The sequence below is a fragment of the Streptomyces herbicida genome, from assembly GCF_032656585.1.
In the GTDB taxonomy this organism is placed as follows: Bacteria; Actinomycetota; Actinomycetes; order Streptomycetales; family Streptomycetaceae; genus Streptomyces; species Streptomyces herbicida.
Genome location: NZ_JAUYWJ010000042.1, coordinates 1 through 54,998, shown reverse-complemented (window position 1 = coordinate 54,998; position 54,998 = coordinate 1). Strand labels below are relative to the sequence as shown.

Genomic DNA, 54,998 nt, shown 5'->3' with positions numbered 1-54,998 from the left:
CCTCGCCCGACTCCGCGATCCTGTCCGCGGTCATCTTCAACGCGCTGATCATCGTCGCGCTCGTGCCGCTGTCTCTGAGGGGCGTGCAGTACAAGCCGGTGAGCGCGGACCGGATGCTCCGCCGCAACCTCACGATCTACGGCATCGGCGGGCTGATCGCCCCCTTCATCGGTATCAAGATCATCGACATGATGATCTCCCTCATTCCCGGGATCGGCTGAACGCCATGAACAACTCCGTTAGCAACACCGCCCGGTTGCTCTGGGCGGGCCTGCGAGCCCTTCTCGTGCTGACCCTGGTGACGGGTGTCATCTACCCGCTGGTTGTCACCGGCATCGCCCAGGGGCTGTTCAACAACAAGGCGAACGGCTCCGAGAGCAAGGCGGACGGCAAGGTCGTCGGCTCCTCGCTCATCGGCCAGGCCTACAACCTGCCGCTGAAGAAGGGCCAGGAGACCCCCGAGCCCGACCTGAAGTGGTTCCAGGGCCGGCCGCAGAACGGCCTCGGCGCCAACAGCGTCAACCCCCAGTACAAGCTGATCCTGTCCGGCGCCACCAACCGTTCCGGTGACAACGCCGACCTGATCAAGTGGGTCAAGGACGCCAAGGCCGCGGTGGTCAAGGACAACTCGGTGGCCGGCTACACGGTCAAGCCCTCGGACGTCCCCGCCGACGCGGTGACCTCCTCCGGCTCCGGCCTGGACCCGGACATCTCCCCGCAGTACGCGCAGATCCAGGTCCACCGGATCGCCGAGAAGAACGGCCTGCCCGTGGCCAAGGTGGAGAAGCTCGTGAAGGACCACACCGAGGGCCGCACCCTCGGCTTCATGGGCGAGCCCCGCGTGAACGTCCTCGAACTCAACATCGCGCTCAAGGAACTGATCAAGGGCAACTGATGACCCGAGTGCTGGTCGTGGAAGACGACCCACAGCTCGTACGGGCACTCGTGATCAATATGCAGGCACGCCAGTACGGAGTGGACGCGGCGCCCGACGGCGCCACGGCCCTCCGGCTGGCGGCCGCGCGTCAGCCGGACGTGGCGACCCGCCCGGGCCCTGCCGGAGGGCGCGCGGACGTCTCGCCGCTGAGACTGGTGCCGATCGTCCGACCCGGCCGTGGTGAGGTCCCGATGGCATATGGCCTGGCACATCGTCAGCTGAGACCCAGGGTTCCGCTGCGCCCCGGCGAAGGGGAGAAGCACCACCTCACCAGCCTGGAGGGCCTGGCCGCGCTGTCCCTGGACGCGCTCAGTTCGGTGGCGTACGGTCCCGAGGCGATCGTGCTGGCGCTCGTGGTCGCGGGGACCGGGGCGCTGACGGCCACGCTGCCGATCACGCTGGCGATCGTCTTCCTGCTCGTGGTCCTCGTGATCTCGTACGGCCAGGTGATCGCCGTACACCCGGACGGCGGAGGCGCCTACGCCGTCGCGAAGAAGGACCTCGGCGCGACCGCCAGCCTGCTGGCCGCGGCCAGTCTGGTCGTCGACTACGTCCTCACCGTCGCCGTCAGCCTCACCGCCGGAGCGGACGCTCTCGCCTCCGCGTTTCCCGCCCTCGCCGGGGACAAGCTCTGGGTGTGTCTGGCGGGCCTCGCCCTGCTGACGGCCGTGAACCTGCGGGGCATCGCCGAGAGCGCCCGGGTGCTCATGCTCCCCGCCGCGCTGTTCGTCGTGTCCATCCTCGGTGTCATCGTCCTCGGACTCCTGCGCACGCACCCGGCGGCCGTCGTCGGCACCGCGGAGTCCTTCCCGGCGCAGGAGTCGCTCGGCCTGCTGCTGATCCTCAAGGCGTTCTCGTCCGGCTGTTCGGCCCTGACGGGCGTCGAGGCCATCGCCAACGCCGTGCCCACCTTCCGCACCCCGCGCGTCCGGCGCGCCCAGCGCACCGAACTCATGCTCGGCGCGCTGCTCGGGACGATGCTCATCGGCCTCGCCGTACTGATCCGCCGCGACCACGTGGCCCCGCGCGGAGACGTCACCGTCCTGGCCCAGCTCACGGCCGGCGCCTACGGCGACGGCTGGGCGTACTACGCCACGAACATCCTCGTCACCCTGGTCCTGGGGCTCGCCGCCAACACCAGCTTCGGCGGGCTGCCGATCCTGATGAGCCTGCTCGCCCGCGACCACCGTCTGCCGCACCTGTTCGGGCTGCGCGCCGAGCGTCCCGTCTACCGCTACGGCGTGCTGGCCCTGGCCCTGCTCGCCGCGCTGCTGCTCGTGGCGACCGGCGCCGACACCCACCGGCTGATCCCGCTCTTCGCGATCGGCGTGTTCATCGGCTTCACCCTCAGCCAGCTCGGCCTCGTCCGGCACTGGGCCACCGAGAGACCCGCCGGATGGGCACACCGCGCCCTGATCAATGGCACCGGCGCGGTGCTGACCACCCTGGCCGGGCTCATTCTCCTCAGCACCAAGTTCCTGGAAGGGGCGTGGGTGGTCGTGGTCGCCGTACCGCTGATGATGCTGCTGTTCGCCCGCATCGAGCGCTACTACACGACCGTCGGCAAGGAACTCGGACTGGGCCGGGTCCCCGAACCGCCCGACCGGCGCACCGGCAGCCTGGTGATCGTCCCGCTCGGCGAGGTCAGCAAACTCGCCCGCCACGCCATCACCGCCGCCCTGGCGCTGGGCGACGAGGTGGTCGCGGTCGCGGTGCACGCGGACCCGGAGAAGACCCGTGCGCTGGAGGAGGCCTGGGACCGCTGGAACCCCGGTGTACGCCTCGACGTCATCGACAGCCCGCACCGCTCCCTGGTCCAGCCGATCGTCGACTACGTGCAGCGGGTCGCCGGGGACGGACGCCAGGTCGCCGTCCTCATCCCCGAGGTGGAGCCGCAGCACCGCCGTTACGAGATCCTCCAGAACCAGCGCGGCCTGCTGCTGGCGACCGTGCTGCGGGCCCGTACCGATGTGGTGGTGTGCATGCTCCCGTACCGGCTGAATGTCTGAGGCGGCCGGTGCGGCGGCGGCCGACGGCGTACCCCGTGCCATCCGGGCCGGTCACGCTCGTCGTCGACATCCGGACCCCGGACGCGCAACCGCACGGCGGCGAGGGGCGGTCCCGACACGGTCGCCTTCCGACTACGAGGAGTAGTCACCCCCGGACACGCGTCGGGGCCGGTGCGCACCGGGACGTGCGAGCCGGCCCCTCATGTCGCCGGGCGGAGCGGCGGACCGCCCGGGGTGGTGCTCAGGCGGCCGTCATCACCCGGTCGGCACCCAGCGGGCGGTGCGGGGCGATGATCTGGCCGTCCGGCAGGAGCTCACCGGTGTCCTCGAAGAGCAGAACGCCGTTGCACAGCAGGCTCCACCCCTGCTCCGGGTGGTGCGCCATGAGTCGGGCGGACTCCCGGTCGGCGGATTCGGCTGTCGGGCACGGCGGCTGGTGCTGGCACATTGATGGGATCTTTCGCTGTGTTGTGGTCATGTCCGTCCCCCGTTGCGATTAAGTCGGTCGGAACCCAGTGTTGCTCTCCGGGCGTCAATCCGCAGGGATTTCGCAGCACCGCTTCTTCACAGGTTGATGACGCATCGGCCGCGTGACTGGTTCATCCCAACTGGGCAGCCACTTCGGGTGGTTCTGGATGGCCGGATGGGGCTAGTCCGGTCGGGCCGGACGCCTTTTCGGCTCGTCGGAGCGCATTATTGCTCGTACGAGCGGGGGAGTGAGTAATAGCCGCAGGAAATGCAGACGTACCCCGCCTCCGGAAATTGGAAACGGGGTACGAAAGGGGTGTGTCAGGCAGGTGTGCCGAGCAGCGGCACAGGAGTCACCCGATGGGTCAGCACCGGAAGCAGCTCGGCGACCCGGTGCGGGCGGTGGGCCGCGATGCCCGGCGGTGCCGGCGCCAGCGGGACGAGGAGGTCCGCGGCCGCCGGATGGCCCTCGGCGCCGTCCGCCGCGCAGTCGCCGTGCAGCCACAGTGTGAGCATGTACAGGCCGGGTACCGAGAGCAGGCGGGGCTGGTAGGGCTGTTGCATGGTCTCGGCCTGGCGCAGGGCGCGTTCCGTGGAGGCGACGTAGGGGCCCTCGAAGAAGTGCGAGAACGCCCAGCCGTCCGGCATCAGCCTGGTCTCGGCCGCGGCCACCGAGCGATCGCCGCACCGGATCAGGAAACGCCACCCGGTGAGCCGGGTGGCGGACACACCCTCGGGAGTGATCCGGTCCAGCACATGTACGGGCAGCGGGAGTTCGGGTGTGGCGGGTCCCTGGGCGTTGCGCAGGGAGGGGGTTCGGGCCTCGCGGACCGCGGTGGGGGAACCGAGGGCCGTGAGGACGGAGCGCAGTGCGGGCGCGGGGGCAGGGGGGACTTGCAGCGGCATGGTGGGTCGCCTCTCATTCGACAGGCGCGACGGCGCGAGGGAGGGGGGCGGACGGCGCTGTCAGCTCGATGGGGTCAGAGAGGCCGGGGCCCGGGTCGGTGAGCGAGGGTGCGGGTGAGGCCTGCCGCACGTCACCTTGACGGCAGGAACCAGGACCGTGGGCGCCAACCTTCTGCCTTGTTCGCGGAGTTTATACGACAGGTGTTCACGTGATGTTTCCACTAGCTGTTTCCAGCATCGCGAACAAGGCTCTATTCAGCCGTTGATTCGCGGGAATCATCCCGATTCCCCGCCCGGTGGACTCCCGCTGACCTCGGAATACGCTTCAGGTGCGGTCGGCCGAATGTCGTCGGCGTTTTTCACGAGGCTCTCGGGGCACCCGAAGTTGCGTGATGCCCCATGCCTCGTGAATGTGCCGCGCGGCACATTCCAACAGAGTAGCGGGCGCCGGGTCTCCGTGGGACGTTATCGATCGCCTCGGCTGGGCATCATCCCACCTGACCCGGGACACCCGGCGGCCGGATCCTCGGCCCGCCCGATCGAGGAGGGACGCTTCGATGGGGGAGAAGGTCGTGGCAGGTGCGTTCGACCTGTCCGATCGCCAGCGCTACCGGGAAAAGCTCCGGCAGTGTCTGACGGGACTGGAGCGGCTGCTGGTGGAGAAACGGTTCGACCGCCCGAAGAATCTCATGGGCGTCGAGATCGAATTGAATCTCGCCGGTTCCGACGGTATGCCGAGAATGCTGAACGGCCAGGTACTCGAACGCATCGCGAGCCGTGATTTCCAAACAGAACTCGCCATGTTCAACTTGGAAGTCAACATAGCCCCACACCGCCTGGGCGGCCGGGTATTCGACCGGCTGGCCGAGGAACTGCGGACCTCGCTGGCGTACGCGGACCGCAAGGCGGGGGAGCTGGACGCCGGGATCGTGATGATCGGCATTCTGCCCACGCTCGACCGGGACGACCTGGTCTCCTCCAACCTCTCCGAGGTGGACCGCTACACCCTGCTCAACGACCAGATCGTGGCCGCCCGCGGCGAGGACTTCGTGCTCGACATCGAGGGGGTGGAACACCTCACCTGCACCTCGAAGTCCATCGTGCCCGAGGCCGCGTGCACCTCCGTCCAACTGCATCTCCAGGTCACCCCCGGCCGCTTCGCCGACGTATGGAACGCGGCGCAGGCCGCCTGCGCCGCCCAGATCGCCGTCGGCGCCAACTCGCCCTTCCTGTTCGGCCACGAGCTGTGGCGCGAGTCGAGGCCGCCGCTGTTCCTGCAGTCCACCGACACCCGCCCGCCCGAACTGCAGGCCCAGGGGGTGCGGCCGCGCACCTGGTTCGGCGAACGGTGGATCTCCTCCGCCTATGAGCTGTTCGAGGAGAACCTGCGCTTCTTCCCGGCCCTGCTCCCGATCTGCGACGAGGAGGACCCGCTGCGGGTGCTCGACGAGGGAGGCGTGCCCAAGCTCGCCGAACTCGTCCTGCACAACGGCACGGTGTACCGCTGGAACCGTCCGGTCTACGGCATCGCCGACGGCGTTCCGCACCTGCGCGTGGAGAACCGGGTCCTGCCCGCCGGACCCACCATCACCGACGTCATCGCGAACGCGGCCTTCTACTACGGCCTCGTCCGCGCCCTCGCCGAGGAGTCCCGCCCGGTGTGGACCCGGCTGCCCTTCGCGACGGCCGAGGCCAACTTCGACGCCGCCTGCCGGGACGGCATCGACGCCCGCTTCGTCTGGCCCCGGCGCGGACGCTACGGCGGTACGGCCGAGGTCGACGCCGTCACCCTCGTACGCGACGAACTCCTGCCGATGGCCGAGGCGGGCCTGGACGCGTGGGGCGTCGAAGCCGCCGACCGGGACCACTGTCTGGGCGTCATCGAGGAGCGCTGCCGCCGCCGCGTCAACGGCGCGAGCTGGCAGTCGGCGACCTTCCACCGCGCCCTGGAACAGGGTCTGTCCCGGCAGGCCGCCCTGGCCGCCACCACCCGTCGCTACCGCGAGCTGATGCACATCGGGGAGCCGGTACACACCTGGCCGGTGGGCCTGCCGGAGCCGGTGCCGTTGGGGTGAGGGCGGCACGGTCGGGTACAAGGGGAGGGCTGTCGTTCAGCCCGTGGCGTTCCGTGCCCCCGCCGCCACGATGGCCTGCAGGATGACCGAGTGGATCTGGGCGGGGTCGCTGACCTCGTGGCCGGATCCGCCGGTGGCCCGGGCGATCTCCTGGGCCTCCTTCCTGGAGGCCTCCGGGCCGACGGCGATGACGATGAGCGGCACCGGGCGCTCGGGGTTGCGGAGCTTCTGCAGTTCGGAGACGAGCTTGGCGCGGGAGATGCTGCCGGGGTCCTGGTTCACCCCGTCGGTCAGCACGACCAGCGCGTTGAACTTGCCCTTCACATAGGACGAGGTGGCCGCCCGGTACGCGGCGAGGGTGGTGTCGTACAGACCGGTGGCACCTCCGGGGACCGGCTCCAGTCCGCCGAACGCCGCCGACAGCCGGTCCCGCTGGGTGCCGCTGCCCTTGCGGTCGCCCAGCCGCCCGGTCGGCACCAGGACGCGGTAGTCCTTGTCGCCGTCCAGCCTGGTGGCGAACTCCCACAGACCGATCTCGTCCTCGGGGGTGAAGGTGGCGAGGGCCTGGAGCAACGAGGCCCTGGTGACGTCCATACGGGACCGGCCTGTGTCCGCCACGGGCTCCGACATGGAGGCGGAGGCGTCGACGACCGTGGTGATCCGCGCGCTCTGCACCGTGATCGTCCACGTCCCCAGCGCCTCCTGGAGCGCGGTGTCGGAGGCCGGCTCCGGGGACGGCTCGGCGTAGGGCTGCGGCCTGCGGCCACCCGCCGCGGCGACGACCGACGGCGATACGGAGTCGTCGTCCGTGCGGAATCCGTACTTCTCGAAGAGCTTGTGCTGCGCGGGCTCCCGCAGATACGTCATGAACCGGATCGCGGCCCGGCTCTCGTCGGTGGTCAGTTCCGGCTCGTCGACGAGCGCGTAGGGGTAGTCGAGCGTCGGCGAACCGTCCGTGGGATAGAAGAGGTCCAGGTCCGTGCCGCGGCCGGCCGTCGAGTTGTGGGCGAACGCCGCCTGCTCGCTGAGGATCAGTGCCTGGTTGCGCCTGGGGTTGCCCTGCTCGGTGCCCGAGGAGTCGTGCGGCAGGCTGTCCAGAACCTCGCCGTCGGTCTCCCGGACGCGCTGCGACAGTGCCTTCATCATGGCCGCAGCCTGCGTGGCCCCGCCCTTCGCCTCGGCGGCGGCCGCGCTCAGCCGGGTGAGTGCGAGCAGCCCGGTCGCGCTGCGCGCCGGGTCCGCCGCGCCCAGCCTGAGCGAGTCGTCCGAGAGGGTGGCTCTGGCCAGTTCGGTCCAGGTGTACGTCTTCTTCGGCCACCCCAGCGACTTCGCGGCGGCGGGCAGCATCGCCACTCCCACCGGCGTCGCGGCCACATTGCCCTCCGGTGTCACCTGCGTCGCCGTGCCGTCCGCGGTGACCCGCTGCACCCATACGTCCGAATCGGGCACCCAGACCTGCGCGTCGGGCTTCCCGCCCGCGCTCAGGGTGTCCGTGACCTTGGAGGAGTCCTGCGCACTCACCGTGACGGCCACGCAGTTCCCGTCGGAGGTGAGGTTCTGCTCACGGGCCTGCCCGGCCGCCGCCTTCAGGGCGGGGGCGACGTCGGGGGAGGCGGCGAGCGTCAGCCGTACCGGGTCGTCCTGGCAGGAGTAGCCGAAGGAGAGCAGTCCGCTCTGCACGGCGGCTGCCATGCCGCCGGCGACGGTGAGGACGAGGGCGGTCGCGATGGCCACGGAGCGGCGGCGGGCGCGGGGGCGGGGGTCGGCCGTGCCCGCCCGGTACCGATCGGGCAAGCTGTGACGTCCCATGACGGCGGTGCCCCTCCCTGTCCCCCCGACAGTCCGTGGCGCACGTTCTTCGTAACTACTTTCGAGACACTAGCGGGGCGAAGATGGGCATGGGGCGGGATTACCCAACTGGAGGCAGGTGTGCAGGTGGAGGCGGACCCGGTGGCCGATTCTTTTCCGCTGGAGCGGCCCTCGCGACGGATCTTCCGGGACGAGACGCTGCTCGTTCTGGGGCTTTCGCTGGGCGCGAGCGGAGTGTCCGCCCTGATCAGCTTTGTCGGATCGGTCACGAAACCGGGCGGCCTCAAGGACCAGGCGGCCACCCTCAATGCCTCGGCCGCGCCGGGCCGTCCCTGGCTCGATCTCGCCTGGCAGCTCTTCGGGATCGCGTCGGCACTCGTCCCCGTCCTGCTCGTCGCCCACCTGCTGATGCGTGAGGGCGAGAGCCTGCGCACCATCGGCTTCGACCGCACCCGCCCCTGGCCCGACCTCGGCCGCGGGGCGGGTGTCGCGGCCGTGATCGGCAGCACCGGAATCGCCTTCTACCTGGCCGCCCGCGGCCTCGGCTTCAACCTCACCGTGGTGCCCGAGGCGCTGCCCGACGTGTGGTGGAAGTACCCGGTGCTGATCCTCTCGGCGCTGCAGAACGCGATCCTCGAAGAGGTGATCGTCGTCGGCTATCTGCTGCGCAGGCTGAGCCAGTTGGGCTGGACCCCCGGCACCGCACTGGTGGCCAGTTCCGTGCTGCGCGGCTCGTACCACCTGTACCAGGGCATCGGTGGCTTCGTCGGCAACATGGTCATGGGGGTGGTGTTCGTCTGTCTGTACCGGCGCTGGGGCCGGGTCGGTCCCCTGGTGGTGGCGCATTCCCTGCTCGACATCGGTGCCTTCGTGGGATACGCGCTGCTGGCGGGGAAGGTGGACTGGCTGCCTACGGCGTGAGCAGCTCGCCCTCGATGACGGTGACCGCGCGGCCGGTCAGCAGGGTGCGGTCGCCGCGCAGTCCGGTGCGGACGAGACCGGAACGGCGGGAGGCCTGGAGGCCGGTCAGGTCGGGTCGGCCCAGGCGCTCGGACCAGTAGGGGGCGAGGGCGGTGTGGGCGCTGCCGGTGACCGGGTCCTCGTCGATGCCGACGTTGGGGAAGAAGCAGCGTGAGACGAAGTCGTGGCCCCGGGCCGGGTCCTCGGCGCGGGCCGTGGCGATGATGCCGCGTGCGGAGTAGGCGCCGAGCGCCTTGTGGTCGGGGGCGAGCCCGAGGACGGTCTTCTCGTCGGCCAGCTCCACCACCAGGTCCCCGACATTCGGCCCGGTGTCGAACGCCGCGAGCGGCTCCGCGCCGAGCGCCTCGGCGACCCCGGCCGGGACCTCTACCGGAGTGAGCGGCGCGGTCGGGAAGTCCAGGGTGATCCAGCCGTCCTCGCCGGGCGTGGCGACGAGCACACCGCTGCGGGTGGCGAACCGCACCGGGCCTTCGTGGGCGCCGCTGGTGTGCAGGACGTGGGCCGTGGCGAGCGTGGCGTGCCCGCACATCGCGACCTCGGCGACGGGCGTGAACCAGCGCAGCGCCCAGTCCGCCTCGCCGCCCTCCGGCAGGCGGTGCGCAAACGCCGTCTCGGCGTGATTGACCTCCATGGCGACGTTCTGGAGCCAGTCGTCGTCCGGGAAGGCGTCGAGGAGCAGAACCCCGGCCGGGTTGCCGGCGAAGGGACGGTCGGTGAAGGCGTCGACGATACGAATCCGCATGCGCCGACGCTAGACGCCCCGCGCACCCCGGGACCAAGGCCAATTCGGGGATGCTGGACCGATATCGCCGTGCGCCGAGGCCTGGACGCGGCGTTGTACGACGAACTCGGCCGGCATGGCCGGCGTGTCCGCGGGGTCGGCGCGCAGCGAGCGCGTCAGGCGGGCCGTGGTCGCGGGGTCCGGTATCGACCGGCCCGAGGCGACGGTGCGTTCCCGGAGGAGTCGGGGGGTGGGGCCGGGTGTGGGCCTCACCTCGCAGCGTGGTCGCCGGTCTCGAGGTGGTCCAGGTGGGAGGCGAGGACCGCGGCCTGGACGCGGCGCTGTACGCCGAGCTTGGCCAGGAGGCGGGAGATGTGGTTCTTGACCGTCTTCTCCGACAGGTAGAGCTTCTTGCCGATCTCGCGGTTGGTCAGGCCGTCGCCGATCAGGGCGAGGATGTCCCGCTCGCGCGGCGACAGGCTCGCCAGCTCGGCCGGCATGGCCGGCGTGTCCGCGGGGTCGGCGCGCAGCGAGCGCATCAGGCGGGCTGTGGTCGCCGGGTCCAGCATCGACTGGCCCGAGGCGACGGTGCGCACCGCCGAGATCAGGTCGGAGCCCTTGATCTGCTTGAGGACATAGCCCGACGCCCCGGCCATGATCGCGTCCAGCAGCGCGTCCTCGTCGTCGAACGAGGTCAGCATCAGACACGCGAGCTCCGGCATCCGGCTGCGCAGCTCCCGGCAGACCGTGATGCCGTCGCCGTCCGGCAGGCGTACATCCAGCACGGCGACATTCGGGCGCAGCGCGGGGCCGCGGACCAGTGCCTGTTCGACGCTGTCCGCGTCGCCGACCACGGAGATGTCCGGCTCGGCGTCGAGCAGGTCGGTCAGACCGCGCCGTACGACCTCGTGGTCGTCGAGCAGAAACACGCGGATCGGATTCCGCTCGTCGAAAGTGCCTGTGTCGGCCATGGCGATCCCTCGCTCCCCGGTGGCGGACGGCCTGTGGGCAGTCCGTGAGGCCGATCATCACTCGCCGGGGCCGGTCGCACCAGGGCCGACCGGCCCCACTCACCGGGGCCCACCGGGTCGTGGGCGGCCGCCGGACCGATCAGACGAGACTGCCGGCGCCGTACGGGGCGTACAGGTCCAAAAGCCGGGCCCGGGCGGAACGCAGCCGGTGGGCCAGTACCTCGCCGACCCACTGCGCGACGGCGTTGCCCAGCACCGGATCCTCCCGGCACATGGTGCGCACGGCCGCGGCGTCGAACTCGTACGCACGTACTGGCGTCACCGCCTCTGCGCCCAGGTGCCAGACGTGCGGCGAGAACAGCCAGGACCAGCCGAGCAGCTCGTTCGGCCGGAGCATCTCGATGACGGCGGCCTTGCGGCCGGGCACATGCATGTCGAGCTCGACGCTGCCCGTGCGGACGATCCAGAACCGGTCGGCGCGCCCACCCTCCTCGAACAGGCGTGTCCCCTGCGGGAACGACACCTCCCGGGCGATGCGCATCAGCTGCTGCCGGTGCTCCACGGGCAGGGCCTGCAGCATGCTGGGCGTGCGGGTAGTGATCATGGCGTGCCTCCCGGCGGCGCGTAGGAACTGCCGAGGCCAGCGTGTGTCCGTCGGGCACGGCGGGCCATGGGCCACCCGGCCCGTCGGTCAGGCCACTCGGCTCTCGTCGGTCCCCACGGCGGTCGCACGCGCGCCGAGGGCCCCGCCGACCATGCTTGGCGGGGCGGCTGAAGAACGGCTCGAGGATCGGTTCAGTCGAGGTCGTCCGCTCCCGGAGCCCGGCCCTCGCACCACCTCCGGTAGGCGGCCACGGCGGTCGGCAGCGTCGGGAAGATGAGATCCGGCCCGACGGACTCCTCGAGGCCGTAGGCCCGCAGGTCGGTCAGCAGGTCCTGCTTGACCCGGGCGAGGGCGAACACGATGCCCCGCCCGACGAGTTCACGGCGCAGTTCGTCGACCGCGTCCAGGGCCGTGATGTCGACCTCGACGTTGGCCTCCGTGTTCAGGACGAACCAAAGTACGGCATCGGCCTGTTCGTCGACCGACGCCAGCGCCCGGCGCCGGAAGTTCTCCGCGTTGGCGAAGAACAGGGGCGAGTCGTAGCGGTAGACCAGCAGGCCGGGGATCGTACGGGCCTCGGGGTAGTCGTCCACGTCGTGCATGCCGGCCATCCCGGGCACCAGCCCCTCGACCGCGTCGTGCGGCCGGGCCACCCGCGTCAGCAGCTCGGCCACCGACAGTCCGACGGCGACCAGCACGCCGTACAGGATGTCCAGGGCGAGCACCCCGGCCAGGCAGCCCAGGGCCAGCATGAGTTCCCGGCGGCGGAAGGACGCCAGCCGGCGGAAACCCGCGAAGTCGATCATGCGGGCCGCCGCGTAGACCACGAGCGCACCGAGCACCGCCGAGGGCGTGCGGGAGAGCAGCGGGCTGAGGAACAGCAGGACGGCGAGCACCGCGGCCCCCGCCACCAGGGAGTACGCCTGGCTGCGGGCCCCCGCCGAGGAGGCGAGCGCGGTACGGCTGGCGCTGCTGCTCACCGGGAAGCCGTGCAGCACACCGGCGCCGAGGTTGGCCGTCCCCAGCGCGAGGAACTCCTGGTTGGCGTCCAGGCCGGGGCCCTCGTCGGCGCCGCCGGTGAACGCCCGCGCGGTGAGGATGAAGTCCGTGTACGCGACGATCAGCACACCGAGCGCGGGCAGGATCAGACGCGGCAGGTCGCCCAGGTCCGGCAGGGCGAGGTCCGGTACTCCCGACGGGACCTCGCCGATCACCTTGATGCCGTACCGGCCGTCGAGGTCGAACGCCACCACGGCGGCCGTGCCGAGGACCACCGCGAGCAGCGGTCCCGGCAGTGCGCGGACATACCGCGTCACCAGGAACAGGAACGCGAGCACCGTGGCCGAGAAGACGACCGTGGCCGGGTGGGCGTCGGACAGGTGCGTGACGAACGACCAGAGCTGGGGGAAGAACTCGGTGCCTGTCGTGGCGACTCCGGTGAGCTTCGTCAGCTGATCCACGGTCATGATCAGCGCCACGCCCGCGAGATAGCCGATCAGGACCGGCCGGGAGAGCAGGTCGGCGAGGAAGCCCAGCCGTACCGCCCACGCCACCACGCACAGCAGACCGACCGTGACCGCGAGCGCGGCCGCCAGCGTCGCGTACCGCCCGGAGTCGCCCGCCGCGAGCGGCCCGACCACGGTGGCCGTCATCAGGGCGGTCGTGGACTCGGGGCCGACCGAGAGCAGCCGGGAGGAGCCGAACAGCGCGTACAGCGCGAGCGCGGGCAGGATCGCCCACAGTCCGGCGACCGGCGGCAGCCCGGCCACTCCGGCATAGGCCATGACCTGCGGCACGAGATACGCGGCCACGGTCACGCCGGCCAGCAGGTCGCCCCTCAGCCACGAGCGGCGATAGCCGAGGAGGACCGCGAGCCCCGGCACCGGACGGCGCCACCCCGAAGCCTGCCCGGCCGAACCCTGGGACATGAGCCACCCTTCTCCGTGCCTGACCTCATGATCCACCGACGTACGACCCGTCGCGAGACGTATCCGCGAATTCGTCCGCGGCCCGCGCCACCGAGCCCAACGAGCCCCCCGGGCGGGACCGTTCAGCCCGGTGGCCACCGGGCTTCGGCTCCGCCGCCAGCGGTCTTCGGCATCGGATCAGCCCTGGTCGGAGGTGTCGGGCTGCGGATCGCGGCCGTCGCGGGCACCATGATGACGGCGCTGATGAGACGCGCCGTCCTCCTGACGTCCTGTCCGCAGTGTCCGCCGCCGACCCCCTCCGCGTCGGCGGACTCCGGGCCCCGGCTCCCACGAGGGCCGGTCGGCCTTTCTCCGGGACCTGCGGCCCCTGCCCCCCCGCCCGGTCCGTGCACGACGCTCGAATCGGGAGCCCCCACTCAGGAGGAGGAGATCATGACCCGCACCGTCACGGTCGGCCTGGACGGCTCGGCCGAGAGCCGCGCCGCCGCCGAATGGGCGGCCCGCGAGGCAGAGCTGCTCGGTCTGCCGCTGAAGCTGCTCCAGGTGTGGGAGCCGGTACCGGAGCCCATGGCACAGGCCCCGTTGCTCGGGGCCGAGACCCGGCAGCACTGGACCGACCGGATCCCCCGCGAGACGGCCGAAGGCATCATCCTGCGCCACCCCGGCCTCGAGGTGACCACCGAGCAGCAGACCGGCATGCCGGGCGAGGTCCTCACGAACGCGGCGAAGGACGCCGAACTGCTGGTCCTCGGTTCGCGCGGGCTGGGCGGCGTCGCCGGTTTCATGGTCGGCTCGGTCGGTCTGAGCGTCGTCGCCCACGCCGAACGACCCGTCGTGCTGGTCAGGGCGGGGGAACAGGCCGCCGACGAGCACGAGATGGACCCGGTGGGCATCCCGTCCGCCGCGACAGCGTTCCGCCCCGTCGTCCTGGGCCTCGACGTGGAGTCGCCGGACGAGGAGCTGATCGGGTTCGCGTTCCACGCGGCGGCCCGGCGCGGTACGGCCCTGCGTGTCGTTCACGGCTGGACCCCACCGCCGTACTACATGGAAGCCCTCACCGCGGACCTCGTGATCCAGGCGCCCGAGACGCTCGGCGAGGCGACCTCCCTGACCGAGATCCTCCAGCCGTGGCGGCAGAAGTTCCCGGACGTCGAGATCACCACGGAGTCCCACTACGGAACCCCGGCCGACCACCTGGTCGACGCCGCTCGCGAAGCCTCCCTGCTCGTCGTGGGCCGGCGGATCCGCCGCAGCGCGTTTGGCGCGCACATCGGTCCCGTCACGCATGCCGTACTGCACCACGCCACCGCTCCGGTCGCCGTCGTCGCGCACGACTGACCCGGAGGACACGACCGACCCACCCCGGAGGAGAGGAAACCCATGAAGGCAGCGGTTGTACGGGCCTTTGGTGAGCCCTTGGTGATCGAGGAGCGTCCGGATCCCGAGCCGGGTGTCGGCCAGGTACGGATCCGGGTGGAGGCGTCGGGGCTGTGCCACACCGACATCCATGCGGCGCACGGTGACTGGCCGATCAGGCCGAACCCGCCGTTCGTGCCCGGCCACGAGGGCGTGGGCGTGGTGGAGGAACTCGGCGAGGGGGTCACGCACCTGAAAGTGGGGGAGCGGGTGGCCGTGCCGTGGCTGGGCTGGGCGTGCGGGCGGTGCGAGCACTGCCTGTCCGGGTGGGAGACGCTGTGCGACCGGCAGGTCAACACCGGGTACGGCTGTGACGGTGGCCATGCGGAGAAGATGCTGGCCTGGGCGGACTTCGCGCAGCGGGTACCGCACGGCATCAGCGCGCTCGAGGCTGCCCCGCTGACCTGCGCGGGGGTGACCACCTACAAGGCGCTCAAGGTCGCGCAGGTGCGGCCGGCGCAGCTGGTGGCCGTCTCGGGGATCGGGGGGCTGGGGCATCTGGCGGTGCAGTACGCGAAGATCGCCGGCGCGCAGGTGGCCGCGATCGACGTGACCGACGACAAGTTGGAGCTGGCCGCCGAGCTCGGCGCGGACCTGGTCATCGACGCCCGCAAGGACGACGTGGGCGAGGTGCTCAGGCGGTACGGCGGGGCGCACGCGGCGCTGGCGCTGGCGGTGAACGACGCCGCGTTCGAGGCGGTCAATGCGGGGCTGCGGCGCGGCGGCAGGCTGGTGATGGTGGCGCTGCGGGCGCACGGCACGGTGCGGGTTCCGATCTTCGACACGGTGCTGAACGGGACCTCGGTGATCGGCTCGATCGTGGGCACGCGGCAGGACCTGGCCGAGGTGTTCCAGTTGCACGCGGCGGGGCGGACGCGGGTGATCTGTGAGACCCGTCCGCTGTCCGCGGTCAACGAGTCCATCGACGAGGTGCTGCGCGGGCAGGTCAAGGCGCGGATCGTGTTCGACCTCGGGGCGGGGCGGTGAGCGGGGTGGATCTGCCACTGGTCGTGGGGGTCGACGGCTCGGAGCCGAGTCTGCGCGCGGTGGACTGGGCGGCGGACGAGGCGGTGCTGCGCGGGGTGCCGCTGCGGCTGGTGTATGCCTCGCTGTGGGAGCGCTACGAGGGCACTTCGCTGGCCGAGGATGTGGGAAAGCCGTCCGAGCAGGTGATGGCCGAGGACATCGTCGCCGCGGCCGCCCGGCGCGCGGCGTGGCGCCGGGCCGACGTGAAGATCTCCACCGAGGTCCTGCCCGAAGAACCCGAATACGCGCTGGTGCGCGAGAGCCGCAACGCCTCCGCCCTGGTGATGGGCACCCGCGGCCGCAGCGGCATGGTCGAGATGCTGCTCGGCTCGGTGAGTCTGGCCGTGGCCGCCCATGCCGACTGCCCGGTGATCGTGCTTCGCGGCAGCCGGGACCAGCGGGGCGGGCCGGAGACGCACGGCCGGATCGTGGTCGGCGTGGAGGAGGGGCCGGCCGGTTCGGAGGCACTGCGCTTCGCCGCCGCGGAGGCGGAACTGCGCGGGGTGCCCCTGGAGGCCGTACGGGCCTGGCGGCACCCGGCGCACCTGGCCGGCGGTGACTCCGCCCGGTTGCACGAGCAGCGGGCCACCGAGACCCTGGAAGCGGCCCTGGGCGAGGCGGCCGAGCAGCACCCGGGCGTCGACCTGCGACGGCGTACCGTCGAGGGCCACGCACGCCGGGTGCTGCCGGCCGTCTCGCGCGACGCGGGCCTGCTGGTCGTGGGTGCCGAGCGCAAGCAGGGCTCCTTCGGGCTCCAGCTCGGCCGTGTCACCCACGGCGTTCTGCATCACGCCGCCTGCCCCGTCGCGGTCGTACCCCGTCGGGCGTGAACGCGGTGGGCGGTGGTTCAAAGACTCGCCGCGTGGTCCGGGACGTACGTCTGCAGATCCCGCGGCGGGCGCTCGTAGCCGGTCGACGGCGGTCGTTCCGGCAGCTCCAGCACCGGCGGCTTCACCTCGTGGTAGGGGACGGAGTCCAGCAGATGGGCGATCATGTTCAGCCGGGCGCGGCGCTTGTCGTCGCTCTCGACGACGTACCAGGGCGCCTCGGCGACGTCGGTGTGCACCAGCATCTCGTCCTTGGCGCGGGAGTAGGCCTCCCAGTGGGTGATCGACTCCAGGTCCATCGGCGACAGCTTCCAGCGCCGCACCGGATCGTCCAGGCGCCGCCGGAACCGCTCCTGCTGCTCGGTGTCGCTCACCGAGAACCAGTACTTGCGCAACAGGATCCCGTCCTCCACCAGCATCCGCTCGAAGATCGGGCACTGGCGCAGGAAGAGCTGGTACTCCTGCTGCGTACAGAAGCCCATCACATGCTCGACACCGGCCCGGTTGTACCAGGACCGGTCGAACAGCACGATCTCCCCGGCGGCCGGCAGGTGCTCCACGTACCGCTGGAAGTACCACTGCGTGCGCTCGCGCTCGGTCGGCTTGGGCAGCGCCGCGATGCGTGCCACACGCGGATTGAGGAACTCGGTCACCCGCTTGATCGTGCCGCCCTTGCCCGCCGCGTCCCGCCCCTCGAAGACGACGACCAGCCGGGCGCCCTCCGCCCGCACCCACTCCTGCATCTTCACCAACTCGGTCTGCAGGCGCAGCAGTTCCTTCTCGTACATCTTCCGCGGCAGCTCCGCCGCCTTCTTGCCGGCCATGCCGCCTCCACCGCCCGATGACCCCTACGTCGACGACTTCCGGAGTCTCACCCATGTCCAAGGTCGAACACCAGGACGCCACCGTACTTTCCGACGACGAACTGCGCACCCTGGACGCGCACTGGCGCGCCGCCAACTACCTGGCGGCGGGCCAGATCTATCTGATGGCCAACCCGCTGCTGACCGAGCCGCTGAGGCCGGAGCACATCAAGCCGCGGCTGCTCGGTCACTGGGGCACCTCGCCCGGCCTCAACCTCGTGTACACCCACCTCAACCGTGTGATCAGGGCACGCGGCCTCGACGCGCTGTGCATCTGGGGGCCGGGGCACGGCGGGCCCTCCGTGGTGGCCAACTCCTGGCTGGAGGGCAGCTACAGCGAGACCTACCCCGACGTGTCGCGTGACGCGGAGGGCATGGAGCGGCTGTTCCGGCAGTTCTCGTTCCCGGGCGGGGTGCCCAGCCATGTGGCCCCGGAGACGCCCGGTTCGATCCACGAGGGCGGCGAGCTCGGCTACTCGCTCGCCCACGCCTACGGCGCCGCCCTCGACAACCCGGACCTGCTGGTCGCCTGTGTGATCGGCGACGGTGAGGCGGAGACCGGACCGCTGGCCGCCTCCTGGCACTCGAACAAGTTCCTGGACCCGGTGCACGACGGAGCGGTCCTGCCGATCCTGCACCTCAACGGGTACAAGATCGCCAACCCGACGGTGCTCTCCCGCCTTCCCGAGTCCGAACTCGACGAGCTCCTGCGGGGATACGGCCATGAGCCGATCCATGTGACCGGCGACGTTCCGACCGAGGTGCACCGGGCGATGGCCGCGGCGCTCGACGAGGCGCTGGACCGGATCGCGGTGGCGCAGCGGACCGCCCGCCAGGACGGCGTCGGCGAGCGCGTGCACTGGCCGGTGATCGTGCTGCGCACACCGAAGGGCTGGACCGGTCCGGCCGAGGTGGACGGCGAGCCGGTGGAGGGCACCTGGCGCGCCCACCAGGTCCCGCTGGCCGGTGTCCGTGAGAACCCCGAGCATCTGCGGCAGCTGGAGGCCTGGCTGCGCTCGTACCGGCCCGAGGAACTCTTCGGCGCCGACGGCAAGCCCGTCCCCGATGTCCTTGCCTGCCTTCCCGAGGGCCGCAAGCGGCTCGGCGCCACGCCGTACGCCAACGGCGGCCTCCTCGTACGGGACCTGCCGATCCGTCGCCTCGACGACTTCGCGGTCCCGGTCGACAAGCCGGGGACGACGCTGCACGAGCCGACCCGGGTCCTCGGCGCACTGATCGAACAGATCATGAAGGACACCACCGGGCGCCGGGACTTCCGCGTGGTCGGTCCCGACGAGACAGCCTCCAACCGGCTGCAGGCCGTCTTCGACGCCACCGGAAAGGCCTGGCAGGCACAGATCCTGCCGGTCGACGAACACCTCGAGCGGCACGGCCGGGTGATGGAGATCCTCTCCGAACACCTCTGCCAGGGCTGGCTGGAGGGCTATCTCCTCACGGGCAGGCACGGACTGTTCTCCTGCTACGAGGCCTTCGTGCACATCGTCGACTCGATGGTCAACCAGCACATCAAGTGGCTGAAGACCGCCAGGGACCTGCCCTGGCGCGCGCCCATCGCCTCCCTCAACTACCTGCTGACCTCGCACGTGTGGCGCCAGGACCACAACGGCTTCTCCCATCAGGACCCCGGCTTCGTCGACCACGTCCTCAACAAGAGCCCCGAGGTCGTACGCGTGTACATGCCGCCGGACGCCAACACGCTCCTGTCGGTCGCGGACCACGCCCTGCGCAGCCGGGACTACGTGAACGTGATCGTGGCCGGGAAGCAGCCGTGCTTCGACTGGCTGCCCATGGACCAGGCCCGGGTCCACTGCGCGCGGGGAGCCGGCATCTGGGAGTGGGCCGGCACGGAGAACGGCGGCGAACCGGACGTGGTGCTGGCCTGCGCCGGGGACGTGCCCACCCAGGAGGTCCTGGCCGCGGCCCAGCTGCTGCGCCGCTATCTGCCCCGGCTCGCGGTGCGCGTCGTCAACGTGGTCGACATGACACGGCTGATGCCGCGCGAGGAGCATCCGCACGGCATGACCGACTTCGAGTACGACGGCCTCTTCACCACCGACAAGCCGGTGATCTTCGCCTACCACGGCTACCCGTGGCTGATCCACCGCCTCGCCTACCGCCGCACCGGCCACCGGAACCTGCACGTCCGCGGCTACAAGGAGTCCGGCACCACGACCACGCCCTTCGACATGGTCGTGCGCAACGATCTCGACCGCTACCGCCTGGTGATGGACGTCATCGACCGCGTCCCCGGCCTCGCGGCGGGCGCCGCCGGAGTGCGCCAGCAGATGGCCGACGCCCGCACCCGCCACCAGGCCTGGATCCGCGAGCACGGCGTTGACCTGCCCGAAGTCGCGGAGTGGAGCTGGAACGCCTGAGTCCGGGAAACGGGGGAGCCGCCGTGGGTGCCGAAGAGGCTTGTCATCCGATCGGTTCCGATATATCGTTGACGCATCGCGACAGATCGACGATGGAATGGAGTGATTGCGATGCGTTCCCACGGATACGAGTACGGACATCGGCACGGCGGCGGCCCCCGGCGTGAGCGGGGCGGTTTCGAGGGGCTGCGGGCGGCCTTCGGACCCTTCGGTCCGGGCGGCCCCGGCTTCGGGCCCGGCGGGCCCGGTTTCGGACCGGGCCCCTGGGGTCATCGAGGGCGCGGCGGCCCGAGGGGAAGGGCGCGGCGCGGTGACGTACGGGCCTCGATCCTGGCCCTGCTGAAGGACCGGCCGATGCACGGCTACGAGATGATCCAGGAGATCGCCGAGCGCAGCGGCGGCGCGTGGAAGCCGAGCCCCGGCTCGGTGTACCCCACCCTGCAGCTGCTGGAGGACGAGGGTCTGATCACCAGTGAGTCCGAGGGCGGCAAGAAGCTGTTCTCGCTCACCGAGGACGGTCGCACCGCGGCCGACGAGGGGCCCGACGCCCCCTGGGAGGAGGCCTCGCGCGGGGTCGACTGGGAGGCCCTCGGCGAGATCCGCCAGGCCGGTTTCGGTCTGATGGAGGCCTTCGGGCAGGTCTGGAAGACCGGCAGCAAGGAGCAGCGCGAGAAGGCGCTGGCCGTCATCAACGACGCCCGCAAGAAGCTGTATCTGATCCTCGCCGACGAGGGCTGACCGTCCTCCTCGCGGGGAGTGGAGGCACTGACCGAGGTGCCCCGCGGAGCACTCCGCGGGGCACCTTCCGTCGTGCCCTCGTGCCGTCCGTCGTGCCGTCCGTCCTGCTGTCTCAGGCCACCAGCCCGCCCAGCTTGCGCAGCGACTCGTTCAGGGCCGCCGTCGCCGAGTCCTTGAGCTTGCCCGCCATCAGCGACACGGCGGCGCCCGTGAACTCGCCGTCGATGCGCACCGTTGTGGCGTCGCCGTCCGGGGTGAGCGTGTAGCGCGTGGCCACGGTCACCGCCATCGGGCCCTTGCCGCGAATGGCGAGCACCCGGGCCGGCTCCAGCTCCTCGATGGTCCACTCGACCTCGGCCGGGAACCCCATCAGCTTCATGTTCTCCTGGAAGGTGCCGCCCACCGCCAGGGTCTCGGGGCCGCCCTTGGGGAAGTTGGTGTGGGTCGCGTTCCACTCCCCGTACGCCGGCCAGTCCGTGAGCTGCGCCCACACCTTCTCGGCCGGTGCCCCGATGCGTGCCTCCGCGCTGACTTCGGCCATGCGACCACCTCTTCGTGTCGGGCTGTGGTGTCGCGGAACGTAGCCGCAGGACCGGGAACATTCAATACTGATGAACTGTCAGAAAGTGTGGAGGGCCGAGACTGCGGGGGTGAGTCTGCGGGGAGGGCTGCGACCGTGGGGCGCGAGACAAACGGCACGCGCTCCTGCAGGCACATCGGCCTGATCTCCTCCGTAAGGAGGAGATTCCGGCCGGGGATGTCCACTCACCGTGGGACGCGCAAATGCTTCCCCTCGGCGATGACCTCGGCCCGAGAGGCTGATGGGGTAGGGGATGTGCAACCCCGTATTCCCCTCCAGTCCGCCCGCGACCAGGGAATCCTCCGCGCGGATGACGATGCCGGGCTCAGCGCCGAGCTGGCGGCGGTGATCGCCGGCGCCCGCCGCAGGGCCGTTCGGGACGGGGACCGGCAGATCGACACCGCCCACCTGCTGCACTCGCTCCTGGAGTCCGATCCCGACGTCCGGGCGGTGATCGGGGACCCTCCGCAGATCGCCCGCCTGCTCGGCTATCTCGTGCAGCGCAGCATCGGCTACGGCCTGCGCTGGCAGAGCACCGTGGAGGACTCGGGGGCGATACCCACCCTGAAGGGGACCGGCGGTTGGTCGCCGCTGGCCGCCGCCGCGATGGACCACGCCGTCGAGCGGGCCCGGCTGCGCGGCGGCGAACGGGCCGCGGGCACCGATCTGCTCGTCGCGCTCGTCCGGGACCCGCGGGCCCGGGCCGGCGAGGTGCTCGCGCGTGCCGGGGTCGAGGTGGCCGACCTGCCCGCCCGGATCGCTCGCTCGGAGGAGTACGCGGGGGACGACGGCGCGGCCTGCTGAGCGCGCGCCCGTCCAGCCGGTGAGACAGGTGCCATTGGGGGTGACGCTCATGTCATCGCCTGTCATCATGTGCCGGTGCATACGTCTGAAACCAGTCAGGGCAGCCACGGGAAGGGCGTCGGGCTCGGCCTCGCGCTCGCCTCGGCGCTCGCCTTCGGGGGATCCGGTGTCGCGGCCAAGCCGCTGATCGAGGCGGGACTCGACCCGTTGCACGTGGTGTGGCTGCGGGTGGCCGGTGCCGCGCTGGTGATGCTGCCGCTCGCCGTGCGCCACCGGGGTCTCGTGCGCCGCCGCCCCGCACTGCTCGCCGGTTTCGGACTGCTCGCCGTGTCCGGTGTCCAGGCCTGCTACTTCGCCGCGATCTCACGCATCCCGGTCGGGGTCGCGCTGCTCGTGGAGTACCTCGCCCCCGCCCTGGTGCTCGGCTGGGTGCGATTCGTGCAGCGCCGGCCGGTCACACGTGCCGCCGCGTTCGGTGTGGTCCTCGCGGCCGGCGGCCTCGCCTGTGTCGTCGAGGTCTGGTCCGGGCTGAGCTTCGATGCGCTGGGGCTGCTCCTCGCCCTGAGCGCGGCCTGCTGCCAGGTCGGCTATTTCGTCCTGTCCGACCAGGGCAGCGAGGCGGGCGAGGAGGCACCGGACCCGCTCGGCGTCATCGCGTACGGACTGCTCATCGGCGCCCTCGTGCTGACCGCCGTGGCCCGCCCCTGGGCCATGGACTGGTCCGTCCTCTCCGGCACCGCCCACATGAGCGGCACCCCGGTCCCGGCCGCCGCCCTGCTGGCCTGGATCGTCCTGGTCGCCACGGTCATCGCCTACATCACCGGTGTGGTGTCCGTGCGGCGGCTCTCCCCGCAGGTCGCGGGGGTCGTGGCATGCCTGGAGGCGGTCGTCGCGACCGTGCTGGCCTGGGTGCTCCTCGGCGAACACCTCTCCGCGCCGCAGGTCGTCGGCGGTGCGGTCGTCCTGGTCGGCGCGTTCATCGCCCAGTCCTCGACGCCTGCCAAGGGTTCCCCGGGCCCGGTGGCGAGCGGCGCGCCCCAGCGCGAACTCGCCGCTCAGGGCACGGCGGCACGGCCCGCCGAGTGAACCGGGCCGGTCCGCCCGCTCACGCCCCTCGCCTGCGCACCATGTGCTCCCGTGCCGCCGCGTCCCCCGGCCCGCTCCGCCCTGCCAGCGCGGTGGCGATCCGGTCCTGCACCTCCTCCGGCTTCTTGCCCGCGTACTTGAACTTCGCGCGTACATCGGTCACTACGAGCCGCAGCCCGCGGATGCCGGACAGCAGGCGGCCGTACGGGGCCTCGTCCGGTGTCGCCCGGGACGAGCCGCCCTCCGGCTGGAAGTGGCCGAGCTGGCGGTTGAGCAGGTCGGCCTTCTCGGCCGGGTCGTCCACGACCCGGGCCGTGCAGTGGAGCTGGACGGCGGCGTAGAAGCTCGTCGGGACGCCGTGCTCGGGCGGGCCCTCCGGCGCGGCCTGCCAGGGGCCCGGCACATAGACGTAGTCGTCGACCACACTCAGCAGCACCTGCGGGTCCGCCTCCAGGGCGGGCCACAGCGGATTGGGTCGGGCGAGGTGGGTGACGGCCTCGCCGCGGACGGCGTCGAAGGCGAAGTGGAGCGGCTGCACGAAGGGCGGCTCACCGGGCAGTCCGTTGACCGCGAGTTGGCCGAAGTCATGGGCGGCCAGCCAGCTCTGCCACTCGCTGTCGTCGCGGGGCGCGTCCCAGGGGTGGATCAGCATCACAGTGCCTTGAGGTAGCCGGGGAGCTCGATGCCGGGGAAGAGGTCGGCGTTCGCGACCGGCGCGTCGTACCCCTTGCGCAGCGGGACGACGCCGGCCCAGTGAGCGAGGGACAGGTCCTCGGGCTCGTCGTTCGCGCCGCCGGTGCGGACCTTGGCGGAGACCTCGTCCAGGTCGAGCCGGATGACCGCGGTGGCCGCCAGTTCCTTCTTGTTGGCGGGCCGGGAGTCGGCGGAGCGGCCCGGTACGACGTGGTCGACCAGCGCGTCCAGGGCCAGTCGCCGCTCCTGGGGGTCGGTGACCTGGTGGGCGATGCCGTGCACCACGACCGAGCGGTAGTTGATCGAGTGGTGGAAGGCGGAGCGGGCCAGGACCAGTCCGTCGACATGGGTGACCGTCAGGCACACCGCGAGACCCGGTTCGGTCCCGCCCGTCATCCGCAGCGGGCGCGACCCCGTGGAGCCGTGCACGTAGAGCCGCTCGCCGACCCGGCCGTACAGCGTGGGGAGCACCACCGGCGCGCCGTCGCGGACGAAGCCGAGGTGGCAGACGTAGCCCTCGTCGAGTATCGAGTGCACCAGTTCCTTGTCGTACGACGCCCGCTCGGCGGCGCGCGTCGGGACGGTGCGGTCGGTCGAGGCGTAGGCGGCGGACGGCGGCGACGTCTGCTGGGGTCCCTGCATTGCGCTCTCCATTGCACTAGTGCATAATCTCTTTTGTGCTAGGAGAGTATCCGATCGAAGGCCGCGGCGCAGCAGAGATCGCGGCGAGCGTCGAGCGCGCGGTGGGGGCCGGTGACCTGGAACCGGGCCAACTGCTGCCACCCATGCGAGAGTTGGCCACCCGGCTGGGGGTGAATCCCAATACGGTCGCGGCCGCCTACCGCACCCTGCGGGAGCGTGGGGTCATCGAGACGGCAGGGCGCCGAGGCAGCCGTATCCGGCCCAGGCCGGCCACGACGGGCCGCGACCAGCTGCATGTGGCCGTACCGGCCGGCGTGCGGGACCTGTCCAGCGGCAACCCCGACCCCGCACTGCTCCCTCCGCTCGCGCCCGCCCTCGCGGCGGTGGCGGCGGAGGGGGACCGGGAGCCGGTGCTCTACGGCGCCGAGCCCGTCGAGCCCGAACTGGCCCGGATCTCGCGCGCCGATCTCGACGCCGACGGGGTGCCCGACGGTCCGCTCACCGTGACCTCCGGTTCGCTGGACGCGGTGGAGCGCGTCCTCGCGGCACACCTCAAGCCGGGGGACGCCGTCGCCGTCGAGGACCCCGGCTGGGGCCGGACCCTCGACCTCGTACCGGCACTGGGGCTGCGCACGGCCCCCGTGGGCGTCGACGACGAGGGCCCGCGCCCCGAGGACCTGCGCGCCGCCCTCGCCTCCGGAGCGCGCGCCCTGATCGTCACCGACCGCGCGCAGAACCCCACCGGCGCCTCGGTGAGCACCACGCGCGCCCGTGCCCTGCGGTCCGTGCTGCGCGAGTACCCGCAGACCCTGCTGATCGAGGACGACCACGGCCACGGCATAGTCGACCTGCCCCTGCACCCTCTGGCCGGGGTCACCCACCACTGGGCCTTCGTCCGCTCCGTCGCCAAGGCATACGGACCCGACCTGCGCCTCGCCGTCCTCACCGGCGACCCCGTCACGGTCGACCGGGTGCGCGGGAGACAGCGGCTGGGCCCGGGATGGGTGAGCCGGCTGCTGCAACGTGCCGTGGTCCGCCTCTGGAAGGACGGAGCGGTGGACGGACCGGCGGTGGCGGCGGCGTACCGGGCCCGCCGGGACCTGCTGATCGACGCGCTGGCGGAGCGCGGGGTCGCCTCGCACGGCCGCAGCGGCATGAACGTCTGGGTACCGGTCCCCGACGAGACAGGCACGGTCGCCCACCTCCTCCACGCAGGCTGGGCAGTCTCCCCGGGTGCCCGCTTCCGCCTGAACGCCGCACCCGGGATCCGCATCACGATCTCGACGATGGCTCCAGAGGATGCCGGCCCCTTGGCGGAAGCGGTAGCGGCAGCGGTGGGCCCGACACCGGTCCGAACTTATGTGTAGGGAAAGCCAACTGCCCCAGGGGCGCGGGGCCGTGTTCGATATGCGGCTCCGCCGCGCGGGCGCGACGAGCCACGACACGCCCGCAGCCGTCCACAACCTCAGGAGGCACTCCCCCTGGGCCTCACTTGAGTGAGCGCCGCCCCCGCAAGAACGATCACCGCCCCCACCGGAGTGGTCCACCGAAGCGACTCCCCCAAAATGGCAACTCCCGCCGCGGTCGCGATGACGGGGATGAAGTAGGTCACCATCTGTGCCGTGGTCGGGCCGACCTCGGCAACCAGCCCGTACTGGATCAACACCGCCAGCCCCGTACCGAGCGCACCCAACGCGGCAACGGCAAGCAGCGGAACAAGAGAGAAGTGGCCCGGAACCGAGGTGAACAGCGGAGTCACAACGGCCAGTTGCACCGTGGCCAACAACAGCTGCGCCCCCGTCATCGCCAAATGCGAGTGCCCCGTCCCGGCCAGCGTCCGCCGGACATGGATCCACCCGATCGGATAGCTCAGCGAAGCCAGCAGGGCCATCGCCGTGCCCGTGGCATCCAGTCCATGGAACCCCTGCCACGCGCCCAGCACCGTCAACACCCCGAGGAACCCCATGCCAAGGCCGGCGAAGCGAACCCGTGTCGGGCGGTCCTCCGAGAGCGCGACCAGGGACAGCGCCATGCCCCACAGCGGCGAGGTGGCGTTGCAGATGCCCGCCAGCGTGGACGGGATGGTGAGCTCCGAGTAGGCGAAGAGCGAGAAGGGCAGGGCGTTCAGCAGGAACGCGGCGACCGCCAGATGGCCCCAGGTGCGCGCCCCGCGCGGGAGTCTCTCCCGCTTGACCGCCATCGCCGCGGCGAGCACCGCCGTACCGAACACCAGCCGCCCCAGGGTGACCTGGAAGGGTGCATAGCCCTCCGTGCCCACCTTGATGAGCAGGAAGCTGAAGCCCCATATCAGGGACAGGGCGCCGAAGCGGAGGCGCCAGTCGAGGCGGGCGCGTGGCTGCCGGACGGTGCCGACCTCGGCGCGAGGGGTGGTGACGGTGCTCATGGATCCTACGATGCCGCAGGCAACCTCGTAGCACAATCGAGATTTCTCGCGCAATATCTCGTAGTATCGCTTACATGTTGAACCTGGAGCGCCTGCGCACCCTGGATGCCCTCGCCCGGCACGGCTCGGTCAGTGGCGCGGCCGAGGCGCTGCACGTCACCACGTCCGCGGTCTCGCAGCAGCTGGGCAAGCTGGAGCGGGAAGTGGGACAGCAGCTCCTCGCCAAGAACGGGCGGGGGGTGCGTCTCACGGACGCGGGACGGCTGCTCTCCGAGCACGCGGCACGGATCCTGTCCCAGGTGGAGCTCGCCCAGTCCGACCTGGAGGCGCACCGCGGGCAGGTCGTCGGCGAGCTGCGGCTGTCCGCGTTCCCCACCGCCGCCCGTGGGCTGTTTCCCGCCGCGCTCGCGGCCCTGCGCGCCCGGCACCCGGCGCTGCGGGTGCGCTCGAGCGAGCTGGAGCCCGAGAACGGCGTCGCCGGAGTCGTACGCGGCGACCTCGACCTCGCGGTCGTCCTCGACTGGTACAACAAGCCGATGCCGGTCCCGGACGGCCTGGTGAAGGCGCCCCTCTTCGACGATCCGGCCGATGTGGCGATGCCGGCCGGCCACCCGCTCGCGGACCGGGACGAGGTGGACCTAGGGGAGTTCGCCGAGGACGAGTGGATCACCTGGGGCGAGGGCGAGTTCTGCCACGAGTGGCTGATGTTCACGCTGCGCTCGCGCGGCATCGAACCGAACGTCGGCCACCGCGCCGCCGAGACCCACACCCAACTCGCTCTGGTTTCGGCAGGGTTGGGGGTGTGCATCGCGCCGCTGCTGGGACGGCACCCGGTGCCCCCCAATGTCGTCACGGTCCCGCTCAAGCAGCGCGTGCGCCGGCATGTGTATGTCGTCTGGCGGGCCGACGCCGACCGCCGCCCTTCCATCCGCGCGGCGGTGGAGGCGCTGCAGGCGGCGGCCGCGACGGTCGGCTGAACCGGAGCCGGCCCGGGCCGAACAGCCCTACGGCGAGCCCAGCTTGCGGAAGTCCCAGGAGACGACCTTCTCCGGGGTCAGCCGCGCCCAGGCGTGCCGGCCGTCGTGCGGCATCTCGTCCAGACCGAAGTTCTTCCGGGCGAACAGGGTCTCCGCGGTGTCGAGTTCGGCGCACAGCTCGCCGGTGCGCGGAACCTCGCCCACGAACTCCACGGTTCCGGACAGCTCGACGCCGCGCAACTGGTCGTACTCCTCACCCGAGTCCACCACGACCGCCACCCGTGGATCACGGCTCAGATCGGCCCACCGCTTGCTGCGCACCACCGAGTACAGCCACAGCGACTTGCCGTCCCAGGCGAACCACAGCGCGCTCACGTGCGGGGCGCCGTCCGTGGACACGGTGGCGACCCGGCAGGTGCGCTGAGTGGTCAGGAATTCGTCCAGCTCGCCCGGCGTCATCATGATCTTCCGGCCCCGGCGCTGAGTGACGGTCATGCTGCCCCCTCTTCTCCCACGTCGTGTCAGAGGAGGTGGTCCAGGTCCCGTCGTCGCCCAGATCCTCTGACATCACGTCAGAAAAGAATGAGTCGTCTTCCGTTCACGCGCAATGGTGGCTAGTCTCGCCCGCCCCGCATCCCGGCGAAAGGGGGCCTCATGGCGTCGTACGAAGAACTCGGAGAACTCCTCGACCCCGCGAGCACCGTGCTGCTCACCGTGGAGTGCCAGCAGGGGGTCGTCGGTCCCGACAGCGCGCTGCCCGAGCTCGCCCGGGAGGCCCGTGCCTCGGGTGCCCTCGGCAATGTCGCCCGGCTGGTCGCCGCCGCGCACGACAGCGGTCTCCAGGTGATCCACGCCGTCGCCGAGCGCCGCCCGGACGGCCGGGGCGCCAACCGCAACGCCCGGCTGTTCCGCGCCGCCGAACGGCTTCCCGTCCAGCAGCTGTCCGGCACCACGGCGGTGCGCGTCGCGCCCCCGATCGAGGTCACCGAGGAGGACTTCGTCGTACGGCGGCTGCACGGGCTCTCGCCCGTCCAGGGCACCGACGTCGACGCCCTGCTGCGCAACCTCGGCTGCCGCACGCTGATCGTCACCGGTGTCTCGGCCAACGTCGCGATACCCAACGCGGTGTTCGACGCCGTGAACCGCGGCTACGCCGTCGTCGTGCCGCGGGACGCCATCGCGGGGGTGCCCTCCGACTACACCCCCGCGATGATCCGCAACACGCTCGCACTGGTCGCCACGGTCGCGACCACGGACGAGGTGCTCGGATGCCTCAAGCGTCCGCGCCGACGTGCCTGACCCTCACGCGAGCTTGATCTCGTCGCCGGACACGGTGATGTTCGCGGCCGTGAGCCCCTTGGTCGCGGGACCCGCCTTCCGGCTGCCGTCCGTGACGGAGAACTGGCTGTTGTGGCACGGACAGACGATCACACCGTTCGCGATGCTGCCCACCGCGCACCCGGCGTGCGGGCACTTCGAGGAGAACGCCTTGTACGTGCCCGCCGTCGGCTGGGTGACCACGACACCCTGGTCCTTGAAGATCTTGCCGCCGCCCTCCGGGATGTCCGCGGTCTTGGCGAGTGCGGTGCCGCCCGCCGCGGCGTTGTCGCCGCCGCCCGAGCCGCCGGTGCCAGAACCGCTGCCGTCCTGCGTCCCGGTGGAACCGGTCGCCCCGGTGCTGCCGGAGGAACCGGACGCGCTGGAGGAGTCCGAGGAGTCGTCGCCCGATCCGCAGGCGGTCAGCGCGGCGGCGAGTCCCGCCGCTCCGGCCGCGGCCACGACCGTACGGCGGGCCGGTCCCGCTGCGGGCTTGGGCGATGCGCTGCTCATGTGGGAATTCCCTTCCGCGAAGCCTTTTTGGTGATCCGTCCAGGGGTACGGCCGACGGGCACGACCCGTTCAGCCGGTGTCGAGATCCTGACGTCCGCGCGGTCGGAGCACCATAAGCCAGAGCTGTCGTTCCGCTGTCGGTCGGGGGCCCGGCGACTCCCCAGTAACCTGGGGCGATGCTCAAGGAAGTCATCGCGACCCGATACATCACGCCCCTGCGTGAGGGCGGCTCGTTGCCGGGGCTCGTCGAGGCCGACGACTTCGGGACCTACGTCATGAAGTTCACCGGCGCGGGACAGGGCCGCAAGACGCTGGTGGCCGAGGTCGTCTGCGGGGAGCTGGCCCGCCGCCTGGGCCTGCGGATGCCCCGCCTCGTGACGATCGAACTCGATCCGGTCCTGGGGCTCGGCGAACCCGACCAGCAGGTGCAGGAGCTGCTGAGGTCCAGCGCAGGCACCAACCTCGGCATGGACTTCCTCTCCGGCGCCCTCGGCTTCGACCCGCTGGCCTTCACGGTGAGCCCGGGGGAGGCCGGTCGGATCGTCTGGTTCGACGCGCTGATCAACAACGTGGACCGCTCCTGGCGCAACCCCAACCTGCTCATGCACCGGGGCGACCTGTGGCTCATCGACCACGGCGCGACCATGATCTGGCACCACAACTGGCCCGGCGCCGAGGCCTCCGCGGCCCGGCCCTACGACGCCGCGGACCACGCACTGGCGGGCTTCGGCCCCGATGTCGCGGGCGCCGCGGCCGAGCTGGCTCCCCTGGTCACCGAGGAACTCCTGGCCGAGGTCACCGCCGAGATCCCGGACGCCTGGCTGGCCGGCGAGCGCGGCTTCGACAGTCCGGACGACTTGCGGCGGGCGTACGCGCGCCCTCTGCTCGCGCGCGCCGCCGGGGTCCACGAGCGCATCACCGGCATCGAGGGGGACAAGTGAGCGAGCACCACATCCACATGGCCGGCCATGTGACCGAGCGCCACATCACCCGGGCGGGCCAGGGCGGCGGCCGGGACGTCTTCGAGTACGCGCTGCTGCGGGTCGTACCCCGCGTCGAGCGCGGTGAGTGCATCAACGCGGGCGTGGTCGTGTACTGCCGCGCCCAGGGCTACATCGGCGCCCGCACCCACCTCGACGAGGCCCGGCTGCTGGCCCTCGACCCGGACGCCGACGTGTCGGGCGTCCGGGCCGCGCTCGGCGCCGTCGAGGGTGTGTGCGGCGGCGGGGCGGCTGCGGGACCGGCGGCCCGGGACGACGCGGGGCGACGATTCCGCTGGCTGATCGCGCCGCGGTCGACCATCGTGCAGCCCGGACCCGTCCACACGGGGCTCACCACCGATCCGGCGGCCGAGGCGCAGCGGTTGCTGGACCTCCTGGTGAGGTAATGGATCACACGCACCCGGTGTGCCGTTGACACCGGGTGCCAGTGCTTCTAGCGTCACGTCTGTCGAAGGTACTAAGCGGTCGCTCACCGCGGCTGGGGAATTCTCAAGGGCGAGGAGAAGCAGCAATGTCCACCACTGACCAGCGGGTCGCCATCGTCACCGGAGGTGCGCGCGGCATCGGCGCCGCCACCGCCGTACGACTGGCCGCCGAGGGCCGCGCCGTCGCCGTCATCGACCTCGACGAGGCCGCCTGCAAGGAGACCGTGGAGCGGATCACCGCGGCCGGCGGCCGGGCGATCGCGGTCGGCGCGGACGTCTCCGACGAGGCGCAGGTCGAGGCGGCCGTCGCCCGCGTGGCCGAGGAGCTCGGCGCGCCGACGATCCTGGTCAACAACGCCGGTGTGCTCCGCGACAACCTGCTGTTCAAGATGACGGCCACCGACTGGGACACCGTCATGAACGTGCACCTGCGCGGCTCGTTCCTGATGACCAAGGCCGTCCAGAAGCACATGGTCGACGCCGGTTTCGGCCGTGTCGTCAACCTGTCCTCCTCCTCGGCGCTCGGCAACCGCGGGCAGGCCAACTACTCCGCCGCCAAGGCCGGTCTGCAGGGCTTCACCAAGACCCTCGCCATCGAGCTCGGCAAGTTCGGCATCACCGCCAACGCGGTCGCCCCCGGCTTCATCGCCACCGAGATGACCAAGGCCACCGCCGATCGCGTCAAGATGGGCTTCGAGGAGTTCAAGGCCGCGGCCGCCACCCAGATCCCCGTGCAGCGCGTCGGCGAGCCCGAGGACATCGCCAACGCGATCGCCTTCTTCACGGGCGAGGCGGCCGGCTTCGTCTCCGGCCAGGTGCTGTACGTCGCCGGCGGACCGCTCGACTAGTCGGCACCGGGAAACTCGAGGAACACGGACATGACTGAACTGCCTGAACTCTCCGGCAAGGTCGCGCTCGTCACGGGCGCCAGCCGCGGCATCGGCTACGGCGTCGCCGAGGCGCTGGTCGCGCGCGGTGACCGCGTCGCCATCACCGGCCGCAACGAGGACGCCCTCAAGGAGGCCGTCGAGAAGCTCGGTTCCGACCGGGCCATCGCCATCGCGGGCAAGGCGCACGACCTGGCCCACCAGGCGGAGGCCGTCGAGCGCACGATGGAGGCCTTCGGCCGCGTCGACTTCCTGGTCAACAACGCGGGGACGAACCCGGTGTTCGGGCCGATCGCCGACCTCGACCTGGACGTGGCGCGCAAGGTGTTCGAGACCAATGTGATCTCGGCGCTCGGCTTCGCCCAGAAGACCTGGCACGCCTGGCAGAAGGACAACGGCGGCGCCATCGTCAACATCGCCTCCATCGCGGGCCTCGCGCCCTCGCCGTTCATCGGCGCCTACGGCGTCAGCAAGGCCGCGATGATCAACCTGACCCAGCAGCTCGCGCACGAGTTCGCGCCCAGGGTGCGGGTCAACGCGATCGCCCCGGCCGTCGTGAAGACCAAGTTCGCGCAGGCCCTGTACGAGGGCCGGGAGGCGGAGGCCGCCGCGGCCTACCCGCTCGCCCGGCTCGGCGTGCCCTCGGACATCGGCGGCGCCGCCGCGTTCCTCACCTCGGAGCAGTCCGACTGGGTCACCGGACAGACGCTCGTCGTCGACGGCGGACTCTTCCTGAACGCCGGCGTTGCCTGACTTGTCCCGGCGTGACGGCCCGACCCCCGGGCGGGCATAACGATCGGGCGCACAAGGGCGCCGTTTCCTTGACGGAATCGGCGCCCTTGTCATTGTTGGGGAGAGGCCCGGAGGGATGACAACGTCGTCATGAACAAGCTGATCAAGACCCATGTACGAAGCAGGTTCACCCGGCGTGTCACTGCGGTATCGTCTGCCGACCCTTGGTATGGCGGATCGAGGAGCGTGCGCGTGTTCAACCGGAACCGATGCCTACAGAGAATGGCGGCGGTTGCGTCCATATCCCTGGTGGCCGGGTGCAGCGTCTTTTCCGACGGCAACCAGGACAGCGGTGGACCGATCGTGGTGGGTACGACCAGTGCCCCCAGCACGCTGGACCCCGCCGCTTCCTGGGACCAGTCCTGGGAACTTTTTCGCAACATCTACCAGACCCTGCTCAGCTACCCCAACGGCGCGACCACACCGCAGCCCGACGCGGCCGAGAGCTGCAAGTTCTCGCAGTCGAACACCGTCTACACGTGCGAGCTCCGCTCGGGCCTGACCTTCTCCAACGGGCACAAGCTGGACGCACAGGCCGTGAAGTACTCGATCGACCGCATCGAGAAGATCAAGGTCAACAGCGGCCCCGCAGGCCTCCTCGGCAGCCTCGACCGGGTCCAGGCAGTGAGCGAGCGCGAGGTCGTCTTCCACCTGAACAAGCCGGACGCCACGTTTCCGTTCGTGCTGGCCACGCCCGGCATGTCGATCGTGGATCCCGCGGAGTACCCGGACAATGCCCTGCGCAAGGACGGCAAGGTGCTCGGCTCCGGCCCGTACAACCTGGAGTCCTACCAGGAGGGCAAGCAGGCCGTGCTGGTCGGCAACAAGCACTACAAGGGTGCCGCGGAGCGCAGAAACGATGCGGTGACCATCCGCTACTACCAGGACTCGCGCACGCTGGCCGACGACCTGCGTGCCAAGAAGCTCGACCTCACCTTCCGCGGCCTTGCCGCCGATGACGTCATCTCCTTCCAGGGCCAGGGCTCCAGGGACATCGACCTCATCGACGGGCCGAGCAACGAGATCGAGTACCTGGTGTTCAACCCGAAGGACCCCTGGGCCCGCAAGACAGCGGTCCGCAGGGCCATCGCCCAGATCGTCAACCGGAGCGAGATCGCGCACCGGATCTACAAGGACACCGTGGAGCCGCTGTACTCCATGGTCCCGGCCGGCCTGACCGGGCACAGCACCGCCTTCTTCGACGACTTCGGAGACCCCGACGTCGGCAAGGCCGCCAAGATCCTCAGCGAAGCGGGCATCAACCAGAAGGTGCCTCTCACCCTCTGGTACACCACCGACCGCTACGGCTCGGCGACCGCGAAGGAGTTCCAGGAGATCAAGCGCCAGCTCGAGGCGTCCGGCCTGTTCACCATCACCGTGCACGGCCGTCCCTGGAACAAGTACGTGGTGGGCTACCAGAAGGGCGAGTACCCGGTGTTCGGGCGCGGTTGGTCCCCCGACTTCCCCGACGCCGACAACTTCATCGCCCCGTTCGTCGGCCAGAACAACGCGGTCGGCACGCCCTACCCGTCGCCCAAGATCACCGATGATCTGCTGCCCGCCTCCCGCCGTGAGAGCGACCGCTCCCGCGTGGTGAAGGAGTTCCGGGAGGCGCAGACGATCCTGGCCGACGACGCGCGGCTGCTGCCGCTGTGGCAGGGCAAGCAGTACCTGGCCGCGAGCGCCGACATCTCCGGCGCGGAACGGTCGCTGGACCCGTCGGCGATCATGATGATGTGGGAGCTGCACCGCAAGACGAGCTGGTGATGTCAACTCGCGGCACCGATTGTCAGTGGGCGCCTGTAGGTTCTGAGCACTGCAACACCTGCAAGTGACCGCACACCGTGAGGACGTTGACGTGACCGACATCGCCATGCTGCCCGAGTCCTGGCGCGGGGTTCTGGGCGACGAGCTGCAGCAGCCCTACTTCAAGGAGCTGACGGAGTTCGTCGAGGAGGAGCGGGCGAAGGGTGCCGTCTACCCGCCGCGTGAGGAGGTCTTCGCGGCGCTGGACGCGACTCCGTTCGAGAAGGTCAAGGTGCTGATCCTGGGCCAGGACCCCTACCACGGCGAGGGTCAGGGCCACGGCCTGTGCTTCTCGGTCCGGCCCGGGGTGAAGACCCCGCCCTCGCTGCGCAACATCTACAAGGAGATGAAGGAGGAGCTGGGCACGCCCGTCCCGGACAACGGATATCTGATGCCGTGGGCCCGGCAGGGCGTGCTGCTGCTCAACGCGGTGCTCACGGTCCGGGCCGGCGAGGCCAACTCGCACAAGGGCAAGGGCTGGGAGAAGTTCACGGACGCGGTGATCCGCGCGGTGGCCGACCGGCCCGACCCGGCGGTCTTCGTCCTGTGGGGGAACTACGCGCAGAAGAAGCTGCCCCTGATCGACGAGACCCGGCACGTAGTGGTCAAGGGCGCGCACCCCTCGCCGTTGTCCGCCAAGAAGTTCTTCGGCTCCCGCCCCTTCACGCAGATCAACGAGGCGGTTGCCGCGCAGGGCCACGAGGCGATCGACTGGACGATCCCGGACCTGGGCTGACCCGCCCCGAGGGCGGTCCCATGTCGTACGGGGCCGCCTGACCGGGTTTGTCCGTGCCGCCGGTTAGCGTCGGGGGGACAGCCGACTGGGCCTGTCGTGCGGATCAGCCTGGAGGACTCGGTGGCGGAGCGACAGGAGCGGACGGCGCCGGACGCCGTGCTGACCCGGATCGGGCAGGTCGTCATGCTGCATCACGGTGGAGACCGCGAAGAGGCCAGGAGCCGTCTGCTGGACCTGTGGGCGGAGGTCGGGCAGGACGGGGACCCGGTGCACCGCTGCACGCTCGCGCACTACCTGGCCGACACCCAGGACGACCCCTCGGACGAACTGGCCTGGGATCTGCGGGCGTTGTCGGCGGCGGAGGAACTCTCGGCAGAGACGACGGGCCCGACGGCGCTGCGCACGTTCTATCCCTCCCTGCACCTGAATCTTGCCACCGACTACATGAAACTGGGCCGCTCCGAGGCCGCCCGCGCCTATCTGCGTCGCGCCCGCGGCGCGGCCGGCGCCCTGGCTGACGACAGCTACGGGGACGGCATCCGGGCGGCGATCATCCGGCTGGAACACCGACTGGGCGAGGAGGACTCCCCGGGAGGAGACCCCTGGGGCCCACCCCGCCGTCGGCCGACCTGAGCCTGCCCCGCCGCCGACTCACTGGCCGTACGTCCGGCGGCAGATCACCGCCTCGGGGCTGTCCGGCCGCCAGCCGCCGTATTTCGTCCCCAGCGAGCACACGTCCGGGGCCTGGGGGACGGACCGGGGCACGTCCGGGATGCCGGCGGGGGGCTGGTGCCGGGGCTCACGGTGTGGCTGGGGGGCCGGGTGTGCCGCGGGCGCGGGAGAGCGGTGGGGCTTGGACAGCTGTGGGGGAAGGGCCGGGTTGCCGGAGCGCTTCGGCCTGCGGGGTGGGCCGACCATTTCCAGCGCCTCCCGGGCCGGCGCCTGTACGACCCTCGGCTTCGCGCTGCCGTCCGTCCGGGGCGCCGAGGACTGCGACGGTGCCCCCGCCGGTGGTGGCCCGGGCGTCGGCGGCCGCTGGACGGTCACACAGCCGGAGAGGGCCGACACGGCCACGGAGACCAGGAGCGCTGCGGAGGTCGTCGATCGATGCACCCGCGCAACTCTGCTGCGTCGGCTCCGGCGTTGGAACAGGGTGAGGACGGATGATCCCTCACAAGGGTGATCTCCCGCCCCGTACGAGGGACACCGGAGACCCCGGGCTGACGTCGGCCCCCCAGGTGGCGCCGTCTCCAGCGGCCCAGCATCCCTGACGGCAGCTCCCGCAGCCCCGCCCGCACCTCGTCCAGATCCGGCACCTCCGCGCGCCAGTACATGCCGGGCCGCCGCCACCGTCACCGACCCCGGCGGCACCGACCGGCGCGCCCGAGTCACCACCGACGACGGCGAGCTGGAGGCCGACCTGGTGGTCGCCGCCGACGGCATCCACTCCGCCGCGCGCGGCGTGCTCTTCCCCGGGCATCCCGGTCCGGTCCACGCCGGCTTCACCACCCGGCGGGTCGGATCCCGGTGCCCGGCGCCGAGTTCGCCTCGCACGAGACCTGGGGCAGGGGCCGTATCCGGGGCACGCACCCCCGCAAGGACGGCCGGGTGTACGCATTCGACGCGGCCACGACCCCCCGCGGGGGAACACCCGCCGGACGACGAGCGGGCCGAACTCGCCCGCCGGTTCGGCGACCGGCACGACCCGATCCGCGCCGTCATCGCGGCCGCCCGCCCCGAGGACGTGCTGCGCCACGACGTCCACCGCCCCGCCGACCCGCTGCCCGCCTTCCACCGCGGGCGGGTGGCCCTGCTCGGCGACCCCGCCCACGCCATGCCGCCGACCCTGTGAGAGGGCGGCAACCAGGCCGTCGAGGATGCCGTCGTCCTCGCCCACCATGCCCGCGACCTGCCCGCCCGCACGGCCGCCCCGTACGACGGCGATCGCCCGCCGAGCCGTCAAGGTTGCCCGGCTCAACATGACCGGCAACCGCGCCGTCATCGCCGTACGCAACACCACGCCCGCCGCACCGTCGCTCGCCGGACCGGCGCTCTTCCCGCGCGGCTTCGACGGCATCGCCGACCGGCGGCCGCCGTATGCTTCCGGGAGGGCACCGGTAGGCAACCGCTAGGGGAGAGCACGTGAAGGTCGGCTGCATCGGACTCGGCGACATCGCGCAGAAGGCGTACCTGCCGGTGCTCGGCATGCAGCCCGGCATCGAGCTGCACCTGCAGACCCGCACGCCCGAGACCCTCACCCGGGTCGCCGACGGCCTCCACCTCCCCGCCGACCGGCGGCACACGACCCTGGACTCCCTGCTCGCCCAGGACCTCGACGCCGCCTTCGTGCACGCGCCCACCCCCGCGCACCCCGAGATCGTCACCCGGCTCCTGGAGGCGGGCGTACCGAGCTACGTCGACAAGCCGCTCGCCTACGAACTCGCCGACTCCGAGCGCCTCGTGAAGCTCGCCGAGGAGCGCAACGTCTCCGTCGCCGTGGGCTTCAACCGGCGCTACGCCCCCGGGTACGCACAGTGCGCCGACCACCCGCGCGAGCTGATCCTGATGCAGAAGAACCGCATCGGGCTGCCGGAGAAGCCCCGCACGATGATCCTCGACGACTTCATCCACGTCGTGGACACGCTCCGCTTCCTGGTGCCGGGCGCGGTCGACGACGTGACCGTGCGCGCCCGCCTGCAGGACGGGCTGCTCCACCACGTCGTGCTCCAGCTCGCCGGGGACGGCTTCACCGCGCTCGGCGTGATGAACCGGCTCAGCGGCTCGGCCGAGGAGATCCTCGAGGTCTCCGGGCAGGACACCAAGCGCCAGGTGGTCAACCTCGCCGAGGTGATCGACCACAAGGGGCAGCCGACGGTGCGGCGGCGCGGCGACTGGGTGCCGGTCGCCCGGCAGCGCGGTATCGAACAGGCGGTGCTCGCGTTCCTCGACGCCGTGCGCGCGGGCAAGGTCCTCAGTGCCCGTGACGCACTGGTGACTCACGAACTGTGCGAGCGGGTCGTACACGCGGTCCAGGAGCGCTCCGGCGCAGCCTGACCGCCCGTACCCCCTCGGTCACGCCCAGGGCGGCCAGCGCGAGCAGGGCGGCGTTCACCGGCCAGTCGCCGTAGCGGACATACGGAGTGATGCCGTGGGCCAGGGGCACCTCGTACACCTCGGCGGTGCTCGCGTCGGTGCCGAGCCACGGGCCCAGGCGCTGTCCGCTCGGGCCGTAGACGGCCGAGACACCGGTCAGCGTCGCGTGCACCATGGGACGCCCGGTCTCGGCGGCGCGCAGCGCGGCCAACGAGGCGTGCTGCTCCGGGGCCCAGCTGTGCTGGAACGTCGACGTCGCGGACTGGCCGAGCAGCACGTCGGCGCCGTCCTGCGCGAGGTGACGGCTCATGTCGGGGAACGCGGTCTCGAAGCACACCATCGGGCCGATGCGCAGCCCGTGCCCGACGTCCATCACCACTTGCTCGGTGCCGCGCCGGCGGTCCTCGCCCGCCGCCTTGCCGACCGAGGTGGCCCAGCCCAGCAGCGAGCGGGCCGGGATGTACTCACCGAACGGGACGAGCCGCATCTTGTCGTAGCGGGCCCGGGTCGGGCCGTCCGGGCCGATCAGGACCGAGCTCTTGTAGATGCCGGGCCGGTCGGAGCGGCGGGCGTCCACGTTGACCAGGATGTCCGAGCCGGTCCGCCGGGACAGGGCCGCGACCCGTTCCGCCAGGTCCGGCCGGTCGCCCAGGTCGAAGCCGACGCTGCTCTCGCCCCAGACGATCAGGTCGACGTGCTGCCCGGCGAGCCGCCGGGTGAGCTGCTCCTCACGGGCGAAGCGCTGGTCGGCGCCGTTGATCACACCGGGCTGTACGACGGCGATCCTGACCCGTCCGTCGACGTCCGGGCGGGGCGACCACACCCAGGCCGCCGAGGTCGCGGCGGCCGTGGCGACCAGCGAGGCGACGGCGGGTGTACGGACCGCGCGTATCGCCACCAGCATCGTGACCGCGACATTGACGGCCACCACCAGGAAGCTGAGCAGCCACACCCCGCCCACCGAGGCCAGCCGCAGCGCCGGCTCCACCTGCCATTGGCTGGAGCCGAGCATGCCCCAGGGACCGCCCAGCCCCTGCCAGGACCGGACGAGCTCCACCACCAGCCAGGCGGACGGCAGCACCACCAGGGCCACCGCGCCCCGGCCCGGCGAGGGCACCCCGCCCAGGAACCGGCGCACCAGCCAGCCCCAGGGCGCCCAGAGCGCGCCCAGCAGCCCCGCGATCAGGAAGATGAAGACGTGCAGGCTGGGCAGCAGCCAGTGGTGCACCGCCACCATGAACCCGAGCCCGCCCAGCCAGCCGTCGTACGCCGCCCGCTTCCCGGTCGGGGCGGAGCGGGCGAGCAGTATCCAGGGGACCAGGGCGACGTACGCGAACCACCACAGCGCGGGTACCGGGAAGGCGAACACGGGCAGGGCTCCGGCGAGGACGGCGGCGGCGGAGCGACGCCACGGGGAGGCGAGCCAGCGGTCGATCGTCTTCATACGTCGCCTCCTACCCAGCGGCTCCTTCCAGTGTGGCCGCCAAGAAGCCCTCCCGGACAGAGGGCCTCGGCTCAGCCGGTCACGGGAGCCGGGCGCGGGTCGGGCAGACGGCGCCACTTCTCCTGGACGACGACCTCGCGCAGCCGCCAGCCCTCGCCCGTCCGCAGCAGCCCGAAGGAGTACCGGCCGCCGCACACGAAGTCCGGGGCCGTGGATCCGCCGTCGCCGCCCGCGAACCGCATCGGATTGATGTAGTCGGCCTGCACCCGCGCGGTGTCCCCGGTGTCCTGCTCCAGGACCCCGAACCGCACCCGGCGGTTGACGATGAGATGCTGCCGCATCGCGAACAGCCCCAGGCTCTCGGCCAGCCACCCGGCGACCTGGCCGGCGTCCCCCTCGATCCCGCCGGCGGAACGGTAGTCCGCCCGCCCGTCCCTCGTGAACAGTGCCCGGTACGCCGCCCAGTCACCATCGTCCACGGCCACCGCGTACTCGGTGACCACTCCGTCCACGGCCAGCCGGTCCATTACGGTCGCGAGCTCCACGCGCTGCGTCATCGGCACAGTGTTGGGCACGGGACGGGCGGAGCCAAGAGGTGTGCGGGGACATTCGCCGGCCCGCCGCCCGGGGTTGACGGCCCGGAGGCCCGTGACGGGCGTCGATCATGGAGAGGCGATGACGTGGATCATGGAGTGGTGATGAAGCGGACCGAGAAGGCGGCTCCCGTGGAGCGACCAAACCGTGAACCGGACCTGTCCCCCTACCAACGGGCCTTGCGGGACCGGCTCCTCGCGGCCCCCGTGGTGCCCGCGCCCGAACCGTGGCAGCCCGTCTTCGAGTGCGAGTACGGCGTCCCAGTCGGCGGACTCCTAGGGATCGGCTTCGCCTCGCACCCCGACAGCGGCCATGACCTGGTGATGGTCGTCTCGCGCGACGGCCATGGCCTCTTCGACGCCGTTACGGGGGAGAAGATCGCCCGGGACCGCGACCCGGACCCGGAGGACAGCACCCCCGACGACACTGCCGACCTGTCGTGCCCCGGGCTGGGCCCGGTCGCCGGCAGCAGGGTGCACATAGCCGGGCTCTTCGGCGGAGGACTGCACACCACCACCGCGGACAGCTGGACTCTGGAGGTCGTCACCCCGGCCTGGCCCAATGATCGGGTCCTGCTGTCCCGCGACGGCGGGTTGCCCCACTCCGGTCCGCACGGAGAGCGGTGGTGGCACATCTTTCACTCCCACTACTCCGAACTCCGAGCCGTCGGCTTCTCTCCCTCCGGGCAGACCCTGGCCGTGGCGACGAGCAGCGACGTGTCTTTGTGGACACGCCGCGGGGCCGACACCCGACCACGCACAGCAGCGCCCCTGGCGCCGAACGCTGCTGTGCGTGAAGGCCGTGCGTGAAGTCGGGTCGTACTGGCGTGGTGGTCGCCTCACCAGTGGAGCTCTGATACCCGGCCGGCCGCCGTGCACTGTGACAGCCACAGGGCGACCGCCTCCGACACCGGCTGCCCGGTCTCCAGCTCGATGAAGCCGAACTGGCCGCCCTGATTGCACTCCAGGAACCACCAGAGGCCGTCCTCGTCCTCGGCGAAGTCGAAGGCGGCGTACGCCAGTCCGGCCAGGGCGAGGTACTCACGCACCGACCGGCCGATGCGTTCGGGTACCGGGAGCGCCTCCCAGGCGTGCTCGGTGTCGCCGTAGCGCCCGTCGACCTGGTCCGGCTCGGCCGTCTTCCGTGCGGCGAACAGCCGGGTGCCGACACAGGTCAGACGAATGTCGGCGCGCTTGGGGACGTAACGCTGCAGCAGCGCGGGTCCGGCCGCGACGGCCGAGAAGTCCGCGTCGGGCCCGATCAGGGTGGTGGGCAGGGCCACGCCGGGGTCACCGGGCGGCGGCCCCGAGGCGGACTTCACCACCACGTTCCGGTGCTCCTCCGCGAACTGCCGTGCCAGGCGCGGGGCCGTGGTGAAGACGGTCGGCGGTACGGCGAAGCCACTGAGGTGAGCCATCTTCAACTGCCATGGCTTCAGGCGGGCCCGGTCGGCGTTGCGCGGATGGTTCATCCACCGGGTGGAGGTGGAGAAGAGCATTCCGAACAGGGCCTGCCGGGCCTCGGCCGTCAGCCACGGCGAGGGGTGCGTCGCGTGCGCCGCCGGTTCGCCGGGCCTTCGCACCCATACGGAGCGCAGGCCTCCCATGCTGAGCACGTGTCCGTTCACGGACAGGTGGCCGTCGAAGTCGCCGTGGGCGTAGTGGGCGGACAACACGACCTTGTCCGGCAGGTCGGCAGGGTCCAGCCGCACGAAAGGGGTCCCCTTCTTGTGCAGCTTGGCCACCACCATGTCGGCGGTCACGTCCTCATCGGACGTGAGGATCAGTACGGTCATTCGGTTACGAAGCGTCAGTCATCGAAGTGGGTCTGGGAACCGGCGGTGGACGTGGTCGTGCCGACAGCCAGCAGCAGGTCCGGGTCACTGACGGCCGGGCGGCCGTCGGGAAGCACGTTCAACTGACGGGACTCGTCGAAGTGGTACGGCGTCACCACGGTCGGAAACGCCTTGGGCAGGGCATAGTTGAGGGTGAATGGTCGCACTCGGAACCTCCACGGGTGCAAAGGGGTTGTTCGCAGCACTTACGCGCCATCGCGTAAGGAACTGCCTCTTTCTGTCACATGGCATGGTGGCGGAGGTCATCACATGCACGCCGCATGCTTCGCATCGTCTGCATCAACAGCATCACTGTGCTCACCTTCCCCACAAGTCACACATCGGATGGAGCATCAGATCTGTCACTGAGGCACGAAAGGTGACGGCGCCCCTCACTCCGGGAGGATCTTCGTGGCCCTTGTCGGCGGAGACGGCTTCACCTGGGTCATGAGGCCGGGTACGCCGCCCAGCGAAGTCGAGGCGCCCCGGTCCGGGCTGCCGTGCCATCGGAGAGCGCATGCGCCTGCACGTCGTTCATGAGCGACATGGGAGCCATCGCCGGAGACTGATCAACCATGGGCGAATCCGCGGTTGGGCGGGAGATGGCCGCTGCTGCCGCCCCCTGATGCCGCCGGAGGCTCAGGCCGCCTCGACGATCTCGTCACGGATCGCCTCGGCCCACTCGACGACCAACAGCTCGTACTCCGCACGGTCCTGGGCCGACAGGTATCCGCCCGCACGCAGCCACAGTGCCCGGATCTGCTCGTTGACCTCTGCAGCAGACCGCACGGAACCACGGGTCACGGAATCGGGGGACATGCGGACAAGCCTAGGGGCAAGTACTGACACTGCGCTACCGGACCACTACTCAGACCGTATGCGGTTGGTCACGGCCGCGACGGCGTCCGCGTGCGCGCGCCACGGCTTTTGCGGGACCGCACGCCACGGCACGGTGACGGCCGGTCGGCGGCCGGGGGGCCTTCGCCCTTGCCACGCCGGGGTAGGACGCCCCCAAAGCCCTTCGGTACGCCGGTCTTTGGGGGATGGCCGAGATGAATCACCTTCGGCTAGCCCGCGGACTCGGCCGCATGCGGACTGAGTGCCCCCGTCGCCACCAGCGCGATGATGACGATGCCCAAAGCGATCCGGTACCAGACGAACGGCATGAAGCTCTTCGACGAGATGAACTTCATGAACCAGGCGATGACCGCATAGCCGGACGCGAACGCGATCACCGTCGCGAAGAGCGTCGGCCCCCACGCCACGTGCCCGCTGCCTGCGGCGTCCTTCAGTTCGAACACCCCGGAGGCGAGCACCGCCGGAATGGCGAGCAGGAACGAATAGCGGGCCGCCGCCTCGCGCCTGTAGCCCATGAACAGACCGCCGCTGATCGTGGCGCCGGAGCGGGAGACGCCCGGAACGAGAGCGCAGGCCTGGCAGAGGCCGAAGATGAGGCCGTCCTTGACGCCGAGGTTCTCCAGGGTCTTGCGCTGCTGGGGCGCCCGGTGCCGGCCGCCCGTCTCGTCGCGCGCGGCCAGCCGGTCGGCGATGCCGATGACGATGCCGACCACGATCAGCATGGTCGCCGTGATCCGCAGATCGCGGAACGGCCCCTCGATCTGGTCCTTCAGCGTCACGCCCAGCAGGCCGATGGGGATGGAGCCGACGATCACCAGCCAGCCCATCTGGGCGTCGTGATCCTGGCGCATCGCCTTGTCGAACAGCGACCGGAACCAGGCCGAGACGATCCGCCCGATGTCCTTGCGGAAGTAGATCAGCACCGCGGCCTCCGTGCCGATCTGTGTGATCGCCGTGAAGGCCGCACCGGGATCCTGCCAGCCCGAGAATGCCGCGGTCAGCCGCAGATGCGCGCTGGAGGAGACAGGGAGGAACTCGGTCAGCCCCTGGACGAGTCCGAGGACGAGCGATTCAAACCAAGACATGGAGTTAGGGCGTCCAAGCGCTGATCGGGGAAAGTCCGGTGAAGGTGATCATCATTCGAGTGGTGATCATGTGTGCGGAAGGCAGCGTAGCGCCCCGCCATGACGGCCCGGACACAGGGGGTTTGGGCAGGCCTTTACCAGCCGCTTACCGACTCGGGGTGTTGACCGTCCGCCATGACGCCGCTTACGTTGCACCGCGAGAAAGCGCTTGCTATATGGCCTGCTGCACCGCTTGCCACCCGCTTGCCCTACGTGCCCGCCGTCCCGGAGGAGTGCTGATCACGCCCATGCCCTACTCCACAGCCCCGCTCACCGGCCGGCGTATCAGGTCGCCGTCATCGGCACCGGCGCGGGAGCGGTCGGGGCCTTCTGCGTGGCGGCCGGGATCCCGCACGCCCATACCGACCTGGACCGGATGCTCCAGGAGTAGCGGCCCGACCTGATCACCATCTGCACGCCGCCGACGCTGCACCGCGCGCAGACCGTGGCCGCGCTGCGTGCCGGGGCCTGGGTGTGGTGCGAGAAGCCGCCGGTGCCGACGCCGGCCGACTTCGACGCCGTCGAGGCGGAGGAGGGCGCGGCCGGCGGGCCGTACGCGGCGATCGTCTTCCGGCACCGCTTCGGCTCCGGCTCCCGGCACGTACGTCGGCCACCGGGTGCCGCGCGGGGCCTCCGGCCCCGAGACGCCTGCCGCCTTCCATGGGGCCGCCGCCGCGCTCGTACGGCCCCGGCTCGCCGAATGGTGCGAGCGTCGGCGACGCGGCGGCCAAGGGGGGAGGAGCTCGACCGCCTCGCACGGGGCGATGTCTCTCGTCTGGCCGGAGCCGTCGTACGGGCCGAACGGCCTTCGGTCTACGGGAAGTTCGGGATGTGCGGACGGCTCGACGTGTACCCGCAGGGGTCGTAGGGCCGGCTACGCCGCCGACGGACCCGTGAGCGTCCAGCCCGGGGCTTGCGGGTGGGCGGTGAGGTCCTCGTGGCGCACGGGGTCGCCGCAGGCCGAGCAGGTGACGACCGCGACGAGCTCGTTGCCGCAGATGTGCTCGATCACCATGGGGCGGTCGTCGGCCCCGCGGAGATGGCGGTCGCCCCATGCCATGAGGGTCATCAGGACGGGCTCCAGCTCCAGGCCCGCCTGTGTGGGCCGGTACTCGAAGCGCTGCGGGCGCTCGCTGTAGGCGCGCTTGCTGAGGATGCCCGCGTCGACGAGCCGGCGCAGCCGGGTGGCCAGGATGTCGCGCGGGGCCCCGATGTTGCGGACCAGCTGGTCGAAGCGGCCGTTGCCGAGGCACACCTCCCGCAGCACGAGCAGGGAGTACTTCTCGCCCACGAGCGCGAGGGCGTCGGCGATGGAGCAGGGGCGCGGGTCTTTCATGGCGGCCATGGCGCCCAGTCTAGGTGAGGGTTTGATTTTCCAACTCGGCGAGTTATGGTGAGTTTGGATTTCCTACTCACCGGTAATCGCGCCGGCCATCGCCCCGGCGGCCAAGGAGGCCCGCACCATGCGTGACGCAGTCATCGTCGAAGCCGTACGCACCCCCATAGGGAAGGGCAAGCCGAACGGCTCCCTGGCCCACGTCCACCCCGTGGAGCTCCTCGCCCACACCCTGCGCACCCTCGTCGAGCGCTCCGGCGTCGACCCGGCCCTGATCGACGACGTCATCGGCGGCACCGTCGACCAGGTCGGCGAGCAGGCCATGAACACCACCCGCTACGCAGTCCTCTCGGCGGGCTTCCCCGAGTCGGTCCCGGCGACCACGGTGGACCGCCAGTGCGGCTCCTCCCAGCAGGCCGTCCACTTCGCCGCCCAGGGCGTGATCTCCGGCGCCTACGACCTCGTCGTCGCCTGTGGCGTCGAGTCGATGAGCCGCGTGCCGATGTGGTCGAACGTGCCGCCCGGCAAGGACCCCTTCGGCCCCGGGGTCGCCGAGCGCTACCCCGAGGGGCTCGTCCCGCAGGGCATCAGCGCCGAGCTGATCGCGGCCAAGTGGTCCATCACCCGCGAGCAGATGGACGCCTTCGCCGTCTCCTCGCACCACAAGGCGGCTGCCGCCTGGGACGCGGGCCTGTTCGACGCCGAGGTCGCGCCCCTGCAGGGCGTCACCCACGACGAGTGCGTACGGCCCTGCAGCACCCCCGAGATCCTCGGCGGCCTCAAGCCGGCGTACTACGACCCCGGCTTCGCCGAGCGCTTCCCGCAGATCGAGTGGAACGTCACCGCGGGCAACGCCAGCCCGATCAACGACGGAGCGTCCGCCGTGCTGATCACCTCCAGCGAGACCGCGGCCCGCCTGGGCCTGCGCCCGATCGCCCGCCTGCACAGTTTCGCCGTCACCGGCTCCGACCCGCTGCTGATGCTCACCGGCGTGATCCCGGCGACCGAGAAGGTGCTCCACAGGGCGCACCTCACCCTCGACGACATCGACCTGTTCGAGGTCAACGAGGCCTTCTCGAGCGTGGTCCTGGCCTGGCAGCAGGAGACCGGCGCCGACCTCGCCAAGGTCAACGTGCACGGCGGCGCGATCGCCATCGGCCACCCCCTGGGCGCCAGCGGCACCCGCCTGACCACGACCCTCGTCCACGCGATGCGCGAACGCGGCGCCCGCTACGCCCTGCAGACGATGTGCGAGGCGGGCGGACTCGCCAACGCGATGATCCTTCAAGCCGCGTAACGGCGCGTCAGGGCGCGCGCAGGTGGTGGCGCTTGCGCCAGGCCACCACCGCGCCCACCAGGGCCGGTACGGCGATGCACGCCATCGCGAGCAGGAAGGCCGGGGACGTCGGCGTCGAGGCGCGGGCCCCGGCGACGGCATACGCGGCGGTGTTCGGGACCGAGCCGAGCGCCGTCGCGAGCAGGAACGGCAGCCAACCCATGCGGGAGACGGCGGCGCAGTAGTTCGCCGCCCAGAACGGCACTCCGGGGAACAGCCGCGCCGCCATCATCGAACGGAAGCCGTGCCGGCTGAGCTGGCCGTCGGCGGCCTTCAGCCAGCGGCCGCGCAGCAGCGGGCGCAGCGCGTCCTGGCCGAGGATCCGGCCCAGGCCGAAGGCGACCCCGGCGCCGAGCACCGTACCGGCCAGCGCCGTGCCGAGCCCCATCTGGGAACCGAAGAGAGCACCGGCCGCCAGGTTCAGCAGCGGCCGCGGCACGAACGCCACCGTGCACAGCCCGTACGCCGCCGCGAAGACCACCGTCGCCGCGGCGCCGCCGAGCTGGGGCGGCCAGCCGTGGGTGATCAGTCTCTGCGGCTCGAACAGCAGCATGGTCGAGGCGGCCGCCGCGAGCAGCGCCACGAGCAGGGACAGCCGCGACCAGGGAGAGAGCAGCATGCGCGTGCAGCGCGCGACGAAACCCGCGCGCGAGAGCGGCGCAACGGTGACGGCCGTGGGGACGGCGACGGCGAGCTCCGTGGCGGCGGCCCGGGGAGAGGCCGTGGCGGTGCCAGAGCGGTTGGCATCGAGCATCCGGTGACACTAACCGACACATGTGTGTGATCGCCGTATGGTTCGCCTCATGACCGTCACAGGTGCCCGCCCGGCGGACGTGCCGCCCAGCGATCTCGCCGACACCGTGCTGGAGCGGGTCACCGCCGCCTACGCCGCCGCGGCCGACCCGGAGCGGGCAGCGGCCATGCGGGCCTACATGAAGGACGTGGCCCCCTTCCTCGGCATCCCCACCCCGGCCCGCCGCGCCCTGTCCCGCACCGTCCTCGCGGGCACCCCACGCCCCGACGAGGCCGACTGCACCGCGATCGCCCTGCGCTGCTGGGCGCTGCCGCAGCGGGAGTACCACTACTTCGCCGCCGACTATCTGCGCCGCCACGCGGGGCGCTGCTCGTCGGACTTCCTGCCGGTGGCCCGGCACCTCGTCACCACCGTCCCCTGGTGGGACACGGTCGACCTGCTCGCCGCCCATGTCGTCGGCGCACTCGTCGCCGCCGACCCGAAGCTGGCCGTCGAGATGGACCGGTGGATCGCGGACGACGACCTGTGGGTCGCCCGCACCGCCCTGCTCCACCAACTGCGCCACAAGGAGCACACGGACACCGACCGTCTCTTCTCCTACTGCCTGCTCCAGTCCGGGCACACCGACTTCTTCATCCGCAAGGCGATCGGCTGGTGCCTGCGCGAGTACGCCAAGACCGACCCGGAGGCCGTACGGTCCTTCCTCGCCCGTGAACGGGGGAGGTTCGCGCCGCTGACGGTCCGGGAGGCGCTGAAGAACATCGGCGACTGACGAGGCCCGACGGCCGGACCCGCTCCGGCGGAAAACCATTCGACGCGGGACAGGGCGTCGGCGATGATCGTCGACATGTTCCGGTACGCCTTCGTTCTCGCAGCATCCGCGGTCGCGGATGCTCCGAAGGCTGCCGTCCCGATCATCCTGGCTGCTGCCGACGGCGCCCGAAGCTGACCCTCCCCGGATCGTCCGGCGGACCCCGCAGGGGGAGGGTCGGCCAGTCCTCGGGGTCCCCATCACCACTTACGAGGCTTCGAGGTAGAGCCATGCCCAAGACGGCATACGTGCGCACCAAGCCGCACCTGAACATCGGCACGATGGGTCACGTCGACCACGGCAAGACCACCCTGACCGCGGCCATCACCAAGGTGCTGGCCGAGCGCGGCACCGGCAGCACCACCGAATACGTTTCGTTCGACCGCATCGACCGCGCCCCGGAGGAGGCCGCCCGCGGCATCACCATCAACATCGCGCACGTCGAGTACGAGACCGACACCCGGCACTACGCGCACGTGGACATGCCGGGCCACGCCGACTACGTCAAGAACATGGTCACCGGCGCCGCGCAGCTCGACGGGGCGATCCTCGTCGTCTCCGCGCTCGACGGGATCATGCCGCAGACCGCCGAACACGTCCTGCTCGCCCGCCAGGTGGGCGTCGACCACATCGTCGTCGCCCTCAACAAGGCCGACGCCGGCGACGAGGAGCTCACGGACCTGGTCGAGCTGGAGGTACGGGAGCTGCTCACCGCGCAGGGTTACGGCGGCGACTCCGTACCCGTCGTACGGGTCTCCGGGCTCAAGGCCCTGGAAGGGGACCCGCGCTGGACGGCCTCGATCGAGGCGCTGCTCGACGCGGTGGACACCTATGTGCCCATGCCCGAGCGGTATCTGGACGCGCCGTTCCTGCTACCTGTGGAGAACGTGCTCACGATCACCGGGCGGGGCACGGTCGTGACCGGCGCGGTCGAGCGCGGCACGGTCCGGGTAGGTGACCGGGTCGAGGTGCTCGGCGCGGACCTCGAGACCGTGGTGACCGGGCTGGAGACCTTCGGCAAGCCGATGGAGGAGGCCCAGGCCGGGGACAACGTGGCGCTGCTGCTGCGGGGTGTCCCCCGGGACGCGGTCCGCCGCGGGCACGTGGTGGCCGCGCCGGGCAGTGTGGTGCCCAGCCGGCGCTTCTCCGCCCGCGTGTATGTGCTGTCGGGGCGCGAGGGCGGTCGTACGACACCGGTCTCGAGCGGTTACCGGCCGCAGTTCTACATCCGCACGGCGGACGTGGTCGGGGACGTCGACCTCGGTGAGGTGGCGGTCGCTCGGCCCGGGGACACGGTGACCATGACCGTGGAGCTGGGGCGGGACGTGCCGCTCGAGCCGGGGCTCGGGTTCGCCATCCGTGAGGGTGGGCGGACAGTCGGGGCGGGGACGGTGACGTCCCTGGGCTGACCGGTGCGCCGGGGCCTGCGTGGCTGGTCACGCCCACGCGGCGGAGCCGCACATCGGTACAGCCCCGCGCCCCTTCCAGGGGCGCGGCAGCCCCGGTGTCATCCCTCACCGGCACAATGGGGACGTGAGCGAACCGATACCCGTCACCCGTGTCACCGACCACGGCACCGCCAAGCTGATGCCCGACGTCGACCGTGAGCGGGCCTGGTTGCTCACGGTCGACGGGGCGCCGCAGTCGTACGTGGACCTGGACGCGCCGACGCATCTGGAGTTCGAGTACGCGCGGCGGCTCGGGTACGTGCTGGACACCGTGGGGGAACCGGGGCGGCCGTTGGACGTCGTGCACCTGGGCGGGGGAGCGCTCACCCTGCCCAGGTACCTCGCGGCGACCCGGCCGGGCTCCCGGCAGGACGTCGCGGAGGCCGACCGGGGGCTGCTGGAGCTGGTGGGAGAGCATCTGCCGGTGCCGGAGGACGCCGGGATCGCCGTGCACCCGGCCGATGCCCGCGCCTGGCTCGAGTCCGCCCCGGACGACTCGGCCGACGTGCTGATCGCCGACGTCTTCGGCGGCTCCCGGGTCCCCGCACACCTCACCTCGCTCGCCTACGCCCGCGAGGCCGAGCGCGTCCTGCGTGCCGACGGGGTCTATCTGGCCAATCTCGCCGACGCCGCGCCGTTCCCCTTCCTCCGGTCCCAACTCGCCACCTTCGCCGCCGTGTTCGAGGAGCTCGCGCTGATCGCCGAGCCGGGTGTGCTGCGCGGCCGCCGGTTCGGCAACGCGGTGCTCGTCGCCTCGCACCGCCCGGTCGACGCGGGCGCCCTGGCCCGCCGCACCGCCTCCGACGCCTTCCCGGCGCGGGTCGAACACGGCCCCGCGCTGCGCGAGTTCATCGGTGGCGCCCGTCCGGTACGGGACGAGGACGCCGTACCGTCACCCGAGCCCCCCGACGGCGCGTTCGGCATCGGCTGAGCCGTTCGCGGCCGTCCGCGGCGAACCCTGGGCGGTGACCGGCCCGGTGCGGCGGGTCAGAGCGGGGATCTTGGTGCAGCACCGTTGGTCAGCCGACGCCTGCGCCGAGGGCGGCCACATCTCGGGCCCTGGCCACTACAGCACGTCTCACGTATGTCCGTTGCCCCTGTCCCGGCCGCCTGAGCACAGGGCAGGTGCTGGTCACCACCCGCCGCGACCTGCCGTAACAAGACCTCGGCACCCCGCTGTATCTGGCAACCCTCGCTCGGCCCCGACCACCCCACCACCGCTACTCGTCTGGTCAACCTGGCCAGCACCTTCAGCGCGCTGGGGGTGTCGTGCCGAGGCTCTGCCCCTGCCGTGGGATCAGCCAATACGGATCAGGACGGGTGCGGGTGCCGGCACGGTGATCGCGGGCGTGCTGGGGGCCTGGGCACCGCCCCTGATCGGTGCCCCGCCCCCACCGGCGACACCGCCTGCGAGCGGGCCGGCGGTTTCGGGTGATCGTGCCGTGCCCGGGGCCTGCGCGAGTCCGGTGGCCCACAGCTGGTCGACACGCGAGCGCTCGGTGACGTTCGGGTAGCGGTTGGTGCAGGACGGGCCGGCGGTGCCGCCCGACATCAGCTCACCGCACGGCCCGCCGTAGTCGTCCGGCAGGCCCAGCACGTGCCCGGTCTCGTGGGTGACGACGCGGATCGAGTCGTACTGCTGGCTCTGGGTGTAGTCGAGGAAGACGTAGCCACTTCCGTGGCCGTTGGTGGAGGTGTAGGACCCGCGCGGGTCGTTGCCCTCGCGGTAGGAGAAGTCGGCACCACCGCTCGACGCCTCCCGGAGCTTGACGTTGGACTCGGAGCTGTTCCAGATCGAGGCCGCGCTCGCTATCTGCGAACGGAAGCTCGGTGCCTGGGAGGCGTTGTAGTAGACGGTCACCGCCTGCGCGTTCGGCTGGGCGGCGCGCTTCTCGGCGACGGACTTGAGCACGGCCTCGAAGAACGCCTTGTTGTTCGCGGCCTCCTCAACCGACCCGGCGTACCGTGCCACGGAGGTACCGGCGGCAGCGGACGGGGTGGCGGCTGTCCGGGCGCTCGCCGGCACCGCCGCGCCCAGCGCGCTGGATGCCAGACCCAGGCCGAGAGCGAGGGTGAGGAGTCTCGCGGACGTTCGGGACGATTTCATGTGGGGGGCTCCTGCTCACTCGGTGACGCCGAGCGCCCGGTGCGCGGTCGACACTGCGTGCACACCGGTTCCGAACTGCGGCGACGTCCTGTGGGTCGTCATTCTTAGAACGGCTCGACAGGGAGCGCAAAGGGTCCCGCCACTACGTCGCCTCGTAGGTCCCTGGACCTCGCCAGGGCAAGTGCACGAGTCTCCGTTCCGCACATGGCGTCAGGAGGGAAAGGTGTCGCGGCGTCAGAAGCCTTGCATCATGGGCCAACGGGCGTGGGGGCCGGCCGGGGGAATCCCGGGACGCGCGGCGGGATCCACATCCGGGCCAAGACGGACAAATCCTTAGATGTCCGCCATGCCGCATCTACTAAGCGTGCCGGATTGTTGGCGGGGCGCTGTGACTGACGTCATAGAACATGAGCTTCCGTTGCTTTCGCGCCCCCACCGGCCCCGGGGTGCCCCCAGGGAGTCACCCTCGGCGCTGGGCGGCATCCCTCCCCGCTGAGCCGCCGCTCAGGCCTGATCAGGATGGAGGCCGCCGGACCGAAGAACCCCTGCCCGGTGCCGCCCGGCGCGGCGAGCAGCATCATCTGCCACATCCAGGGCTCCCCGGCGAGGACGAGCAGCGCAAGGCCTCCTGGGAAAGGCGGTTGAGGGCGTTGGCGGCCACCATCACCCGGTGCCTGGGATGCGGTCCGCCACCGCTCCGCCGATCGGCAGGAGGAGTAGCAGCGGGAGTGTGCGGGCGGCGGCCACCAGTCCCACGTCGCCGCCGTCGCCGCCCGCGTCCAGCACGGCGAACGCGGCGGCGATCAGCGGGCCGTTGCCGCCGAGGCTCGTCACGATCGCCGCGGCGGTCAGCAGGGAGTAGTTGCGGCCCGCCCCAGGAGGGTTTGAGCAAGCAGGAGGGGGAGTCGGCGGTGGAGGTCACCGGCCGGCCGTCCCCGCCGAACGTCCGGCCCGCCAACCGAATTGTGCGCCTTCATGCCACCCCGCCGGTCAGCTCTCGGTGGGCTCCCCGTGCAGCCGTACCGTGCTGAGGATCTTCATGATGGTCGCGGTGTCGACCTCCTCCTTCACGCCCTTGGCGCCGTAGAAGTTGAACGACACGATGTCTCCGGCAGAGTTCTCGAAGCCGAAGGTGAGCGACTTGCCGTCGGTGGCGCACTTGCCCTTGCGCGGCGTGTTGGTCGAACGCGCCCAGGCGTAGGCGCCCTTGATGCCCGACTTGGTCGTGAAGTCCGTGGCCTTCTTGTCGTAGGTGATGCTCTTCTTGTCCGGCTGTGTGTAGCCGCCGTACACCCACCAGGGGACTTCGCGGATCGCCGCGTCGCCGGCGCTCTTGGCACCGCTCTCGCCCTTGGTGCCCACCGCGGCCAGCGCCGTGTCGTCCGTCCTGCCGTCCTTGTCGTCGTCGGACGTGCACCACTTGGACTTGTACTCGGCCGGTGCCGACATCGTGATGAGGGCCTTGCCATCGCTCGATTTGCGGTCCGAGAAGCCGATCTGGGTGCCCGGGCTGTCGACCTGCCAGTCCGCAGGCACGTCGAATGCCGTGCCCCACTTGGGGTTGACGACGACCTTCCAGCCCGTGATGAGCGGCTTCTCGGTCTCGTCGCCCCGCGGGTTGTCGTTCGAACCGGACGAGGTGGCGGTGGGCTTCGGGCTCGGCGACTGGCTGGTCTTCTTGCCCGAACCGCCGTCCGCCTTGTCGTCCTTGTTCCCACCCAGGACGAGGAATCCGGTCACACCCGCCGCGACGACCACGGCCACCGCAGCGACGATCGCTATCAGCTTCGTCCGGTTTCCGCCGCCACCGCCCTGCGGCGGCTGGGGCCCGCCCACCGGTGCCGGAGCGCCCCACTGCGGCTGCTGCCCATAGGGGTTCGGCTGCTGATACTGCTGGTAGCCGGCCTGCTGATACGGATTCGGCTGCTGGTAACCCGGCTGCTGATACGGGTTGTTCTGCGGGTTCTGCTCGCCCCCGGGCGGCTGCTGTCCTGGCCACATGGGCAGCTACCCTAGTGGCGCCAGGGACACGATTCGGTCACCACCCCTTGTCAGGGACGTACCGAATCAAGGAATGCATCCCACCCAACGGACGCGCCGCCTCAGGAGTCCGACCGGCGTCGTGCAGCCGCACCGTGCGCAGGAGGTCGCGGGCCGTCGTGTCCGCGACCTCACATCCGGTGACACCGGCAGCGACGACCGGCCAGGCGGCTGTTCCCCAGGTCACATGCGCCGTAACGATACAGCGACCACCGGGCCCGACCCTGGCCAGGTTCGGCTACTCGTGAGTAACATGGCGGCCATGAGCGCAGACCAGATGTCGATCGGCGAGTTGCTCGCCGCCACGGTTCCGATGGTGCGGACCCTGAACCTGGAGTACCTGGAGACCACTCCGGAGCGGGCCGTGCTGTCCCTGCCGGACCAGAGCGAGTACCGCAACCACGTGGGCGGGCCGCACGCCGGGGCGATGTTCACCCTCGGTGAGTCCGCCAGTGGTGCGATCGTCCTCGCCGCCTTCGGCGCCCAGCTGTCGCGCGCCGTGCCGCTTCCGGTCACCGCCGAGATCGCGTTCAAGAAGATCGCCCTCGGTCCGGTCAAGGCCACTGCGACCCTCGGCCGCCCCATCGCCGATGTCGTCGCCGAACTCGACGAGGGCAAGCGCCCCGAGTTCCCGGTGGCCGTCGCCATCCAGCGCGAGGACGGCGCCGTCACCGGTGAGATGACGGTGACCTGGACCCTCCGCCCCAACGGCTGACGTCCGCCGCGCGGATCTTGGCACAGGCCCCGGCCGGATCTTGGGTTCTAGTGGTCGTCGCAACACCCCAGCTGGTGGGGTGCGATGGACTTCAAGATCCGGGAGAACCGGGGCAAGGCTCAGGGCCGCAAGATCCTGGTCCGTGAGCGGGAGGAATACTTCCGGC

At 71.1% G+C, this 54,998-nt stretch carries 56 protein-coding genes and 2 pseudogenes; 32 read left to right on the top strand and 26 right to left on the bottom strand.

The annotated features are described in order from the left end of the window. The 3 genes and pseudogenes from Q8A52_RS46590 to Q8A52_RS46580 form a co-directional block, all read left to right on the top strand. Positions 1-221: pseudogene (locus Q8A52_RS46590) on the top strand (potassium-transporting ATPase subunit B); the annotation flags it as partial. A 5-nt stretch (positions 222-226) separates the two neighbouring features. Then, on the top strand, positions 227-895 hold the full coding sequence (locus tag Q8A52_RS46585; protein WP_316764350.1) for a potassium-transporting ATPase subunit C: 669 nt from the start codon (positions 227-229) through the stop codon (positions 893-895). A 233-nt stretch (positions 896-1,128) separates the two neighbouring features. Then, complete coding sequence (locus Q8A52_RS46580) at positions 1,129-2,946, top strand: APC family permease (RefSeq protein WP_408649381.1); 1,818 nt, start codon at positions 1,129-1,131, stop codon at positions 2,944-2,946. A gap of 241 nt (positions 2,947-3,187) precedes the next feature. On the opposite strand, the gene Q8A52_RS46575 is transcribed toward Q8A52_RS46580, so the two are convergent. Next, positions 3,188-3,394, bottom strand: coding sequence for a DUF5999 family protein (locus Q8A52_RS46575; protein WP_316764346.1), 207 nt, complete (start codon positions 3,392-3,394; stop codon positions 3,188-3,190). A gap of 341 nt (positions 3,395-3,735) precedes the next feature. Then, positions 3,736-4,320, bottom strand: a complete 585-nt coding sequence (locus tag Q8A52_RS46570) for a hypothetical protein (protein ID WP_316764345.1) — start codon at positions 4,318-4,320, stop codon at positions 3,736-3,738. A 557-nt stretch (positions 4,321-4,877) separates the two neighbouring features. Between Q8A52_RS46570 and Q8A52_RS46565 the strand changes: the two genes are divergently transcribed. Continuing rightward, positions 4,878-6,395 (top strand): glutamate--cysteine ligase, encoded by a 1,518-nt coding sequence (locus Q8A52_RS46565; protein WP_316764342.1) that lies wholly within the window; start codon positions 4,878-4,880, stop codon positions 6,393-6,395. Positions 6,396-6,431: 36 nt separating this feature from the next. On the opposite strand, the gene Q8A52_RS46560 is transcribed toward Q8A52_RS46565, so the two are convergent. Beyond that, a complete protein-coding gene (locus Q8A52_RS46560) occupies positions 6,432-8,204 on the bottom strand; it encodes a substrate-binding and VWA domain-containing protein (protein ID WP_316764341.1) in 1,773 nt (590 codons plus the stop codon). Positions 8,205-8,324: 120 nt separating this feature from the next. Between Q8A52_RS46560 and Q8A52_RS46555 the strand changes: the two genes are divergently transcribed. Continuing rightward, on the top strand, positions 8,325-9,125 hold the full coding sequence (locus tag Q8A52_RS46555) for a CPBP family intramembrane glutamic endopeptidase (protein ID WP_316764339.1): 801 nt from the start codon (positions 8,325-8,327) through the stop codon (positions 9,123-9,125). Here the strand turns inward: Q8A52_RS46555 and Q8A52_RS46550 are convergent. The 4 genes from Q8A52_RS46550 to Q8A52_RS46535 all read right to left on the bottom strand — a co-directional run bounded on the left by Q8A52_RS46550 (position 9,115) and on the right by Q8A52_RS46535 (position 13,409). Continuing rightward, positions 9,115-9,927 carry a PhzF family phenazine biosynthesis protein gene (locus Q8A52_RS46550; protein WP_316764337.1) on the bottom strand — a complete coding sequence of 271 codons (813 nt, stop codon included), beginning with the start codon at positions 9,925-9,927 and terminating at the stop codon, positions 9,115-9,117. The genes Q8A52_RS46555 and Q8A52_RS46550 overlap by 11 nt on opposite strands. A 248-nt stretch (positions 9,928-10,175) precedes the next feature. Beyond that, positions 10,176-10,877, bottom strand: a complete 702-nt coding sequence (locus tag Q8A52_RS46545; RefSeq protein WP_316764335.1) for a response regulator transcription factor — start codon at positions 10,875-10,877, stop codon at positions 10,176-10,178. A 139-nt stretch (positions 10,878-11,016) separates the two neighbouring features. Next, the gene (locus Q8A52_RS46540) at positions 11,017-11,481 is read right to left on the bottom strand and encodes a Crp/Fnr family transcriptional regulator (RefSeq protein ID WP_316764332.1); all 465 of its coding nucleotides are present in this window, start codon (positions 11,479-11,481) and stop codon (positions 11,017-11,019) included. A 191-nt stretch (positions 11,482-11,672) separates the two neighbouring features. Then, the gene (locus Q8A52_RS46535) at positions 11,673-13,409 is read right to left on the bottom strand and encodes a SulP family inorganic anion transporter (RefSeq protein ID WP_316764331.1); all 1,737 of its coding nucleotides are present in this window, start codon (positions 13,407-13,409) and stop codon (positions 11,673-11,675) included. A gap of 432 nt (positions 13,410-13,841) precedes the next feature. Between Q8A52_RS46535 and Q8A52_RS46530 the strand changes: the two genes are divergently transcribed. From Q8A52_RS46530 to Q8A52_RS46520, 3 genes are read left to right on the top strand one after another with little or no spacing between them, the layout of a single operon-like run. Next, positions 13,842-14,747 (top strand): universal stress protein, encoded by a 906-nt coding sequence (locus Q8A52_RS46530; protein ID WP_316764329.1) that lies wholly within the window; start codon positions 13,842-13,844, stop codon positions 14,745-14,747. A gap of 42 nt (positions 14,748-14,789) precedes the next feature. After that, positions 14,790-15,812, top strand: coding sequence for a zinc-dependent alcohol dehydrogenase (locus Q8A52_RS46525; RefSeq protein ID WP_316764326.1), 1,023 nt, complete (start codon positions 14,790-14,792; stop codon positions 15,810-15,812). Between the two features lie 5 nt (positions 15,813-15,817). After that, on the top strand, positions 15,818-16,681 hold the full coding sequence (locus Q8A52_RS46520) for a universal stress protein (protein WP_316764323.1): 864 nt from the start codon (positions 15,818-15,820) through the stop codon (positions 16,679-16,681). 17 nt (positions 16,682-16,698) lie between these two features. Here the strand turns inward: Q8A52_RS46520 and ppk2 are convergent, their stop codons facing one another. Then, the gene (ppk2, locus tag Q8A52_RS46515) at positions 16,699-17,502 is read right to left on the bottom strand and encodes a polyphosphate kinase 2 (protein ID WP_316764320.1); all 804 of its coding nucleotides are present in this window, start codon (positions 17,500-17,502) and stop codon (positions 16,699-16,701) included. A 53-nt stretch (positions 17,503-17,555) separates the two neighbouring features. Between ppk2 and Q8A52_RS46510 the strand changes: the two genes are divergently transcribed. Then, the gene (locus Q8A52_RS46510; RefSeq protein ID WP_316764317.1) at positions 17,556-19,937 is read left to right on the top strand and encodes a phosphoketolase family protein; all 2,382 of its coding nucleotides are present in this window, start codon (positions 17,556-17,558) and stop codon (positions 19,935-19,937) included. 111 nt (positions 19,938-20,048) lie between these two features. Next, entirely contained in the window at positions 20,049-20,675 is a 627-nt protein-coding gene (locus Q8A52_RS46505) for a PadR family transcriptional regulator (RefSeq protein ID WP_316764315.1), read from the top strand. Between the two features lie 112 nt (positions 20,676-20,787). Here the strand turns inward: Q8A52_RS46505 and Q8A52_RS46500 are convergent, their stop codons facing one another. Continuing rightward, the gene (locus tag Q8A52_RS46500) at positions 20,788-21,216 is read right to left on the bottom strand and encodes a type II toxin-antitoxin system Rv0910 family toxin (protein ID WP_316764314.1); all 429 of its coding nucleotides are present in this window, start codon (positions 21,214-21,216) and stop codon (positions 20,788-20,790) included. Positions 21,217-21,510: 294 nt separating this feature from the next. On the opposite strand from Q8A52_RS46500, the gene Q8A52_RS46495 reads away from it, so the two are divergent. Then, positions 21,511-22,059, top strand: coding sequence for a Clp protease N-terminal domain-containing protein (locus Q8A52_RS46495; RefSeq protein ID WP_316764311.1), 549 nt, complete (start codon positions 21,511-21,513; stop codon positions 22,057-22,059). A 69-nt stretch (positions 22,060-22,128) separates the two neighbouring features. Continuing rightward, complete coding sequence (locus Q8A52_RS46490) at positions 22,129-23,145, top strand: EamA family transporter (protein WP_316764309.1); 1,017 nt, start codon at positions 22,129-22,131, stop codon at positions 23,143-23,145. Positions 23,146-23,164: 19 nt separating this feature from the next. Here the strand turns inward: Q8A52_RS46490 and Q8A52_RS46485 are convergent, their stop codons facing one another. Beyond that, the gene (locus Q8A52_RS46485; RefSeq protein WP_316764307.1) at positions 23,165-23,797 is read right to left on the bottom strand and encodes an FMN-binding negative transcriptional regulator; all 633 of its coding nucleotides are present in this window, start codon (positions 23,795-23,797) and stop codon (positions 23,165-23,167) included. Continuing rightward, positions 23,797-24,480 carry a pyridoxamine 5'-phosphate oxidase family protein gene (locus Q8A52_RS46480; RefSeq protein WP_316764305.1) on the bottom strand — a complete coding sequence of 228 codons (684 nt, stop codon included), beginning with the start codon at positions 24,478-24,480 and terminating at the stop codon, positions 23,797-23,799. Before Q8A52_RS46480 ends, Q8A52_RS46485 begins: the two co-directional genes overlap by 1 nt. Before the next feature lie 35 nt (positions 24,481-24,515). Here Q8A52_RS46480 and Q8A52_RS46475 point away from each other — a divergent pair, with 35 nt between their 5' ends. Then, positions 24,516-25,847, top strand: a complete 1,332-nt coding sequence (locus tag Q8A52_RS46475; protein ID WP_316764301.1) for an aminotransferase class I/II-fold pyridoxal phosphate-dependent enzyme — start codon at positions 24,516-24,518, stop codon at positions 25,845-25,847. A 98-nt stretch (positions 25,848-25,945) separates the two neighbouring features. Here the strand turns inward: Q8A52_RS46475 and Q8A52_RS46470 are convergent, their stop codons facing one another. Next, positions 25,946-26,884, bottom strand: a complete 939-nt coding sequence (locus Q8A52_RS46470) for a DMT family transporter (RefSeq protein WP_316764299.1) — start codon at positions 26,882-26,884, stop codon at positions 25,946-25,948. Between the two features lie 74 nt (positions 26,885-26,958). Between Q8A52_RS46470 and Q8A52_RS46465 the strand changes: the two genes are divergently transcribed. Continuing rightward, entirely contained in the window at positions 26,959-27,861 is a 903-nt protein-coding gene (locus tag Q8A52_RS46465) for a LysR family transcriptional regulator (RefSeq protein WP_316764296.1), read from the top strand. Between the two features lie 27 nt (positions 27,862-27,888). Here Q8A52_RS46465 and Q8A52_RS46460 read toward each other — a convergent pair whose 3' ends face one another. Continuing rightward, the gene (locus Q8A52_RS46460; RefSeq protein WP_316764293.1) at positions 27,889-28,356 is read right to left on the bottom strand and encodes a pyridoxamine 5'-phosphate oxidase family protein; all 468 of its coding nucleotides are present in this window, start codon (positions 28,354-28,356) and stop codon (positions 27,889-27,891) included. A gap of 159 nt (positions 28,357-28,515) precedes the next feature. On the opposite strand from Q8A52_RS46460, the gene Q8A52_RS46455 reads away from it, so the two are divergent. After that, positions 28,516-29,160, top strand: coding sequence for a cysteine hydrolase (locus tag Q8A52_RS46455; RefSeq protein ID WP_316764289.1), 645 nt, complete (start codon positions 28,516-28,518; stop codon positions 29,158-29,160). A gap of 3 nt (positions 29,161-29,163) precedes the next feature. On the opposite strand, the gene Q8A52_RS46450 is transcribed toward Q8A52_RS46455, so the two are convergent. After that, positions 29,164-29,691, bottom strand: a complete 528-nt coding sequence (locus tag Q8A52_RS46450) for a Rieske (2Fe-2S) protein (RefSeq protein ID WP_316764286.1) — start codon at positions 29,689-29,691, stop codon at positions 29,164-29,166. Between the two features lie 176 nt (positions 29,692-29,867). On the opposite strand from Q8A52_RS46450, the gene Q8A52_RS46445 reads away from it, so the two are divergent. The 7 genes from Q8A52_RS46445 to Q8A52_RS46415 all read left to right on the top strand — a co-directional run bounded on the left by Q8A52_RS46445 (position 29,868) and on the right by Q8A52_RS46415 (position 35,971). Further along, positions 29,868-30,632 carry a HipA family kinase gene (locus Q8A52_RS46445; RefSeq protein WP_316764283.1) on the top strand — a complete coding sequence of 255 codons (765 nt, stop codon included), beginning with the start codon at positions 29,868-29,870 and terminating at the stop codon, positions 30,630-30,632. Further along, positions 30,629-31,078, top strand: coding sequence for a DUF3037 domain-containing protein (locus tag Q8A52_RS46440; protein WP_316764280.1), 450 nt, complete (start codon positions 30,629-30,631; stop codon positions 31,076-31,078). The genes Q8A52_RS46445 and Q8A52_RS46440 overlap by 4 nt, the downstream gene beginning before the upstream one ends. A 125-nt stretch (positions 31,079-31,203) precedes the next feature. Further along, positions 31,204-31,965, top strand: a complete 762-nt coding sequence (fabG, locus tag Q8A52_RS46435; RefSeq protein WP_263206303.1) for a 3-oxoacyl-ACP reductase FabG — start codon at positions 31,204-31,206, stop codon at positions 31,963-31,965. Between the two features lie 30 nt (positions 31,966-31,995). Next, positions 31,996-32,757, top strand: a complete 762-nt coding sequence (locus tag Q8A52_RS46430) for an SDR family oxidoreductase (RefSeq protein ID WP_316764274.1) — start codon at positions 31,996-31,998, stop codon at positions 32,755-32,757. A 231-nt stretch (positions 32,758-32,988) separates the two neighbouring features. Continuing rightward, positions 32,989-34,563 carry an ABC transporter substrate-binding protein gene (locus Q8A52_RS46425; RefSeq protein WP_316764270.1) on the top strand — a complete coding sequence of 525 codons (1,575 nt, stop codon included), beginning with the start codon at positions 32,989-32,991 and terminating at the stop codon, positions 34,561-34,563. Between the two features lie 91 nt (positions 34,564-34,654). Further along, positions 34,655-35,338: a uracil-DNA glycosylase gene (ung, locus tag Q8A52_RS46420; protein ID WP_316764266.1), complete on the top strand. Its 684-nt coding sequence runs from the start codon at positions 34,655-34,657 to the stop codon at positions 35,336-35,338. Positions 35,339-35,458: 120 nt separating this feature from the next. After that, positions 35,459-35,971 (top strand): hypothetical protein, encoded by a 513-nt coding sequence (locus Q8A52_RS46415; RefSeq protein ID WP_316764264.1) that lies wholly within the window; start codon positions 35,459-35,461, stop codon positions 35,969-35,971. Between the two features lie 18 nt (positions 35,972-35,989). Here Q8A52_RS46415 and Q8A52_RS46410 read toward each other — a convergent pair whose 3' ends face one another. Next, a complete protein-coding gene (locus Q8A52_RS46410; RefSeq protein WP_316764261.1) occupies positions 35,990-36,451 on the bottom strand; it encodes a hypothetical protein in 462 nt (153 codons plus the stop codon). Positions 36,452-36,605: 154 nt separating this feature from the next. Here Q8A52_RS46410 and Q8A52_RS46405 point away from each other — a divergent pair, with 154 nt between their 5' ends. From Q8A52_RS46405 to Q8A52_RS46395, 3 genes are read left to right on the top strand one after another with little or no spacing between them, the layout of a single operon-like run. Then, positions 36,606-37,190: an FAD-dependent monooxygenase gene (locus Q8A52_RS46405; RefSeq protein WP_332845908.1), complete on the top strand. Its 585-nt coding sequence runs from the start codon at positions 36,606-36,608 to the stop codon at positions 37,188-37,190. Positions 37,191-37,215: 25 nt separating this feature from the next. Further along, positions 37,216-37,470 (top strand): hypothetical protein, encoded by a 255-nt coding sequence (locus Q8A52_RS46400; RefSeq protein WP_316764256.1) that lies wholly within the window; start codon positions 37,216-37,218, stop codon positions 37,468-37,470. Positions 37,471-37,480: 10 nt separating this feature from the next. Next, positions 37,481-38,392: a Gfo/Idh/MocA family protein gene (locus tag Q8A52_RS46395; RefSeq protein ID WP_316764253.1), complete on the top strand. Its 912-nt coding sequence runs from the start codon at positions 37,481-37,483 to the stop codon at positions 38,390-38,392. On the opposite strand, the gene lnt is transcribed toward Q8A52_RS46395, so the two are convergent. Beyond that, on the bottom strand, positions 38,310-39,875 hold the full coding sequence (lnt, locus tag Q8A52_RS46390) for an apolipoprotein N-acyltransferase (RefSeq protein WP_316764250.1): 1,566 nt from the start codon (positions 39,873-39,875) through the stop codon (positions 38,310-38,312). The genes Q8A52_RS46395 and lnt overlap by 83 nt on opposite strands. A 71-nt stretch (positions 39,876-39,946) precedes the next feature. Continuing rightward, positions 39,947-40,432, bottom strand: coding sequence for a nuclear transport factor 2 family protein (locus tag Q8A52_RS46385; protein WP_316764247.1), 486 nt, complete (start codon positions 40,430-40,432; stop codon positions 39,947-39,949). A 141-nt stretch (positions 40,433-40,573) separates the two neighbouring features. Here Q8A52_RS46385 and Q8A52_RS46380 point away from each other — a divergent pair, with 141 nt between their 5' ends. Further along, on the top strand, positions 40,574-41,278 hold the full coding sequence (locus Q8A52_RS46380) for a hypothetical protein (protein WP_316764245.1): 705 nt from the start codon (positions 40,574-40,576) through the stop codon (positions 41,276-41,278). 29 nt (positions 41,279-41,307) lie between these two features. Here the strand turns inward: Q8A52_RS46380 and tgmB are convergent, their stop codons facing one another. From tgmB to Q8A52_RS46360, 4 genes are all read right to left on the bottom strand, one after another. Further along, the gene (gene tgmB / locus Q8A52_RS46375) at positions 41,308-42,264 is read right to left on the bottom strand and encodes an ATP-grasp ribosomal peptide maturase (RefSeq protein ID WP_316764242.1); all 957 of its coding nucleotides are present in this window, start codon (positions 42,262-42,264) and stop codon (positions 41,308-41,310) included. A 14-nt stretch (positions 42,265-42,278) separates the two neighbouring features. After that, complete coding sequence (gene tgmA / locus Q8A52_RS46370) at positions 42,279-42,470, bottom strand: putative ATP-grasp-modified RiPP (RefSeq protein WP_316764239.1); 192 nt, start codon at positions 42,468-42,470, stop codon at positions 42,279-42,281. A gap of 472 nt (positions 42,471-42,942) precedes the next feature. Beyond that, a complete protein-coding gene (locus Q8A52_RS46365) occupies positions 42,943-43,122 on the bottom strand; it encodes a hypothetical protein (protein ID WP_316764237.1) in 180 nt (59 codons plus the stop codon). A 248-nt stretch (positions 43,123-43,370) separates the two neighbouring features. Further along, positions 43,371-44,246 carry an undecaprenyl-diphosphate phosphatase gene (locus Q8A52_RS46360; RefSeq protein WP_316764234.1) on the bottom strand — a complete coding sequence of 292 codons (876 nt, stop codon included), beginning with the start codon at positions 44,244-44,246 and terminating at the stop codon, positions 43,371-43,373. Positions 44,247-44,730: 484 nt separating this feature from the next. Here Q8A52_RS46360 and Q8A52_RS49390 point away from each other — a divergent pair, with 484 nt between their 5' ends. Further along, a complete protein-coding gene (locus Q8A52_RS49390) occupies positions 44,731-45,153 on the top strand; it encodes a hypothetical protein (RefSeq protein ID WP_408649380.1) in 423 nt (140 codons plus the stop codon). Positions 45,154-45,159: 6 nt separating this feature from the next. Here Q8A52_RS49390 and Q8A52_RS46345 read toward each other — a convergent pair whose 3' ends face one another. Then, complete coding sequence (locus Q8A52_RS46345; protein ID WP_316764232.1) at positions 45,160-45,630, bottom strand: winged helix-turn-helix transcriptional regulator; 471 nt, start codon at positions 45,628-45,630, stop codon at positions 45,160-45,162. A 118-nt stretch (positions 45,631-45,748) separates the two neighbouring features. On the opposite strand from Q8A52_RS46345, the gene Q8A52_RS46340 reads away from it, so the two are divergent. Further along, positions 45,749-46,918 carry a thiolase family protein gene (locus Q8A52_RS46340; protein ID WP_316764230.1) on the top strand — a complete coding sequence of 390 codons (1,170 nt, stop codon included), beginning with the start codon at positions 45,749-45,751 and terminating at the stop codon, positions 46,916-46,918. 7 nt (positions 46,919-46,925) lie between these two features. On the opposite strand, the gene Q8A52_RS46335 is transcribed toward Q8A52_RS46340, so the two are convergent. Beyond that, a complete protein-coding gene (locus Q8A52_RS46335) occupies positions 46,926-47,711 on the bottom strand; it encodes a TVP38/TMEM64 family protein (RefSeq protein WP_316764228.1) in 786 nt (261 codons plus the stop codon). 49 nt (positions 47,712-47,760) lie between these two features. On the opposite strand from Q8A52_RS46335, the gene Q8A52_RS46330 reads away from it, so the two are divergent. The 3 genes from Q8A52_RS46330 (at position 47,761) to Q8A52_RS46320 (ending at position 50,901) form a co-directional block, all read left to right on the top strand. Beyond that, the gene (locus Q8A52_RS46330) at positions 47,761-48,483 is read left to right on the top strand and encodes a DNA alkylation repair protein (protein ID WP_316764225.1); all 723 of its coding nucleotides are present in this window, start codon (positions 47,761-47,763) and stop codon (positions 48,481-48,483) included. A gap of 269 nt (positions 48,484-48,752) precedes the next feature. Beyond that, positions 48,753-49,931, top strand: coding sequence for an elongation factor Tu (tuf, locus tag Q8A52_RS46325; protein ID WP_316764222.1), 1,179 nt, complete (start codon positions 48,753-48,755; stop codon positions 49,929-49,931). 124 nt (positions 49,932-50,055) lie between these two features. Further along, entirely contained in the window at positions 50,056-50,901 is an 846-nt protein-coding gene (locus tag Q8A52_RS46320) for a spermidine synthase (RefSeq protein WP_316764219.1), read from the top strand. 366 nt (positions 50,902-51,267) lie between these two features. On the opposite strand, the gene snpA is transcribed toward Q8A52_RS46320, so the two are convergent. The 3 genes and pseudogenes from snpA to Q8A52_RS46305 all read right to left on the bottom strand — a co-directional run bounded on the left by snpA (position 51,268) and on the right by Q8A52_RS46305 (position 54,078). After that, complete coding sequence (snpA, locus tag Q8A52_RS46315; RefSeq protein ID WP_316764216.1) at positions 51,268-52,077, bottom strand: snapalysin; 810 nt, start codon at positions 52,075-52,077, stop codon at positions 51,268-51,270. A gap of 520 nt (positions 52,078-52,597) precedes the next feature. Then, a pseudogene (locus Q8A52_RS46310) lies at positions 52,598-52,932 on the bottom strand (MFS transporter); the annotation flags it as partial. Between the two features lie 135 nt (positions 52,933-53,067). Continuing rightward, on the bottom strand, positions 53,068-54,078 hold the full coding sequence (locus Q8A52_RS46305; RefSeq protein ID WP_316764214.1) for a hypothetical protein: 1,011 nt from the start codon (positions 54,076-54,078) through the stop codon (positions 53,068-53,070). A gap of 316 nt (positions 54,079-54,394) precedes the next feature. Between Q8A52_RS46305 and Q8A52_RS46300 the strand changes: the two genes are divergently transcribed. After that, positions 54,395-54,832, top strand: a complete 438-nt coding sequence (locus Q8A52_RS46300) for a DUF4442 domain-containing protein (RefSeq protein ID WP_316764353.1) — start codon at positions 54,395-54,397, stop codon at positions 54,830-54,832. The last annotated feature ends 166 nt before the right edge of the window (positions 54,833-54,998 follow it).

Coding starts and splice junctions, on each gene's coding strand:
- Q8A52_RS46580 (WP_408649381.1), top strand. CDS start 1,129: ATGGCATATGGCCTGGCACATCGTCAGCTGAGACCCAGGGTTCCGCTG.
- Q8A52_RS46505 (WP_316764315.1), top strand. CDS start 20,049: ATGCGTTCCCACGGATACGAGTACGGACATCGGCACGGCGGCGGCCCC.
- Q8A52_RS46445 (WP_316764283.1), top strand. CDS start 29,868: ATGCTCAAGGAAGTCATCGCGACCCGATACATCACGCCCCTGCGTGAG.
- Q8A52_RS46470 (WP_316764299.1), bottom strand. CDS start 26,884: ATGAGCACCGTCACCACCCCTCGCGCCGAGGTCGGCACCGTCCGGCAG.
- lnt (WP_316764250.1), bottom strand. CDS start 39,875: ATGAAGACGATCGACCGCTGGCTCGCCTCCCCGTGGCGTCGCTCCGCC.
- Q8A52_RS46500 (WP_316764314.1), bottom strand. CDS start 21,216: ATGGCCGAAGTCAGCGCGGAGGCACGCATCGGGGCACCGGCCGAGAAG.
- Q8A52_RS46480 (WP_316764305.1), bottom strand. CDS start 24,480: ATGCAGGGACCCCAGCAGACGTCGCCGCCGTCCGCCGCCTACGCCTCG.
- tgmB (WP_316764242.1), bottom strand. CDS start 42,264: ATGACCGTACTGATCCTCACGTCCGATGAGGACGTGACCGCCGACATG.
- Q8A52_RS46510 (WP_316764317.1), top strand. CDS start 17,556: ATGTCCAAGGTCGAACACCAGGACGCCACCGTACTTTCCGACGACGAA.
- snpA (WP_316764216.1), bottom strand. CDS start 52,077: ATGAAATCGTCCCGAACGTCCGCGAGACTCCTCACCCTCGCTCTCGGC.
- Q8A52_RS46535 (WP_316764331.1), bottom strand. CDS start 13,409: ATGTCCCAGGGTTCGGCCGGGCAGGCTTCGGGGTGGCGCCGTCCGGTG.
- Q8A52_RS46545 (WP_316764335.1), bottom strand. CDS start 10,877: ATGGCCGACACAGGCACTTTCGACGAGCGGAATCCGATCCGCGTGTTT.
- Q8A52_RS46465 (WP_316764296.1), top strand. CDS start 26,959: ATGTTGAACCTGGAGCGCCTGCGCACCCTGGATGCCCTCGCCCGGCAC.
- tuf (WP_316764222.1), top strand. CDS start 48,753: ATGCCCAAGACGGCATACGTGCGCACCAAGCCGCACCTGAACATCGGC.
- Q8A52_RS46450 (WP_316764286.1), bottom strand. CDS start 29,691: ATGAGCAGCGCATCGCCCAAGCCCGCAGCGGGACCGGCCCGCCGTACG.
- Q8A52_RS46530 (WP_316764329.1), top strand. CDS start 13,842: ATGACCCGCACCGTCACGGTCGGCCTGGACGGCTCGGCCGAGAGCCGC.
- Q8A52_RS46340 (WP_316764230.1), top strand. CDS start 45,749: ATGCGTGACGCAGTCATCGTCGAAGCCGTACGCACCCCCATAGGGAAG.
- Q8A52_RS46305 (WP_316764214.1), bottom strand. CDS start 54,078: ATGTGGCCAGGACAGCAGCCGCCCGGGGGCGAGCAGAACCCGCAGAAC.
- Q8A52_RS46300 (WP_316764353.1), top strand. CDS start 54,395: ATGTCGATCGGCGAGTTGCTCGCCGCCACGGTTCCGATGGTGCGGACC.
- Q8A52_RS46485 (WP_316764307.1), bottom strand. CDS start 23,797: ATGCTGATCCACCCCTGGGACGCGCCCCGCGACGACAGCGAGTGGCAG.
- Q8A52_RS46565 (WP_316764342.1), top strand. CDS start 4,878: ATGGGGGAGAAGGTCGTGGCAGGTGCGTTCGACCTGTCCGATCGCCAG.
- Q8A52_RS46560 (WP_316764341.1), bottom strand. CDS start 8,204: ATGGGACGTCACAGCTTGCCCGATCGGTACCGGGCGGGCACGGCCGAC.
- Q8A52_RS46385 (WP_316764247.1), bottom strand. CDS start 40,432: ATGACGCAGCGCGTGGAGCTCGCGACCGTAATGGACCGGCTGGCCGTG.
- Q8A52_RS46345 (WP_316764232.1), bottom strand. CDS start 45,630: ATGGCCGCCATGAAAGACCCGCGCCCCTGCTCCATCGCCGACGCCCTC.
- Q8A52_RS46525 (WP_316764326.1), top strand. CDS start 14,790: ATGAAGGCAGCGGTTGTACGGGCCTTTGGTGAGCCCTTGGTGATCGAG.
- Q8A52_RS46570 (WP_316764345.1), bottom strand. CDS start 4,320: ATGCCGCTGCAAGTCCCCCCTGCCCCCGCGCCCGCACTGCGCTCCGTC.
- Q8A52_RS46540 (WP_316764332.1), bottom strand. CDS start 11,481: ATGATCACTACCCGCACGCCCAGCATGCTGCAGGCCCTGCCCGTGGAG.
- Q8A52_RS46575 (WP_316764346.1), bottom strand. CDS start 3,394: ATGTGCCAGCACCAGCCGCCGTGCCCGACAGCCGAATCCGCCGACCGG.
- Q8A52_RS46400 (WP_316764256.1), top strand. CDS start 37,216: ATGCCGTCGTCCTCGCCCACCATGCCCGCGACCTGCCCGCCCGCACGG.
- fabG (WP_263206303.1), top strand. CDS start 31,204: ATGTCCACCACTGACCAGCGGGTCGCCATCGTCACCGGAGGTGCGCGC.
- Q8A52_RS46330 (WP_316764225.1), top strand. CDS start 47,761: ATGACCGTCACAGGTGCCCGCCCGGCGGACGTGCCGCCCAGCGATCTC.
- Q8A52_RS46550 (WP_316764337.1), bottom strand. CDS start 9,927: ATGCGGATTCGTATCGTCGACGCCTTCACCGACCGTCCCTTCGCCGGC.
- Q8A52_RS46360 (WP_316764234.1), bottom strand. CDS start 44,246: ATGTCTTGGTTTGAATCGCTCGTCCTCGGACTCGTCCAGGGGCTGACC.
- Q8A52_RS46460 (WP_316764293.1), bottom strand. CDS start 28,356: ATGACCGTCACTCAGCGCCGGGGCCGGAAGATCATGATGACGCCGGGC.
- Q8A52_RS46365 (WP_316764237.1), bottom strand. CDS start 43,122: ATGTCCCCCGATTCCGTGACCCGTGGTTCCGTGCGGTCTGCTGCAGAG.
- Q8A52_RS46585 (WP_316764350.1), top strand. CDS start 227: ATGAACAACTCCGTTAGCAACACCGCCCGGTTGCTCTGGGCGGGCCTG.
- Q8A52_RS46380 (WP_316764245.1), top strand. CDS start 40,574: ATGAAGCGGACCGAGAAGGCGGCTCCCGTGGAGCGACCAAACCGTGAA.
- Q8A52_RS46335 (WP_316764228.1), bottom strand. CDS start 47,711: ATGCTCGATGCCAACCGCTCTGGCACCGCCACGGCCTCTCCCCGGGCC.
- Q8A52_RS46430 (WP_316764274.1), top strand. CDS start 31,996: ATGACTGAACTGCCTGAACTCTCCGGCAAGGTCGCGCTCGTCACGGGC.
- Q8A52_RS46455 (WP_316764289.1), top strand. CDS start 28,516: ATGGCGTCGTACGAAGAACTCGGAGAACTCCTCGACCCCGCGAGCACC.
- ppk2 (WP_316764320.1), bottom strand. CDS start 17,502: ATGGCCGGCAAGAAGGCGGCGGAGCTGCCGCGGAAGATGTACGAGAAG.